This window comes from Pseudomonas sp. ICMP22404, assembly GCF_006227205.1.
Lineage (GTDB): Bacteria > Pseudomonadota > Gammaproteobacteria > Pseudomonadales > Pseudomonadaceae > Aquipseudomonas.
Window position 1 is genome coordinate 1 of sequence record NZ_VCNG01000017.1, and the last position, 56,293, is coordinate 56,293.

Here is a 56,293-nt window from a genome sequence, read left to right on the forward strand (position 1 = left end):
CCATCACCACCGCAGCTACCTCTACGAACCCGGCACCTTCCGCCCGCTGGCGCTGCTCGACGGCAAAGGCCTCAACGCCTGCCCGTTCTACTACCACCTCGACCACCTGGGGACACCGCAGGAACTGACCAACTACGGCGGCCAGATCGTCTGGTCGGCGCGCTACCACGGCTACGGTAAAGTCCGAGCGATAGAGCACGGCGGCGGCGAACAGCTGGAACAACCGCTGCGCTTCCAGGGCCAATACTTCGACCCGGAAAGCGGCCTGCACTACAACCGGCACCGCTACTACAATCCGGAAACGGGCCGCTACCTGACCCCTGATCCGAGCAAACTGACGGGTGGGCTCAATGGGTACCGGTACACCCTGAACCCGACGGGGTGGGTGGATCCGTTGGGGTTGGTGGATTGCCCGGGGAAGGGTGGGTGCAGGCCGGCGGTTGGGGAGCAGGATCCGGCTGCCAAGGTTGGGGTAGATGAGGGAGAGCCGCGACTGCCGATGACGGCGGAGCAGCGGCGGGCTCGGATTGATGAGTTAGCGGAGGCGAATGCTAAGCGACGTGTAGAGGAGTATGAGAGGAAATATGACATGCATACTGTTGCTAAGCATAATCCCGAGATACCAGATAGGGCGGTAAGGCAGCGGCCAATTGACGGGAGTCATCCAACGATAAACGGACAAATAGGCCCCGTGAGCTCTAGCTCTCAATTTAAGAGTTGGAGAATGCAGATGCACGCACTAAATGAAGCTCTTACAAGAACGGCTCGGGGTTTACCCGCGCATACGGGATTCGACAGAAGGCAAAACCCTATTGTTAGGATGGAAATGCCTGGCGCCGGTCGGGGGTACAAACCCAACAGAAGAGATAGAACCAATCCAATTCTGAATGAACACATGAATGGTGCAGAAGTGAAATTTGACAGAATTCAAACTGATAAACCGTTTACTGCCTTTCCTATTGATTAAGCTAGACGAAAAATGGAGTTGATTATGTTGCTAGCTCCCTTCACTGAGTTGCCTTATCAGCCAACTGTCGACGCGCTCTTGGCTGGTATAGATACGGAATATAAAGATGATTCATTTAGAAAGGAGTTGTTGAGGCTTGACCCGAATAGTGCGTCGGATCGACGAATTATAATTAAAAATTACATAATTAAAGAGCAGGCATATTTGTCGTATAGACATAAATTTTTACTCTTGATTAAGTTGAAGGAGGCGCTGGAGAACGAGTTTTATGATTTTGGTGCGCTTTTTGAGTATGACTACGAGACAGATGAATCTTCAGCTTCGCCTTGGTTGGCATCTGAAATCCATACCCCCCGTAGCTTTTTCGAGGATATATATGAACTAGTAAGCGAAGAATGGAAGCAAGATATTGAAAAAGCAGCGCTCGAAGATCCATCCACTTGGTAGGCGATCTCGAGTTGCCTACTTCATACCATCGCCCCAATAGACTCTACGGCCTCAGCCTCAACCAAATACAAACTCCCCCCAGGCACTTCCTTCGCATGATGCTTAGCCTGCGAAGCCAGTTCCGCCAACTGGCTCGCATCCAGCTCCCCGCAAACCTCTGAGCGCAGATGCACCACGCCAATCGATAGCGACAACAACGCAAATTCCTGTCGAATCCCCTGCCGGTTCAACGCCGTAAAGCACCCAGCCTCCAGATGCTCAGGACGATAGAACCGGCGGCAATGGGTCTGGAAGTCGCTCAGCAGCTGGTTCAGGCGCTTGCGCCAGTCTTCCGGGCCGAGGACCAGCAGGAAGTCGTCGCCGCCGATGTGGCCCACGAAGTCGCGGCTGGGGTCGATGCGTTCGTTCAGGCATTGGGCCAGGCACAGCAGGACTTCGTCGCCGCGACCGTAGCCATAGATGTCGTTGAAGGGTTTGAAGCTGTCGATGTCGACGTAGCAGATCACCGCTTCCTGTCGCTGTTGCAGCAGACGGGTAAGGCACTGCTGGATCGGTACGTTGCCCGGCAGCAGGGTCAGCGGGTTGGCATAGCGGGCCTGTTGGATCTTCAGTTCGGTGATGAGCTTGAGCACGTCGATCACCCGGCCCAGCCCCAGGTAGTGACCGTTGAGGGTGATGATGAAGTCTTCTTCGATGCGCTGGCGGGCGCGGCTGGTGATGAGGCGGCTGACTTGTTGCAGCGATTGGCTCAGTTCCACGGCCAGGAAATCATCGCTCATCAGGCGGCTGATGGGTTTGCGGGCGAACAGGTCGGTGGCGAAGGGTTTGAGCAAGGCGTCCGAGAGTGAATGGCGGTGGACGATGCCGCAGGGGCGGTTCTGATTGTCCAGCACGGCCAGGGAATTGAGGTTGGCCTGGCGCCGAAAAGCGTCCAGGACCCGTGCCGTAGGGGTGTCATGGGGCATGGCCGGTTGCTCGTTGAGCAGGGCGCTGAGGTCGTTGATTTCATCGCTCAGCGGCACCGTGCCGCTGTCCTGCCTGGGCATCAGCGCCTTGGCATCCCGTGATGGCTGTTCCTGAGGGCGGGCAAGCAGGTATCCCTGGACCAGATCGACGCCCATTTCCATCAGCACCGCCAGTTCTTCCGGCAGTTCGATGCCCTCGGCAATCACTTGGGAGCGGGACGTCCGGGCGATCTTCAGGATCGAGCCGACAAACTCGCGCTTGAGGGCGTCCTGGTGAATGCCGTCGATGAAGTGGCGGTCGATCTTCACGTAATCGGGCCGCAATTCGGACCACAGCCGCAGGCTCGAATAACCAGCGCCAAGATCGTCCAGGGCAATGGAGAAGCCCATGGCCCGGTAATGATGCAGCGCGTTCTGCAGAAGCTGGAAATCATCGATCGGGGTTTGTTCGGTCAGCTCGATGACCACCTGGCTGGGCGGGATGCCGAAGTCCTGCAGCAGTTGCAAGGTGCGTCCGGTCTGGTGCGCCGACTCCAGCAGCGACTCGGGCGAGACATTGAGAAACAGCTTGCCCGGCAATTTTTGCTCGTTGAAGCGTTGGCAGGCACTGCGTCGGCAGGCCAGTTCCAGTTCACTGAGGCGTCCGGCCTGGCGGGCCACGGAGAGCAAGGCGATGGGAGAGTGCAGCGGGCTGTTGGACGGCCCGCGGGTCAAGGCTTCGTAACCCAGGATGCGTCGTTCGGACAGGCATACGATCGGTTGGAACAGACTGTGCAAACCGCTTTGAGCCAGGATTGAACTCAAGGCACTCAGCTGTTCGGTCGTGGTCATGGCGATCTCTGGCGATAAAAAAAGGACCGGGCACCTTGGTGGGGTGCCCAGTCCTGTATTTCACGACAGACTGATGTCAGTTTGATGACAGTCCGACGAGAGTCACCATTAAATGGCCATCATCCTTGCTTGGCGACCGCTGTATTGAGTTTCAGGTAATCCAGCAGGATTCGCCCGGTCTCGCTCAGGTACGCATCGTCTTCCGGCTTGGTCTTTTCCGGTTCGGTGATCAGGTCTTCGTCTTCTTTCTTCAGTTCCTTGAGCGGCTCTTCGCCCTTGGCCTTGCGACGCAGGTTTTCCATCGCCAGTTGCTTGGCCTCGATGTCGGCATGCTGGGCGCGACGGTCGGCTTCGTTGAGGCTGACGGTTTTCTCCAGCATCAATTTCTGCGCCAGGGCCAGCTTGTCACGGATGAACACGAACTCGGCATCCTGAGAGGTGCGGGTGTCGTGGTCGGACTTGAGCTGGGCCAGGAACGGTTTGAACGGGTCCACCGCCGGTTTGATCGCTGGCCGGATGGTGTCCCATGGCATGGCTTCGGGCAGGGCGCTTTCGCCGATTTCCTTGGTGTCGATGATCGACGGGTAATCGATGTCAGGCAGCACGCCCTGGTGCTGGGTGCTCTGGCCGGACACCCGGTAGAACTTGGCCAGGGTCAGTTTCAGTTCGCCATGGTTCAGCGGCTGGATGGTCTGCACGGTGCCTTTGCCGAACGTCTGGCCACCGATGATCAACGCCCGGTGATAGTCCTGCATGGCGCCGGCAAAAATCTCCGAGGCCGACGCCGACAGGCGGTTGACCAGCAAGGCCATCGGCCCTTTGTAGAACGCGCCCGGGTTCTCGTCTTCGAGTACGTCCACCCGGCCATCGGCGTTGCGCACCAGCACGGTAGGGCCCTTGTCGATGAACAGGCTGGTCAGTTCGGTGGCTTCCTGCAAGGAGCCGCCGCCGTTGTTGCGCAAGTCGATGACGACGCCGTCGACCTTGTCCTTCTGCAGCTCGGTCAGCAGCTTCTTGACGTCGCGGGTGGTGCTCTTGTAGTCCGGATCCCCGGCGCGGAACGCCTTGAAGTCCAGGTAGAAGGCCGGGATCTCGATGACGCCGAGCTTGTAATCCTTGCCATCCTGTTTCAGGTTGAGGATCGATTTCTTCGCGGCCTGTTCTTCCAGTTTCACCGCTTCGCGGGTGATGGACACGATCTTGCTGGTCTGGTCGTTCGGCGCATTGCTGGCCGGAATGACTTCCAGACGCACCACCGAGCCTTTCGGGCCTCGGATCAGCTTGACCACTTCGTCCAGACGCCAGCCGACCACGTCGACCATTTCCTTGTTGCCTTGGGCGACACCGATGATCTTGTCCGCCGGGCTGACCTGCTTGGTCTTGTCGGCAGGGCCCGCCGGTACCAGGCGCACGATCTTCACCTGGTCGTTGTCGCTCTGCAGGACCGCGCCGATGCCTTCCAGGGACAGGCTCATGTTGATGTCGAAGTTCTCCGCGTTATCCGGCGACAGATAATTGGTGTGCGGGTCGTAGGACATGGCGAAGGTGTTGATGTACGCCTGGAAAACGTCTTCGGCGCGAGTCTGGTCCAGACGGGCCAACTGGTTCTTGTAGCGCTTGGTCAGGGTTTCCTGGATCTGCTTGGAATCCTTGCCGGCGATTTTCATGCGCAGCACCTCGTCCTTGACGCGTTTGCGCCACAGGTCATCGAGTTCGGCTGTGCTCTTGAGCCAAGGGGCGTCCTTGCGGTCGACCAGCAGGGTTTCCTTGGCATTGAAGTCGATCTTGTCGACGCCTTTGTTCAGCTCGGCAATGGCGTAATCCAGGCGCGCCTTCACGCGGTCCAGGTAACGCTTGTAGATGACGAACCCGGCGTTGAGGTCGCCGCTCTTGAGGAAGTCGTCGAACTGGGTCTTCCACTTGTCGAATTCAGCGATATCGCTGGCCATGAAATAGCTGCGCGACGGATCAAGCAGCTTCAGGTAGCTGTCATAGATGATGACCGAGCGCGCGTCATCGAGCGGTGGTTTGCTGTAGTGGTGGCGCTTTAGCAACTCAACGACGTTAAGGCTGGCAATCACCTCGTCGCGATCAGGTTGAAGCTTGTCCCAGCTGTTGGCTGCGAACGTATCGCTCGACAGGGGTAACAGACCGAGGCCAATGACAAGCGCGAGGGCGGTACTGGGGAACAGGTGCTTCATACTGATTCGACGCAGGGACAATTGATAACGCATATTAGGCCGTCTTTGAAGTCGCCGGTTCCATGTGGCCCGGGCGCATAATGCAAGAAAGCCCGGCGTTACAGCAGCGGGCCCAGTCGAGACTCACTATGGAGGCACCGTGAAAGCATTGCAAGGCGTTGAAGGCCAAGTGGTATGGGCTGATGAGCCAAGTCCGACATGCGACGTAGGGCAAGTTCGCATTCGTGTGGCGGCTGCCGGCCTGAATCGGGCCGATTTGTTGCAGAAAGCCGGACTTTATCCGCCGCCTCCCGGGGCCAGTCACGTGCTGGGCTTGGAGTGTTCCGGGATCATCAGCGAGGTTGGGCCGGGCTCGGCCTGGCAGGTGGGCGACCGCGTGTGTGCCTTGCTCGCCGGCGGTGGCATGGCCGAGGAGGTGGTGGTCGATGCCCGGCATGTGCTGCCGGTGCCCGAGGGCCTGTCCTTGGCTGAAGCCGCCGCGCTGCCTGAGGTCTACAGCACTGCGTGGCTGAATCTGTTCCAGTTGGCAGGCCTCAAGCCGGGGGAAAAAGTGCTGCTGCACGCCGGAGCCAGTGGCGTCGGTTCCGCTGCAATTCAACTGTGCAAGGCGTTTGGCAACCCATGCTGGGTCAGTGTCGGTTCTGCCGATCGGCTGGCTTATTGCGAGGCGCTGGGCGCCCAGGGCGGGGTTGTGCGGGCGGACGACATCGAGCGCTTGAACGACTTCGCGCCCTTCGACGTGATCCTCGATCCGGTGGGCGCCAGCTACGCCAGACTCAACGTGAAACTTTTGTCAGTTGACGGGCGTTGGGTGTTGATCGGGCTGATGGGCGGACGGGAAAGCCACCTGGACCTGGCGAAGATCCTCGCCAAGCGTATCCAGTTGCTGGGTTCGACCCTGCGCAGTCGCGACGATCAATTCAAGGCCGATCTGCTGCGGGAGCTGGGTGAACATGTCTGGCCGTTATTCACCGAGAAACGCCTGAGCCCACAGTTGGCCGCGACATTCCCGATCCAGGAAGCCGAGGCGGCGTTCGCCGAGCTGGCGACCAACCAGGTATCAGGAAAATTGGTGCTGGTGATTGATGAAAGCCTGAACTGAGTGGACCCGTGGAGCGACAGTGGGGCCTGTGGGAGCCGAGCTTGCTCGCGATTGCGTCGGATCAGTTTGCAGCGTAGTTGACTGACCCACCGCCATCGCGAGCAAGCTCGGCTCCCACAAGTATGGGTGCCCGAACATTGCTTTCATGAACCCGCGAAAACCTGTGGGAGCGAGCCTGCTCGCGATGGCGGCACCACAGACAACATCGTGCAAGCTGACCCACCGCTATCGTGAGCAAGCTCGGCTCCCACAAGGTTTCAATGTCCGGGCGTTGGTCCGAACCGCGATTCTTGAAAGTAGACGTTACCTCTGTCCGCCGGTTAATACCTTCATGGTTGTAGATCCACGCCCCCTCTGCGGCGAAATTCGCGACGTCAGCGTATTGCCGTGAACAAGCCATTGTTCTGTATGCCCCCGTACAGGTCAGTTTGATTTCACTCACTAGATGGATATACACCCTGTCAGGTCTGCCAGTAGACGGCGTGAAGACAGCCGCTCTAGATTTGCTTCGAGAGCCATAGAGGTCTCTCTGATAGTTTCCCTGACAGAAGAGGTGCCATGATGGCCAAACAAGAGATCCGCCTGTCCAAAGAAGATATTGACGGCGACAGCTCACCCGATATTCTCGTGGAGTTCTATAAAAACGAGGCGCTACAGTTCGCGACTTTTATCTCCGCTTCAAAAACGAACGGTGCCTACGATACCGTCAACGTCAAGACTGATACCGATGCTGATGGCGATATGGACGTGCAGGACGAAAATGCCCTGCTGGAACTGGCCAAGGCCTTTTCCGTGTTCGAGTAGCGTGGGGGGATGTCTGTTTACGCCGCACTACGGACATTAATGTTCGCACGCTCCCTTATCTGCTTGGAGTCGATCCGGGCACAAGTGCCATCGGACACTTCGGAACAAGGAGTCAATCCGCGCCAGCAGACAGTCATGGCACGCTTCCCTGTGGCGAGGGAGCTTGCTCTCACTGGAGTGCGAAGCGCTCAAAAAAAGCGGGCTGCTGCGCACTCAAGCGGGAGCAAGCACCCTCGTCACAAGGGCCTGTATTCCATTCATTGATCCGGTAATTGCTCGAACTGTCATTCCTGACAGTAGGCAACCCCTGACTTTCGCGCCTTTAATCGAAGCCGGTACCGCCTTGAGTGGAGTCCAGCCATGTTGGTCTCAACAACAACGAAAAAAATACTTCCCATTGCCTTTGGCATTGCACTGTTGCTGGGATGCAACGCGACTTCACAACATGCACAACAGCTGGATACCAATAATGCTGACGAAGTAGGCAGGCAGACAGCGATCAGTCTGACCGCTCGTTATTATAAAAAAGTGGCCGATTGCGGTCCCACCTCGCCGGCGTACCTGTGTTCGGGAGTTTTGTTCAGAGGAACACAGCCATCCGCCTCATATTATTTCTGGAACCCCAGCCATTTTTCAGTGGCAAGCGGCGGCGTATCTTTCTCGTACTTGAGGGAAGATTCGAAGTACATCTCCTTGACCTATGGCTATAACAACGGCTTCTTTTTTCACGCTTACAATGATTCCAAACAGGCGCTCAAGCCAGAAATCCTGTGTTCGTTTCCCGTGGACGGTTGGACGTTCGAAAGAGACGACAAAGGTTGCGGCCAATACCGGACGTTTCCAGGCACAAGTCGGGAATGCCAGTCCCAGGGGATCACCACCGCCACCCAATGGCTGACGCACTTCCAGTCCGTTGCGTCGGCGCAACGGCCACACCATCAGTGCGGCTTCAATGTGCGTGCTTCACTCGGTACAGCTTCGGCGAGTGCATTTCACGCCAGCCTCGAGGCGCGAACGTTGGGTAATGGCGATCCGGCCATAGGCCCGGTCCAGAACGAAGTGCGCGTGGCTACCTGGGCACAGAATGCAGGCCGTGACTTACCGATCGAAGCGCTTTTCTACACTGCAGGAGGATTGCTTGGTGCCCAGCAGTATCAGCGAGATTTTTACGCTGAAACCGACCGATGGCTGCCGATTATTCTCTTGACGTTACCCACGACAACGACGGGTGACGCGACATTCGTCTATCGCAGCGCTGACCAGGCATTTCTTCTTGGCGGGCCGCTGTCCATCGACCGCACGCCGTTGGCAGTGGATGGTTTCAGGATCTTCGCTTCCTGGCCCGCGACGGGAGCTGATGCTCCCGGTAACACAGTGACCCGCAGGGCAGCGGGTGGAACCCCGCCCTACCGGTACACGTCCAGCAATACCCAGGTGGCGACGGTCACGGCCAACGGCCAGGTGACAGGGTTCAGACGGGGTAATGCGGTGATCACCGTATCTGATTCGAGCACGCCGGCGCAGTCAGCAACGTATACGGCCCAAGTCAGCAATACTTGGTTGCTGGGGATCGTGGTGCCCGGCACCTTCACGAGTCTGGCGGCTTTTCATCAATGGCTGAGAACCGTCGGCGGATACCTGATCAACAGCAGTGGGCAGCTCCAGACGCTGGAGAGCCTGTATGCCCGGCCTTTCCCGCTGCCTCGCGGCAGGTATTGGCTCGGTGAGCATGGCGGCACTTGTCCGGCGGGTTACTACACCTACTACCACGCCGAAAATACCCATGGAATCGCCTGTGCATTACCTGGCGAAAGCAGCGTGAGCGGTGCGCTGTATGTCGTGCCTTATTGAGCAGATGCCAATGAAGGCCGCTGCTCTGGGCTCTCCCGGCGAACGTCGGCTTATTTCCAGCTGTGAATCGGCCACCCCGCCAATTCGGCATGGGCCTTCAACACCGGATCCGGGTTCACCACATGGGGATAGTCCACCCGTTGCAACAGCGGCAGATCATTGCGTGAATCAGAGTAGAAGCTCGCCCCCTCCAGGTTTTCTTCCTCGGCGTCCAGCCAGTCCAGCAACCGGGCGATCTTGCCTTCACGGTAGGTCAGGGTGCCCACGGTCTTGCCGCTGTAGGCCCCATGGGCCACTTCAAGCTCGATCGCCAGGATCTCATCGATGCCCAGGCGCTCGGCAATCGGCCCCACCAGATGCGTGCCCGAAGCCGAGATCACCAGGATCCGGTCGCCGGCCTTGCGGTGTTCGGCGATGGTCTTGGTGGCGTCGCTGAAGATGATCGGTTCGATGAAGTCCTCCACCCAGGGCGTCACCAGGTGTTCGACTTCTTCCGGTGTGCGGCCGATCATCGGTTCCAGGCTGAAGTCCATGTACTCTTCCATGCGCAGCTTGCCGTGGCTGTAGGCGTCCATCAGCTCGTTGTTGCGACGCATGAACGACTCGGGATCGACCCAGCCCAGACGCCCCATCTGCTCGCTCCAGAGGGTGGCGCAGTCGCCGTGGATCAGGGTTTCGTCCAGATCAAAAATTGCCAGGGCCATCAGTGCGTTTCCCTTCTCAATATCAGCTTCAAAATCAACACAGCCATCAGGCTACCTCACACAGGGCCGACGGATCGATGGAAAGCGCCAGGCGGGCGCCATCGGGATGCAGGTCGGCCGCCGAACGGTTGAGCACGTCTACCACCAGTTCCACGCCGCGGGCTTCGACCCGATAGCGGATCACGTTGCCTAGCAGGCTGTGGCTGCGGATCAGCGCATCCGGTTCGCCGTTGCGACTCAGCTCGATGGCTTCCGGGCGGATGGCGATACGACTGCTCACCGGCCGTTGCAGCAGTCGGGTGGCGCTGTCGGCGTCCAGCAGGTTGTAGTTGCCGATGAAGCCGGCTGCGAAAACGTCGACCGGCGCAGTGTAAAGGGTTTCGGCATCGCCGCTCTGTACGATCTTTCCCTGGTTCATCAGGAAAATCCGGTCAGACATGGTCAGGGCTTCTTCCTGATCGTGCGTGACGAAAATCGTGGTCAGGCCCAACTCGCGTTGGATCTGTCGGATCTGTTCGCGCAGGTGTTTGCGAATCCGCGCATCCAGGGCTGACAGCGGCTCGTCCAGCAGCAACAGGCGCGGCCGGGTCACCAGGGAGCGGGCGAGGGCAACGCGTTGGCACTGGCCGCCGGAGAGTTGATGGGGGTAGCGGGTGGCGAACTCGTGCAGTTCCACCAGGCGCAGGATCTCCTGCACGCGCTGGCGGCTATCTTCGGCCTGGATCTTTTGCATGCGCAGGCCGAAGGCGACGTTCTGTTCCACGGTCATGTTGGGGAACAGGGCGTAACTCTGGAACACCATGCCGATGCCGCGTTTTTGCGGGCTCAGGGGGACGATGTCCTGGCCGTCCAGCAGGATCTTGCCGGCATCCACTGTCGTCAGCCCGGCAATGCAGCGCAACAGCGTGGATTTGCCACAGCCGGAAGGGCCGAGGAGGGTGACGAATTCACCCTTGCCGATTTCGCAGTTGATGTCGCTGAACACCGGCGTGCCCGCGTAGCCTTTTTGCAGGTGTTGGACGCTGACGTAGCTCATTGGCTTTTGTCCTTGTTCAGAATGTTCGCCGCCCAGGTCAGGACCAGTACGAAGAAGAAGTAGGAAATCACCAGGGCACTGGTGAAGTGGCCGCTGCTGTTGCGCATGTTGTTCAGGTAGACCTGCAGGGTTTCATAGCGGGTGCCCACCAGGATGTTGGCGAACACGAACTCACCGAACAGGAAGGAGAAGGACAGCAGCAGCGCCACCATCAGGCCCTTGCGCAAATTGGGCAGCACCACCAGCAAGGCCGCCTGGAAGGTGCTTGCACCGAGCAGCTGCGCGGCGTCCATCAGGTCGCGCAGGTTGATGGCCTGCAGGTTGTTGGTGATCGCGCGGTACATGAACGGCAGGGCGACGGTGAAGTAGCAGCCGATCAGGATCCACGGCGTCCCGACCATTGCCAGTGGGCCGGAACCATAGAGTTGCAGCAGTCCTACCGACGACACCACCGGCGGCACCGCGAAGGGCAGCAGGATGAGGATGTTCATCAGTGCGTCGAGTTTCGGGAAGTGGTAATGCACCACGAACAGCAGTGGCAGGATCAGCACCACCGAGAGCACCAGCGCGCCGACGCAGACGATCAGCGACTGGCCGAAGGCGCTGAGGAAGCGTGGGTCGCTCCACAGTTGCACGTACCATTTGAAGGTAAAGCCTGCGGGTAGCACGGTGGCCGACCAACTGCTGGCGATGGAGTAGATCAGCGTGCCGGCCAGGGGCAGCAGCAGTATGGCGAATAGCAGGTACACCACGGCCCGATGATAGAGGCCGACAGGGCTCGATTCAGCGCGAGACATGGTAGCTCCTCTTGAGCAGTAGCTGATGGACAACGGTCACCAGGGTCATCAACGCCACCAGCACCACGGCCAGGGCGCTGGCCATGTTCGGGTCGAGGGAGATGTCGCCGGAAACCATGGCGGCGATACGAATCGGCAGCACGTTGAAATTGCCGGTGGTCAGCGCGTACACCGTGGCGTAGGCACCCAGGGCGTTGGCCAGCAGGATCACGAAGGTACCCAGCAGCGCCGGGGTCAGCACCGGTAGACCGATGTGCCGCCAGAACTGCCAGCCGTTGGCGCCCAGCAGCGCGGCGGACTCGCGCCAGTCTTCGCGCAGCGCGTCGAAGGCCGGATAGAGCAGCAGCACGCCCAAGGGAATCTGGAAGTAGGTGTAGAGGATGATCAACCCGGTTTTCGAGTACAGGTTGAAGTCTTCGATGATCCCCGCTTGCTTGAGCATGAGGGTGATGCTGCCGTTGAACCCCAGCAGAATGATGAACGCGAACGCCAGGGGCACGCCGGCGAAGTTGCTGGTCATGTTGGCGAAAGCGTTGACGAAGTTGCGCAGCTTCGAATCGACCCGGCGCAGTGAGTAGCTGCCGAGCACTGCGATGATGATCCCGAACACACTTGACCAGAAGCTGATTTCCAGGCTGTGCTGGATCGCTTGCAGGTAGAACTTCGAACTGAAGATCTTGCTGAAGTTGGCCAGGCCCCAACCGAACTCTTCCGACTCCAGGCTGTTGACCAGCACCCAGAGCAGCGGGGCGATCTGGAACACGATGAAGAAAATCGCGAAGGGCACCAGGCACAACGCTGCCAGCCATTTGCCGCGCGTCATGGCATTCACTTGAGCAACTCCTGGCAATAGGGTTTGTCGTGAGCAACACCGAGCAACTGGCAGAGGGTGCCGCACAGTTCGGTCTGCCGGGGATTCGCGGCGGGGTCGAGGCTGAAGCTGTCCCCAAACACGAACAGCGGCACCTCCCGTTCTTCGGCCAACAGGCCGTTGTGAGAGCGATCGTTGCTCATGCCGTGATCGGACGTCACCAGCACCTGATAACCGCCATCGAGCCAGGCTTGCAGGTAGACCGCGAGGTTGATGTCGGCCGAGCGGGCGCTGTTGCGGTATTGCGGGGTGTCGAGGCCATGCTTGTGGCCGGCATCGTCGATATTCATCGGATGCACCAGCAAAAAATTCGGCGCGTAGCGCTGACGCAAATGTTCGGCGTCGGCGAACAGATGGGAATCGGGATAGTGGTCATTCCAGTAGAAATGTCCGTACTGGATCGGCAGCTCGGGGTTGTCGGTATGACGATCCCGCCCAGCCACGAACGGTGAGGTGTTGTAGAGCTCGCTGACCCAATGGTACGCCGCGGCAGCCGTGCTCAAGCCGCCTTCGGTGGCGTAGTGGAAAACGCTTCGCTGGTTCGACAGGCGCGAGACGTTGTTGTGCACGATACCGCTGTCGATGGGCGCGACGCCGGTGAGGATGCATTCATAGAGCGGGCGGGACAGGGCCGGCAGTTCACATTCCAGTTTGTAGAGAGCCGCGCGTCCTGCGCTGACGTAAGCCTGCAAATGTCCCATGGCATGCCGGGCGACTTCGTAATTGAGGCCGTCTAGCACTACCAGGATGACGTTGTGCTTCATGGGAAAAAGGCTCCGCAGAGGCAGACCGAAAAGAAGATGCAAGTGTCAACGCGCTCAATGTGGGAGCCGAGCTTGCTCGCGATGAACGATGACACGGTCTTGAAGTTGCACCGCGGCGCCTGCATCGCGAGCAAGCTCGGCTCCCACAGAAAAGCTTGCTCCCACAAGATATCTCCAGCGGATATCCGAGCGGGAGCTACCGCCTCACTGCATATTGATGATCACTTCTTCCTGCCACTTCTGTGGCAGTGCCTTGGAGGTCTTCTCCCAGGCGTCCGCGTCCTTGATCGGGGTCACGCCTTTGTACTGCTCGTTCGGCAGCAGCTTGGCCTTGACCTCTTCCGGCAGTGTCAGGTGCTCGGCGCGGATCGGCCGGGCGTTGCCTTTGGCCAGGTTGATCTGGCCGGCGTCGCTGAAGATGTACTCGCGAGTGAGCTTGGCGGCATTCGGGTGCTTGGCGTATTTGTTGATGATGGTGGTGTAGCCGGAAATCACCGAGCCGTCGGACGGAATCAGCACGACGTAATCATCCGGGTTGGCCATCTTGGCCTTGTAGCTCAGGCCATTGAAGTCCCAGACCACACCGACTTCGACTTCACCTTTTTCCATGGTGGCGATGGTCGGGTTGGCCATGGACAGGCGTCCTTGCTTGGCGATCTCGGCGAACATCAACAGGGCCGGTTGCAGGTTCTTCTCGTTGCCACCGTTGGCCAGTGCCGCCGCCAGTACGCCATTGGCAGCCTGGGCCGCGGTGCTCACGTCGCCGATGGATACCTTGTATTTGCCGGTTTTGAGATCAGCCCATTTGGTGGGCGCTTCGGAACCATGCAGCAGCTTCTTGTTGACGATGAACGCGATGGTGCCGGTGTAGGCCAGGGCCCAGTTGCCGTCCTTGTCCTTGGCCCAGTCCGGAACCTGCTCCCAGGTGCTTGGCTTGTACGGTTGAACCACACCCTGCTTGACGGCAATCGGGCCGAACGCCGCGCCGACGTCGCCGATGTCGGCGCTGGCGTTGTCTTTCTCGGCTGCGAACTTGGCGATTTCCTGGGCCGAGCTCATGTCGGTGTCGACGTGTTTCAGCCCGTAGGTCTTGGCCAGGTCTTCCCAGGTGCCTTTCCAGTTCGCCCAGTCATCGGGCATGCCGACGCTGTTCACGGCACCTTCCGCTTTCGCAGCGGCTTCCAACGTTTTCAGATCGGTATCAGCGGCCATGGCGGCGGTGCACATGGCAATGGTCGAGCCTAACAGTGATGCCAGGAAAAGCTGTTTCATCCGAAGCTCCTATGGGCGTTTTCAACGCTGCGATTGCGGTTGTGTTGGCGGTTATGTTGGTCTAGGTCAGCAATACCTGAGCCAATGTAGGCGAGCCCTGTGACATTTTGATGTCGGTGGTGGATGCACCTACACCGATTCGGTTCGCGCGCAGTGGCTGATAGCTAAGCGTAGACCATGGTTAAACAGCTGATATGAAAGGGCTTGGCCGCAAATTTGCAGGTCTGCGGATCGACCGTTCGGCGGTTCTGTCATCTGCCAGTCATGTGCAGTGCCTAGGCTTGCAGGAACGAAAAGCGGCTCGATGCATGCGCCGATCCCGCCCCGAAACAGTGCTGGTCTAGTCCAGATAGGTAACGTTGATGCGCATTGAGACAACCAAAGCGGTGACAACCATCGGGCAGGTCCTGCAGGAGCAGCTTGACCATGGGTTGCTGGCCCCCGGCAGCAAGTTGCCGGCCGAGCGCAAGCTCAGTGAGTTGTTCGGGACCACGCGCATTACCGTGCGTGAAGCCCTGTTGCAGCTCGAAGCCCAAGGGCAGATCTATCGCGAGGAACGTCGGGGCTGGTTCGTCTCACCGCCACGCCTGGCCTATAACCTGATGCAGCGTAGCCATTTCCACGCCATGGTGACGGCCCAGGGGCGGGTGCCTTCGACCCAGGTGATCTCGGCCCGTCTGCAACCGGCCTCGGCGGCGGTGTGTGCCTGGCTGCAATTGCCGGCGTTGTCGAGTGTGATCCAGATCTGCCGTGTGCGGCGTATCGACGAGCGGCTGGTGTTGTATGTCGAGCATTACCTGAACCCACAGTATTTTCCCGACATCCTCGGATTCGATCTCAACCAGTCCATGACCGAGTTGTACGCCCGTCACTACGATCTGCACTACGGCCGGGTGAAATTCGAAATCGTACCCACGTCTCTACAGCCTGAAGCCGCGGCGGCGCTGAAGGTCTCGGTCGGCAGCCCCGGGTTGCGGATTGCGCGGGTCAATTATGACCAGCATCAACGGCTGATCGACTGTGACCTGGAGTTCTGGCGACACGATGCGATTCATGTCGGCGTGGACGTGCTGGAGGCGGCGTCAGAGTGACTCGTTGAGCTTGGTCATGATCCTGAACAGAACCGTGGCGAGGATCAGCAGCATGCCGATCCACATGGCGAAGACCCCGACATTCTTGTCGCGAAAATTGAAGCCGATGGTCAGCAGGATCATGCCGGCGAGGATGGGCACCAGCATGGCGTTGAAGATGGACGCGGGAATCATGGTGACGGCCTTGTCGGGGTGATAAGGTCAGTCTAGCTGGGGTTCTGCGAGGTCGGGATGACCTGCATCAAACGCTGTTGTGGCGAGGGGATAAATCCCCTCGCCACAAGGAATAGGCTAGTCAGGGCAACTCACGACTGGCATAGAACGCGCTCAGCACTTTCACCAGGTGCGCCAGGTCATGGCTGCCGCACAGTTCACGGATCGAATGCATGGCGAAGGTCGGCAGGCCGATGTCCACGGTGCGTACGCCCAACTGGCTGGCGGTGATCGGGCCGATGGTCGAGCCGCAACCCATGTCGCTGCGCACCACGAAGCTCTGCACCGGCACTTCTTCGGCCATGCACAGATGGCGGAAGAACCCGGCGGTTTCGCTGTTGGTGGCGTAACGCTGGTTGCTGTTGACCTTGATGACCGGCCCGGCGTTGAGCTTGGGACCGTGGTTGGCGTCATGCTTGTCGGCGTAGTTGGGGTGCACGCCGTGGGCGTTGTCCGCAGAAACCAACAGAGATTTCTGAATGGTCCGTACGAACTCTTCCCCTTCAGGCAGCAGGCGACGCAGGGTCTGTTCCAGCATCGGGCCGTCGGCGCCACAGGCCGAGCAGGAGCCCACTTCCTCGTGATCGTTGCACACCAGCACGCAGGTTTCTTCCGAGTCGGCGTTGAGCAAGGCTTGCAGGCCGGCGTAGCACGACAGCAGGTTGTCCAGACGCGCGCCGGCAATGAAGTCGCCATGCAAGCCGATGATCGCCGCGCTCTGGGTGTCGTAGAAGCTCAGCTCGTAATCGAGCACCACGTCGGCGTTCAGGCCGTGTTCGCGGGCCAACTGGTCAGTGAGCACGGCACGGAAGTCGACGCGCTCGTCGCCGGCGAACTGGGCGAGGATTGGCGGCAGTTCGTTCTGCGGGTTGATGGCCCAGCCCTGGTTGGCTTCGCGATTGAGGTGGATGGCCAGGTTTGGAATCGTGGCAATGGGCGCCTTGAAATCGATCAGTTGGCTTTCGACCTTGCCGTCCCGGCGAAAGGTGACGCGTCCGGCCAGGGACAGGTCGCGGTCGAACCACGGCGCCAGCAGCGCGCCGCCGTACACTTCCACCCCCAGTTGCCAGAACCCGTGACGTTGCAGCTCAGGCTGGGGTTTGACCCGCAGGCAAGGGCTGTCGGTGTGGGCACCGACCAGGCGGATGCCGTCGTGCAGCGGCGCGTTGCGGCCCAGCTTGAAGGCAATGATCGAAGAGTCGTTGCGCGTGACGTAATAACGACCGTTGGCCTCGGTGGCCCAGGTCTCGCGTTCGTCGAGGCGCTGATAACCCGCCGCCTCCAGGCGTTGGGCAAGGCTGGCGGTGGCATGGAACGGGGTAGGGGAGGCCTTGAGGAAATCGATCAGGCCCTGGTTCAACTCTGCGCGCATAAATAGCTCCAGACAGCAATGGGCGGAGTTTACCGTATTGGCTGTTGATAGGGAGAGGGTTGAAGTCTACGTTGGTTGTGCCGCCGTCATCGCGAGCAGGCTCGCTCCCACAGGGGATCTTCGTCGAACACAAACTCTGTGTTCAACGCCAATACCTGTGGGAGCGAGCCTGCTCGCGATGAGAGCACCGCAATCCTTCAGAACGGCGCCGGGCACTCGAAGCGCAGGCGCTCGCCGCTTTGCGGATGGGTGAAGCTGAGCATGCTGGCGTGCAGGCACAAGCGGGGCCAGGCGGCCAGGGCCTGTGGATGGGCATAGAGCCCGTCACCCAGCAGCGGATGGCCGATGGACAACATGTGCACACGCAACTGGTGCGAGCGCCCGGTGATGGGCGTCAGTTCGACCCGGCACCAATCGCCACAACGTTCCAGCACGCGCCAGAAAGTCAGGGCGTGCTTGCCGTGCTCATGGTCGACCACGTGACGAGGCTTGGTTGGCGGGTCGTAGCGCAGGGGCAGATCGATGCTACCGCTGTCCAGCTCCGGCTGACCCCAGCACAACGCGGTGTAGGCCTTTTCGGTTTCCCGGTCATGAAACTGCCGGGACAGTTCGCGATGGGTGTCCGGATCCCGGGCCAGCAGGATGATGCCGGACGTTTCCCAGTCCAATCGGTGCACGATTCGTGCTTCCGGGTAACCGTTTTCCTGCAGGCGGGTGATCAGGCAGTCCTTGTTGTCGTCGGCCCGGCCGGGCACCGACAGCAGCAGGGTCGGCTTGTCGACCACCAGGACGGCGGCGTCCTGATGAATGATGCGGATGTTGGAAAGGGGCATTGAAAACAGTCTCGGTACAAACGCCAACGGCGGCTCGGATCCATTCCCTGTGTGGGAGCGAGCCTGCTCGCGATTGCGGTGGTCCAGCTTGCATTGAAGCTGAAAGGTCCACCGTCATCGCGAGCAGGCTCGCTCCCACATAGGTTCAGGCCCGAGCCGCCGTGGCTCCAGCTGGATCGATCAGCGATCCGGCAGGGTGATATTGAGTTCCAGAATCGAGCAGCTACCCTGGCTTTCCAGTGCGACATGCACGTCATCGTTGCCGATGTTGACGTACTTGCGGATCACTTCGACCAGTTCCTTCTGCAAGGAGGGCAGGTAGTCCGGGGTGCTGCGTTGGCCGCGTTCGTGCGCCACGATGATCTGTAGACGCTCTTTCGCGACCGAGGCGGTACTGGGCTTTTTGTTGGCACGAAAGAAGTCAAAAAGGTTCATTACCTACCTCCAAACAGGCGCTCGAAGAATCCCTTCTTCTCGACGTTGAGGAACCGGTGTTCCAGGTCTTTGCCCAGCAGACGGTCAACGGTATCGCTGTAGGCCTGGCCGGCGTCGCTCTGGTCGTCGAGGATCACCGGAACGCCCTGGTTGGAGGCCTTGAGCACCGCCTGGGATTCCGGGATCACGCCGAGCAGGCGTACCGCGAGGATTTCCTTGACGTCTTCGACACCGAGCATTTCGCCCTTTTCCACGCGCTCCGGGTGGTAGCGGGTGATCAACAGGTGTTCCTTGATCGGCTCCTCGCCCTTCTCGGCGCGACGGGATTTGCTCGCCAGCAGGCCCAGCATGCGGTCGGAGTCACGTACCGAGGACACTTCCGGGTTGGTCACGACAATCGCTTCGTCAGCGAAGTACATCGCCAGGTGGGCACCTTTTTCGATACCGGCCGGGGAGTCGCAGACCACGAACTCGAACTGTTCCTTGAGCTCCATCAGGACTTTTTCCACGCCTTCCTGGGTCAGCGCGTCTTTGTCGCGGGTCTGGCTGGCGGCCAGGACGTAGAGGTTCTCAAGGCGCTTGTCCTTGATCAGGGCCTGTTGCAGGTTCGCTTCGCCATTGACGACGTTGACGAAGTCATAGACCACGCGCCGCTCGCAACCCATGATCAGGTCGAGGTTACGCAGGCCGACGTCGAAGTCGACGATGACAGTCTTGTGGCCGCGCAACGCGAGACCGGTACCGATAGCGGCGCTGGTGGTGGTCTTACCCACACCACCCTTGCCGGATGTAACCACGAGAATCTTGGCCAAGGTGTTTCACCCCTAAGGAAAAAGGACTTTGTCAGTCCCTGAAAAACATCTCTTGAAAACTGCTGCAATTGGACAGGCTTGGCTGGAATAGGGTGCTGGGCCGGGTTTACCTCCGGTAAACGCTGCCTGATCCTTTTTCCTACGTCGTTTTAGCCGTTTTCGCTACGTTTTAGAGATGCTTGGAAAATGCGGCAGTATCCGTTAAAGCCGAATGATGTTCAACACGTCGCCCGACAGGCTGACCTGGACGCCAGCCCCCCACAGCGGGTCGCGGCGTAAATCCTCGGAAACCTTGTACTGCCCGGCGATGGAGAGCAGTTCAGCGCTCAATTGCTGACAGAAGATCCTGGCTTTCGTATCGCCCTTGACGCCGGCTAGCGCGCGGCCGCGCATCGGACCGTATACATGGATGTTGCCATCGGCCAGAAGTTCCGCCCCCGGGCTGACCGAGGACACTACTACCAGATCGCCACCCTGGGCATAAATCTGCTGTCCGCCGCGCACGGGCGAGGTAATCACGCGGGTCGGCTTGATCTCGGGCTGCGGTGGTTTTTCCGGTTTCTTTATCGCTTCGGCCGGCGCCGGCTCCAGCAAGCGCTCCCGGGCGCCGGATGGTGGTAGCACCGGAATGTCCACGGCGATGGCGGCGGCGATGTCCTCGATGCGGCTGGCACGGATAGCCAGGGTGCGCAGGCCGTGCTGGCGGCAAACGCGCATCAGCCCCGGCAGATCCACCGAGCCTTCGGTGGCTGGCAGCTTGTCCAGGGCCAGCACCAGCGGGGCATTGCTGAAGAAATTCGGCGCTTGGGCGACTTTGGCCGCGAGCTGCCGGTCAAGGCCCTCCAAGTCGTTACGGGCCAGCTCCAGCACCGTAATGGCGAGCATGCTGCCCTTCAGCTGGAACACGGGATCTTGGTCTAGCGGTTCGGTTTGGCTCATGGTCGGCGTACAACGGCTTGTCACTAAAAGTGCCGAGACTTATAACGAGATCGTCCGCGAGCCGCAAGCCGGGTCGAACGATGTAGAATGCGCGGCCCATGTCTTTATGGAAGCTGTAATGGATCGCCCGCGTTTTCGAAGTGCCTTTTTTCACCCGCGTTTCTGGCTGCTATGGTGCGGCCTGGGGCTGTTGTGGCTGATCGTTCAGTTGCCTTACCCGTTGCTGTTGCGGGTCGGTCGTGTCCTGGGGGCGCTGATGTACCGGGTGGCCGGCGACCGACGGCGCATCGCCAGGCGCAACCTGGAGCTGTGTTTTCCACAAAAATCCGCGGCTGAACGCAAGCGTCTGCTCAAGGAAAACTTTGCTTCCACCGGTATCGCCTTCTTCGAAATGGCCATGAGCTGGTGGTGGTCGCGTTCGCGGCTGGCCAAGCTGGCTCATGTGGAAGGGCTGGAACATCTCAAGCAGGCCCAGCGCGAGGGCAAGGGCGTGATCCTGATGGCCCTGCATTTCACTACGCTGGAAATCGGCGCGGCCTTGCTCGGTCAGCAGCACACCATTGACGGCATGTACCGTGAGCACAAGAATCCGCTGTTCGACTACATCCAGCGCCGGGGCCGTGAACGGCACAACCTCGACTCCCTGGCGGTGGAGCGTGAAGATGTACGTGGCATGCTCAAGTTGCTGCGTGCCGGCCGGGCGATCTGGTATGCACCGGATCAGGATTACGGCGCCAAGCAAAGCGTGTTCGTGCCATTGTTCGGCATCCAGGCGGCGACGGTGACCGCTACCAGCAAGTTCGCCCGTCTCGGCAAGGCGTTGGTGGTGCCGTTCGTCCAGGAGCGCCTGGCCGATGGCAGCGGCTATCGCCTGGTGATCCAGGCGCCGTTGGAGGATTTTCCGGGTGAGACCGAGGAAGCCGATTGCATCCGCATCAATCAGTGGGTGGAGCAGTCGGTGAGCGACTGCCCCGAGCAATACCTCTGGGCCCACCGGCGCTTCAAGAGTCGCCCACCGGGCGAGCCGAAGCTGTACGACAAGCGCGGTTGAGCCAGTAGTTTCCATCCATGAGCACGGAGTGTTGCGATGATCCCAGCTGAACCGGTGACAGGTTTGATTCTTTCCGGCGGCGGGGCTCGGGCGGCGTATCAGGTGGGGGTGTTGGCGGCGATTGCCGAATTGTTGCCGGACGAGGCGCAGAACCCGTTTCAGGTGATCGTAGGAACCTCGGCCGGGGCGATCAATGCGGTCAGTCTGGCGAGCGGGGCGATGCACTTCAAGACGGCCATCGAGCGCTTGACCGCGTTCTGGCAGGCGGTGCGAAGCCATCAGGTCATGCGCAGCGACTGGTGGGGGGTCATTGCCCAGGCGAGACGTTTCCTTGGCCATAGCCTGCTGGGCCTGGGCGCCAGGTTGCCGGTGGCGCTGATCGACAGCTCCCCGCTGCGTGAGTTGCTTGAGGCACAGTTCCAGGCTTCGGGTATCGAGCAGGCCATCGCAGAGCACCAATTGCGCGCAGTGGCGGTGACTGCGTTCGGTTATGAGTCCGGCCAGGCCGTGACGTTCTACCAGGGGCGCGGGACCATTGACGCCTGGTTGCGGCACCGTCGGATCGGCGTGCCGACCGTGCTGTCGGTCGAGCATCTGATGGCCAGTTCGGCGATTCCCCTGCTGTTCGCGCCGGTCAAGATCGGCCCGCAGTATTTCGGCGACGGTGCGGTGCGCCAATCGGCGCCCATCAGCCCGGCGTTACACCTGGGTGCGAACCGGGTGCTGGTCATCGGCGTCAGCGGCAACCCCCGTGGACCCGCTGCGGTGGAGCCGGTGGCGCGCAGCTATACCGGTCTGCAACCGACCCTGGCGCAGATCGGCGGGCACTTGCTCAACAGTACCTTCATCGACAGTCTGGAAAGCGATATCGAGTTGCTTCAGCGTCTGAACGGGTTCAGTCATTTGCTGCCCGATGACGTGCCGGCCCACTCCCTGGGCGCGGCGCCGGTGGAGGTGCTGGTGATTTCGCCGAGCCAACCGATTGATGAAATTGCCGCCCGCCATCGCCAGGAACTGCCCCGTGCGCTGCGGTTATTCCTGCGCGGGCCGGGCGCGACGAAGACCAGCGGCGCCAGTGTGTTGAGCTATCTGCTGTTCGAGTCGGGGTATTGCAACGAACTGATCGAGCTGGGTCGCCAGGATGCGCTGGCCCAGCGCGATGAGCTGAGTCGGTTCCTGGGATTGGCCCGAGGGTGATGCAAGCCGACCCGGCGCCATCGCGAGCAGGCTCGCTCCCACAAGGGATCTATGGTGAACGCGAAATCTCAACCACCCATAACCCCGTGGGAGCCGAGCTTGCTCGCGATGACGGCGGTACATCCAGCACTTACTTGGCCTGATCCATCGCTATCGCGAGCAAGCTCAGCTTCCACAAGAATCTCTGTGTATCCAGGATCAAGGTGGGTAATCAGAAGTGATACTTCAGCAAGAAGCTCGTATTGCTCTGGTTGGTCTTGAACCCTTCGCTGTCTTCGATCCCGTATTTGTTCTTCCAGTAGTCATATTCCACACCCACGTACAGCTGCTTGGCACCCAGGTTCATGGCTTTGCCCAGGTCATATTTGATTTGCGGGTTGATGTGCAGGTTGGCGTGGGAGGTGCCTTTGGCGTTGCTGTCGTTGTCCACCACCCAGTCGATGAAACCGTCGATCAGGATGTCGGACGAGCCCACGGGAATCGTGTACGCCCAAACCGGGGTGATCTGCCAGACGTTGTCGCCGGCGCGTGGGCCTTCGGTCTGGCGGTTGTAGAAGTTCAGCTGGAAGTAATCGAAGCCGGGAATCGCCAGGTCGAAGCCCGGGCCGATCAAGTAGGACTCGTTGTCGCCTTCACCGAACTCATAGGTCATGGCCAGCAGCACGTCCTTGATTGGGCCCACTTCCAGTTTCTGGTCGAAAATCTTGCCGAACGACAAACGCGGGCTGAACTCGCCATAGTAGGTGTTCGGTCCCGACTGGCCGTCCTCCTTGCCGTTGTAGAAGATCCGGTCGAGGAAAAAGAAGTTGTCGCCATATTTCCAGGCATCGGCGTGTTCGAATGTCACCGTCTGCTGGATGCGCGGGTTGACCTGGAAGTCCTTGCCGTACAGGTAAGTCAGGCTGTTGTTCTGCCATTGGAACAGATCGTCGGCCATGGCTTGGCCGCCGGCCAGCAAGGATCCTGCGAGTATCAGGCTGGTGCGCGTGCGTTTCATTCGGTTTGCTCCCAAGGTAGGTGGTACCGCTTTTTTTTGTCAGCGCTCTGGTGTGGCGCTTTTTTCTCCAGATAAAACATCCGTTCGGTCAGGTTTTTGCTTGTGGCAAATACGGGTGGTCGAGCCTGGAGAGATTCCCGGAAGGCTCGTTCAACTGTCTGGGGCTCTGCGTGTCGAGATGCAGGGAGTGGCTGACAGGCGAGCGGTCGCCTGTCAGCGGGTAGTGTGCGTAACGGGTTCAATCAGACCGGTCAGGGTCACTCAGTTGGTCTGCGCGCCTTGGGTGATCCATGCGCCGATCAGGTCCCGTTCCTGCTGGGTCATCTGGGTGATGTTGCCCAGGGGCATGATCTGGGTGGCCACGGCCTGGGCCTGGATACGCGCGGCCTGTTGCTGGATCTGCTGTGGCGTATCGAACATCACCCCGGCCGGCGCCGCACTGAACAGCGGACTGGTGGGCTTGGCCGAATGGCAGACCGAGCAGCGTTCCTGAATCACGCTGTGCACCTTCTCGAACGAAGGACCCTGGGCATTGGCGGCCTGGGCAGGTGCTGCGGCAGGCTGTGCCGGCGCGGCTTGCGGCTTGGCGCCACCGCCCACTGCGGTTTCCGGCAGCGGTTGGTACTCGATGGCGGCGGGAGCCTTGGCCACGTCCGGGGCGGTGGACACGGGCTTGGGCCCGGTGACATACGCCAGGCAGATCATTGCCAGGGCGCCGACCGGCAGCGTCCAGGCAAACCGGTTGCTGTCGTGGCGGGTGTTGAAGTAATGACGCACCAACACCGCCGCCACTGCGATCCCGGCGAGGATCAGCCAGTTGTATTGGCTGCCGTAGGTGCTCGGGAAGTGGTTGCTGATCATGATGAACAGCACGGGCAGGGTGAAGTAGTTGTTGTGGCGCGAGCGCAGCAAGCCCTTGGCCGGCAACGCCGGATCGGGTGTGCGGTTCTCGGCGATGGCGGCGACCAGCGCACGCTGTGCCGGCATGATGATGCGGAACACGTTGCCGACCATGATTGTGCCGATGACCGCCCCGACATGCAGGTAGGCACCGCGACCGCTGAATACCTTGCTGAACCCGTAGGCTGCGGCAATCAGCAGGACGAACAGGATCGCGCCGAGCAGGGCAGGGCGCTTGCCCAGGGCCGAGTCGCAGAGAAAGGAATAGACGAACCAGCCGACGAACAACGAACCGATGCCCAGGGCGACGCCTTCGGGCCCGCTCAAACTGCTACCGGGAGCCAGCAGGTAGATAGTCGGGTTCCAGTAGAACACCACGCACAGCAGCGCGATACCCGACATCCAGGTGAAATAGGCTTCCCACTTGAACCAGTGCAGGTTGTCCGGCATGGATGGCGGGGCGAGCTTGTATTTTTCCAGGTGGTAGATACCGCCACCGTGGATGGCCCACAGGTCACCGGCCAGGCCGCTCCTGGGGTTGACGCGATTGAGGTTGTTTTCCAGCCAGACGAAATAGAACGACGCGCCGATCCAGGCCACGCCAGTGATCATATGAACCCAGCGGATGCTCAGGTTCAGCCATTCCAGCAAATGTGCTTCCACAGTCGTTACCTCTCGCCCGTCACGCTTGTTCTCGCGTGATCGGACGCTTCTCTTATTGGTGGGGGTCGAGGATCAAACACTCATCCTCTTCGAAGAAATGCTCATCGCAGTTATTGCCTGTGCCACTGCGATCAACCACCAGGAAGTCATCCCGCTTTTCGATCGTCAGCACCGGGTGGTGCCAGACGCCGCGATGGTAATTGATGCCCTGCCTGCCGTTGGTGACGAAGGCGCGGACCAAGCCTGATACAGGTGCATCGCCAAGTGGCGCGACCACGATCAGAAAGGGGTTGCCGAGCAGCGGAATGAACGCCTGGCTGCCCAGCGGATGGCGCTCCAGCATGCGCACGGTCAACGGCATGTCCAGCGCGTCGGCGCGGAAGATGCTGATGATCGCCTTGTCGTCCGGCGTGGCGGTTTCAACCGTCGCCAGGCGATGGAAGCGCATGGTCGAACCGTTATTGATCATGAAGTGATCGCTGCCGTCGGTTTCGATCACGTCACCGAAGGGGGCGAAGGCTTCTTTGGTCAAGGGTTCGATCTTGAGTGTGCGCATGCTGGTCTTCTTAATCTCTTGATTTGATCGTTCCCACGCTCTGCGTGGGAACGCCTCACCGGACGCTCTGCGTCCGCTTTGCGACGCAGAGCGTCACCGTATGCATTCCCACGCAGAGCGTGGGAACGATCATCGTTTCACTTCGCGACCTTGCCCAATACCCGCAGGCGGCTCACACCACCATCCGGGAACACATTCAGGCGGATGTGGGTAATCGGGCCCAGGGCCTTGATCTGCTCGGCGAAGGTGTGTTCGGCGTGCATTTCCAGTTTCTGGCTTGGCAGCAGCTCGCGCCAGAACAACGACTGGGTTTCGATCTGGCTGTCGGTGCCGCCCTTGACGAAGGCGCCCTGGATCGAGCAGCTGTCGGGGTAGTTGCCCTTGAAGTGCAGGGTGTCGACGATGACTTTCTCGACCTCGCCGGCATGGCCCAGGGCGACGATGACCCAGTCGTTGCCTGGCGTGCGGCGCCGGGCGGTTTCCCAGCCGTCGCCCATGTTGACGCCACGACCCGGGTTGAGAATGTTGCTCATGCGCCCGAAGTGCTCGTCGGAGCAAGCCAGGGCGCGACCGCCGTTGAGGGCGGCGGCCAGGTCGATCTGTTCGTTGTCGCCGACGGCCGACCAGTCGCGATACGGGATGCCGTAGACCCGCAACCGGGCCACACCGCCATCGGGGTAGATGTTGAAGCGCAGATGGCTGAAGGCCTGGTCGTTGCTGATTTCGTGGTAGTGGTGGCTGTTGCCTTGCAGTTCGACGGCGGACAGCACTTCGGTCCACCGGGTGTTGTCGTCCGGCTCGCCTTCGGCCAGGAAGCAGGCCTCCAGGGACGCCGACGGTGGGTAGTTGCCGGTGAAGAATGAAGTGTCGATGTCCACGCCCTTGATCGAACCCGGTACACCCAGGCGGATCACGGCGCTGTCGTAGCCTTCGAAGCGCTTGCGACGCGACTCCCAGCCGTCCATCCACTTGCCGTTGTCATCGAACACGCCTTCCTTCCACACGGCCGGCGTTGGCTGGAACAGGCGGTTGGCGTCGGCGAACCAGTCATCGGTGACGGAGATGATCTTTGTGCCGAGACGGGCGTCGGCCAGGTTGACGAACTTCTCGAAAGGTACGGCGTAAGCTTTCATTCTTCTTGTCTGCCTTTAAATAAGTTGGCTGGGGATGCTTGCTGGCCTGGACTCAGGCTGCTCGCTAAAGGGTCAGTAGTCGGAACAACGCGATCTTGTTGATCTCCGCCAGCGCGCACTTGAACTCGGTGTCCACCGGGTTATGGATGCGGGTTTCGAACGCCGCGAGGATCTGGTGCCGGTTGCTGCCTTTTACCGCCATGATGAAGGGAAACTCGAACTTGGCCTTGTAGGCGTCGTTCAGCTCGGTGAAGCGCTGAAACTCTTCGGCCGTGCATTGGTGAATACCGGCGCCGGTCTGTTCGTTCGTGCTGGCTTCGGTCAGTTGGCCCTGGACGGCGGCTTTGCCGGCCAGGTCCGGGTGAGCGTTGATCAGGGCCAGTTGGCTGGCGTGATCGGCACTCAACAGGATGTCGCTCATGCGCTGGTGCAGGGTTTCGATCTCGTCGATCGACGGGTCCTGGCCCAGATCGAAGGCTTTCTCGGCGACCCATGGCGAGTGTTCGTAGATGTCGGCGAAGGCGTCGACGAACGCCTCGCGGCTCAAGGTCGACGGCTTGAGGGTCTGAAACGCGGTCATTTCAAGGCTCCAGGATGCGGATGGGTCTGCTGCCAGTGACGGGCGATGTCGACGCGACGGCTGAACCAGACCTGCTCATGACCCTTGGCGTACTCGAGGAAACGCTTGAGGGAGGCGAGGCGGGCCGGACGGCCGATCAGGCGGCAGTGCAGGCCGATGGAAAGCATCTTCGGGGCCTCGGCGCCTTCGGCATAGAGCACATCGAAGGCATCCTTGAGGTATTGGAAGAAGTCGTCGCCGTTGTTGAACCCCTGCACCTGGGTGAAGCGCATGTCGTTGGTATCGAGGGTGTACGGGATCACCAGGTGCGGCTTGCCGTTGGGGGTATTCGGTTCCCAGTAAGGCAGGTCGTCGTCGTAGGTGTCGCTGTCATAGAGGAAACCACCTTCTTCCATCACCAGTCGACGGGTGTTGGGGCCGGTGCGGCCGGTGTACCAGCCCAGCGGGCGTTCGCCGGTGATTTCGGTGAGGATGCGGATCGCTTCGAGCATGTGCTCGCGTTCCTGGGCTTCATCCATGTATTGGTAGTCGATCCAGCGATAGCCGTGGCTGCAGATTTCATGACCGGCGGCAACCATGGCGCGGATCACGTCCGGATGACGCTGGGCGGCCATGGCGACGGCGAAGATGGTCAGCGGAATATCGAATTCCTTGAACAGCTTGAGGATCCGCCAGACACCGGCGCGGCTGCCATACTCGTACAACGACTCCATGCTCATGTTGCGCTCGCCCTGCAGCGGTTGCGCCGCGACCATTTCCGACAGGAACGCTTCGGACTCGTTGTCGCCATGCAGGATGTTGCGCTCACCGCCTTCTTCGTAGTTGAGCACGAAGGACAAGGCGATGCGGGCATTACCCGGCCAGTGGGGATGGGGAGGGTTACTGCCGTAACCGATCAGGTCGCGTGGGTAGTCAGCGCTCACTGCAGTGTTCCTTCTTGTTCGTACCATGTAGGTGGCGCCCGGGCGATGAAGCAACAGCTGGCGTCACGACGATGGGTTGATTGTATACAACTTTATGCGCGATTTGTAAGCCTGAATTTTTGCATTTTTCACCGCACCCCTGGCTGGTCCTACACTGCAAGAAATCTGCCGGGTTGGTCAATTAATCATTAGAAGAGCCGTGTATCCTCTGGTTTGGCCCGAACCCGAGCTTAAGGACGAGTGGGCAAAGGGTGCGGCAAATATGTGTTTTTTATTGTGTACAATTTCTATTTAAAATGTCTTAATTTGCACATCGCTGCGGCGTTTCATGCTCTGAAACGGTGCGGCTTGTCTTTCAACTGATTCAGGAGGCGTCGGGCCGGACTGCCCAGCAGCGAGGCGCGCACAATCAATGGGACGTTTGACTACTCACGTTTTGGATGCTGCACACGGCTGCCCGGGCAGCTCGATCAAGGTCGAGCTGTACCGTGTGGAAGGCCCGCAACTGCACCTCGTCGCCAGCGCGTCGACCAACGGCGATGGCCGGTGCGATGCACCGCTGTTGCAAGGGGAGAACTACCGTTCGGGGGTCTATCAGCTGCAATTCCATGCTGGCGATTACTACCGCGCCCGGGGTGTGCAATTGCCCGATCCGGCCTTCCTTGACGTGGTGGTGCTGCGCTTCGGCATTTCGGCCGAGCAGGAGCACTATCACGTGCCCCTGCTGATTTCGCCGTACGCCTATTCAACCTATCGCGGCAGCTGACCCCAAGCAGCCGCCTGCTCCTGGAAGCGCCTGCGCATGGCGCTTCTCTGGTTTTTCGCCCGCTCACACTGCGGGCTTTTTTTTGCCTGCCTGTTACAGCCGGGCATTGTCGTCCCGGATGATGAAGACGGTGTCGGCGTGGCCAGGCAGGATCTGGGAGCCGCCCTTGAGCCAGATGATCTTGTTGGCGGCATGGGCGTCCTTGACGGCTTGCGCGGCGGCGTCGCCGACCTGGGTTTCCAGGTTCATGCCGGTCGTGTTGGGGTTGGTGTGGGTGGGCAGGGACAGCTTCGGGATCCGGGTGCGGTGCAGGCTCATGAAAAACAGATAGTCATGCCCTGTGCGCCGAAAGACCAATGCCGGAAAACTGTTGAAGTTGTTGGGTTCCATGACCGTATAGCCATGACGGCTCAGGAGGTCGGCCATGAAGCGTTTGAAGTCCACTGTCGAATACGTCGAGAGGAAGTAATCCCATTGTCGTCGGAACCGCATGGGGTCGAAGTCCAGCCGGTTCAAGGTGCCCGTCGTGGACGGGAAGGGCAGCTCGATCGCGCGCGAGGTGCTTGTAATGCCTGAAGAGGTTGGCAGAACCGAGAGCATCAATAATGGATCGCTCCATTGCGGGTGCGGTGAAGGGGTGGCTTGTTTCCAGCTGTGGAAAATCTGCCTGAGTGCGGTCAGCCCCGCTGCGTCGGCGTAAGTCGAGCTGTTGGCCAGCTCGAACTGTTTTCTGGCGATGTTCTCCAGGGTGACGGTCGTGACCTCCGGGAAAACGTCCCTGACGTAGGCCGTCAGGGGTTTTTCGAAGGGCAGCCTGGCGTCTATCTCCCAGTGATTATCCGGTGGGACGCGTATGACAGCCCTGGGCTGTTCGTCAGGCGTATGCCTGAGGATGGCCTCCAGCACATCGAAATCATAGGCGGGATGAGTGGGCGGCTGAATGTAGAGGATCGGGTAATCTCGAGCTTCCATGCGGCTCATCACCTTGTAGTGAACATCGTTCACGGTGATGAAATGGGGCAGTGTCAGCGTGGGTTTGAACGCCCAATCCCGCTTGAAGACCGCCGGGCCTTGCACAGCGGCTTCACTTTGCGGAGGAGGCGACGTCGTGCGCTGGCGTTTGGGCGCGGGCCCTTCGGACAGTTCATCGTCCGACAGGCTGTGGAGGGTGATGGTCTGGGGGGAGTCACTGCTGCCCGGCTCGATGGGCTGGGGAACCCGTCGCCACAGGAGACTGCCTTCCACTTGTTCCAGGCGTGGTCCGGAGGCGATGAGCTCGGTGCTTGACCGGGCCCGGTAGTTCTGTTAGGCATCGCGACCCAGCAACACCGTTGCACCGTCTTCCAGCTCGACGTAGGTGCGTGTCCTGAACGTCCGGATGCCAGAGGTCGCGTCTGGCGCTGATAACAGGGGGACCAGTTCGGGTGAAAGGTGATAATTGTCCAGCGACACCGGGGCGGCCTGACCTTGGGCGGACGCCTGTTGTGTGATTTCGGATACCTGGAAGGTCGTGGGCTGAGATTCTGACGCTTCGGTGTGTCTTCCCGACGGCGAGACGGATACCTGGTCCGTTCCTTCCGTCCTCATGGGACCCCTGGGTGAACTTTCCGGCGTTGTATCGCGACTGGTGCGGGATGTATCGGAGGACGAAGTTGAAACATTGGGGCGGGTGTTTTTTCTTGGACTCATTGGAAGTTCGGCTCTTGGATATCAATAATGAATATGACTTGAAACAGATGGCTGATCGTCGCCTTGAAGATGTTCATGGAAAAGGCCCGCGCAGGTGCACTACATATATATTGCGTTTGAACTAAATATCTGGAAAAACCTGCATGAGGCTATGCCGGGTTGGATAGGGCCTTGTCCGACGAGAGTATCCAGTTCATATAAGGCAACTCCCTGGCAAATGGCGGCCCCAAGATGATTGCCTGGGCGAGCATCAACGACTTGCTCGGCGTTAAACCCTCTACTAACTTGGTGCATTGTTCCCGCAATAAACGCAGTGACTCGTCGTCCAAGGGGGGATGTTGGCTGAGGCCTTCCCGGGCCACCTCCTGATAGATCTTGAGATGGTGGTCACACACGTTGGTTTTTCTAAGATCCTGCGCCGTAATAACCCGAGACTTATTTGTATCCAGGGTCCACTTGCGTGTCTTGAGGTGATAGCTCAGGGCACCGGGAGTGCCGTCCTTGACGGCAACATTGAAGACCCTCAGTTGTTCGGACGACAACCTGGAAAGTTCCAGGGGCAACGCTGCATCGGGGTCGAGCGTGGGCGCAAAATACCGACCATCCAGGGCTTCTACATAAACGCTCTCGAACAAGCTGTCGACCGCATACACGACACCTTGTGTAGTGATAACGCGTATCTGGTCCACAAGGTCGTCAACTTCATAAGCGGGCAGATGAATGACCGTTCCACCGATTTGCAGCAGGTTGGATGCCAGTTTTATCTCGACCTGGCCGAGCTGTGTAGCGTCGAACTCCCACAAGGAGGCCTGGGGTAAGCGGGGGTTGGCGCTGGCCAGAGCGCCTGGCGTGGAGAGACGTAGCGTCATGTTCGTGCCCAAGTGGACAAGGTAGCTGGAGCCTTGGCCAATCAGGACTTCGACACCCGTTTGTACGGCGGCTGAAGTGAGCAGGGCGCAGGTCGCCCGGTTACCCATGTAATAGGGCTTTTTATCCAAGGGCTGAAGATAGGCGTATTTCTTTTTTGTCGGCGTGAGTGGCAGTGGTACTTCCGCTTTCCATTTCACCGGGTTCTTGTCGATGAACGTCCTGTCCAGTAATAGCCCATAGTCGGGGGTGGGTAGGGCCAGACGGTAGGATGAGCCATCATTCAAGATCAGGATCACCGTATGATTCGGACCGAGGGCGGAAAATGCACGGCGTCCCGTGGCGGTTTTTCGCGCGGTATAGCGCTCATCTGAACTGGCCAGGTTATTCATGATGACCCGGCGATTGCCAAAGTACAGCGTCAGGCCACACGCTCCATACTTCACCGTGTCCGATTCGTCTTCCTGAATGACATGGGCGTTGTAGTGGGCCTCGATCCGTGTCAATTCGGAGGGGGCGTAGTCCAGGTGGAGCGTGGTGGAGTATTCACTTTTTTGTTTGATGTTGAGGGTGGTGAGTTCGATCAGGCGAGAAACGTAATAGCTCGTATCTTTGTCATGGGCGATCGATTGCTCGCTTTTATCATTCAGGATGGCTGGGTTTCGCGGCGTCCCTTGTTGCACCATGACGGCTTCGATGGCGAGCCAGTTGTCATGTTCGATGCTGTCGGGCAGGTCGGGCACCCAATGGAAACCGTCTTTCGTGATGAACGTCAGTTTGCTGTTCTGTAAGGACCGGGGATACGCAGTGTCGCCGTAGACGTTGTTGACGGTGACTTTGCGCACGTCCCAATCGTTTGAATCGAAGCCCGAAACCAGCACCAGGTTGCCTGCTTCAATTGCCCAGCTTTCAATCAGGTCCGCTCGCCAGTCCAGTGCGATGACGCTATTACCCACGCCGTCTTCGGTGATCGACACATGACCCGGTTTATGGGCGATGGCGTAGACATCTTCGCCAGGGCCACCGGCGGCCTCGCGGTTATTCCCCCCGAGGATGGAGATCTGGTCATCTCCCGCGCCGGCCTCGATTGAATCGTTGCCGCGGGATTTGATGATGTTCGGGCCAGCCGTGCCCTTGATGACGCTGGTCCCGCCCTCAAGCAGTTCGACATGCTCAATGCTTTCAAGGACAGTAGGGCGGTAGGCGCCGCTCGCTGTGCCATGAGCGGCTTGGGTGATGACGCTGACGTGCCCAGCGGCCAGATCGACCTGATACCCCAGCCTTGGCGCCTGACTGTCGCTGGGACCGCCGGCTAAAATCAGCGTGTCATTGCCTGCGCCCCCCATCAGGCGGCTCGGTCGGGGTTCCAGGTTCCCGGCGACCATCTCGGGTGCCCCTTCGAAAATGAACACATCATCCTTCGTTCCACCGGTCAGTGCTTTGACGCCTCCCCCGTAATGGAAGACGTTTGGCTTGTTTTCAACGCCTAGAACGGTGTCGTTGCCGCCGCCGATGGACCAGTGGATGCCTTTGTGGTCTGCCGCCGTTCCAATGACTGCGCCGGGTGTTTCAGCCGTTACGCCGCTACGTGCATCGATCCAGTCATCGCTGTCCTTGATCCGGGGACGCACGGCGGTTGCCTGATGCCGCTCCCCGGTCCACCAACTCCGGGTGTTGTAGGTCACCCGTTCGAGTTCTACGGTGAACTTGCCGTTAACGATCGCTTCAGTGCTGTCTTTCAACGGCCCGCTGAGCAGGTACAAGGCATTGGCCTGGAGTCGCTTCGTCTGTTCAGCGGTTGCCTTGGCGAGGGTGTATCGGTCCTGGATATCGTCATCGGGACTGATCGTCCAGAAGGCGAACCAGCCCGTGCGGAGGCGCTCATGGACGGTGAGTTGTAGGTAATCGTCGATTTCATCGACTTGGCGAATAGCGCCCCAGATCTGTGAGCCGACCACCAGGATAAGCCCTGCGGCCAGGCCCGCAGGACCCGCTGACGTAAACCCTGCCAGCGCCGCGACGCCGAGGGTCACGGCCATGGCGGCACTGGTCACGCTCAAGGCTGCGTTGACGTAGTGGTCGGTGGCCTCGCGGCCGGTGGAGCCGGCGGCGGCCTTGAACGAGTCGACCGCGGCGATGATATCGAAAGGAAGCGTGAGCACACTGGCAATCAGGCCGCTTCCACGCGCCAGCCGGATGGCGAAGGTCGTCTTGGCGAAATCCCCCAGGGAGCGTCGGCTGGCCTTGATCATCTGGGTGGCTTGGCGGGTCACCAGCGCTTCGACACCGATGGACGCCACCTCGGCGGCCACGCTGGCGCCGTTGAAAAGGGTCTGGTAGGCGTCCTTGTCCCGGATGGCGTCTTGCAGGCCCCGCAGGCCGCTGTAGATACCGAAGGCCTGCAGCCCCAGGCCCGTGGGAATGAGGACCTGGCTCTTGGCCTGGTTGATCCAACTGGATGATCGTTGCACCAGTGCCTGGGTGTCGAGGTGCTGGGCCGCCCGCAAAAGCCTTTCAAGCGTGCTCCGATAACGACTCGGCTCAGCCTGGGTTCCAGGATTTTCCCGCAACAATGATTGCACGGAGCGTGACCGCTGGCTGGCTATTTCGAACAGCAACGTTGGCAGCCGATAGTCGTTTGCGTCGCCGGTGAGTTTTAGACGGGTTTCGATATCACTGGCATTGAACTGCAATGAGTTCAGGAAAAAGCGATTGGGAATGCGGAAAAAAGTATTCTCGCCGTTCAGGGGCTGTCCGTCGGTTGTTGCGCCGAGTGCATTCAGGGCTGAACGGGTGACGGCCACAGAGCCGATGTGGAACGGGCCGTAAAGTTTATCCACAACTTCAAGTTGCGCCTGTCGCTGCTTGAGTTCTGAACTGAGCTGCGATTGATCGGCAACTTCGAAATCGAGCGTTTCGGTTGTGCGCGCATTGGCGTGCAAACCTATATCCGTAATGACGATGCCGTGCTCGGCAGAAACGGAGGAGGGCTGAATAACCTTGGCCATTGTGAACGTCCTTGTTCAACGATGATTGAATGGCCCTCTATGTAAGATGTTTTCCTGAACGATGTATATCGATGGGTTGTTGCCTCGTTTTGCCACTCAGTGGGCGGACAATAAAGACGCCGCGCCCGCGCCTCCAAACAAACCTGCACTGATGCGATTGAACCAGCTCTGGCCTTTACCGGTACGCAGGTACCGCGCCGCGCCGTGGGCGCCGAGGCCGTAGGCCAGCTTGCAGAGCAGGTCGAGGACGGTCCAGGTGGCGATCATGATCAGCAGTTGGGGCAGGAAGGGTTGCCCGGCGCTCAGGAACTGCGGCAGGAACGCGGCGAAGAACAGGATGTCTTTCGGGTTACTGGCGCCCAACACGAATGCCCGGCCAAACAGCGCGCGAAAGCGCGGGACAGCGGCGGCCTGGGGCACTTCGGCGCCTTGGGAGGGCTGTCGCGATTGCTGCCAGCTCTGCCAGGCCAGGTAGAACAGGTACAGCGCACCGACGATCTTCAGGGCACTGAACAGTTTCTCCGAAGCCAGCAGCAATGCCCCAAGCCCCAATGCCGAGGCGCTCAACAAGCAGATCGAGGCGATCACTCCACCCAGGAATGCCGGATACGAGCGACGCAGGCCGTAGTTCAGGCTGTTGCCGATCATCAATAACGACAGGGGGCCGGGGATGAGAATCACCACCAGCGCGGCGCCACTGAACAACAGCCAGGTTTCCAGATTCATTGCTTTGCTCCTGATGTACAAAAGCCTCACCGAGTGGGTGAGGCGGGTGGATACGGTGTCGCTTACAAGAAGATGAACTTGGCGATGAAGATCGCGCAGAGCACCCACAGGCTGACAGAAATTTCCTTGCGTTTACCGGTGCCGGCCTTGAGCACCACGTAGGTGATGAAACCCAGTGCGATCCCGTCGGCGACCGAAAAGGTCAGGGGCATCATGATGGCCGTGACGATGGCCGGAATGCTGTCGGTCGGCTCGTCCCATTCGATATGGGCCATGCCGCCCATCATCAGCATGGCGACGTAGATCAAGGCACCGGCGGTGGCGTAGGCGGGGATCATCCCGGCCAGCGGCGCGAAGAACATGGCGGCAATAAATAGCACGCCGACGGTCACCGCGGTAAGCCCCGTGCGGCCTCCCGCCGCGACACCGGCAGCACTTTCCACGTAGCTGGTCACCGGCGGCACGCCGACCATGGCGCCGAATACACTGGAGGCGCTGTCGGCTTTCAGGGCACGGGAGAGGTTCTCGATCCGGCCATCGGGCTTCACCAGGCCAGCACGCTGGGCCACGCCCATCAAGGTGCCGGCGGTGTCGAACATATGCACGAACAGGAAGGCCAGCACCACGCTGATCATGCTGACGTTGAACACTCCGGCCACGTCCATCGCCATCCAGGTCGGCGCCAGGCTCGGTGGCGTAGACATCACACCGTTGTACTGCACCAGGCCCAGGCCCCAGCCGGCCAGAGTCACGGCGATGATGCTGATCAGGATCGCGCCGAACACCCGGTGATAACTGAGCACGGCAATCATCAGGAAGCACACGGCGGCGAGCAGCGGGCCGGGTTCACGCAACGAGCCGAGCTTGATCAGGGTGGCGGGGCTGTCGACGATGATTCCGGCGGTCTTCAGGCCGATCAGTCCGAGGAACAACCCGACCCCCGCGCCCATGGCGAACCGCAGGCTCACGGGAATGCTGTTGAGCAGCCACTCACGAACCCGTGACAGGGTCAGGATCATGAACAGTACGCCGGAAATGAACACTGCACCCAACGCGGTTTCCCAGTTGTAGCCCATGGTGCCGACCACGGTGTAGGTGAAGAAGGCGTTCAGGCCCATGCCCGGTGCCAGGCCCACCGGCCAGTTGGCGTACAGGCCCATCAACAGGCAACCGAGGGCGGCGGCGATGCAGGTGGCGACGAACGCCGCGCCATGGTCGATGCCGGCATCGGCCATGATGTTGGGGTTGACGAAAATGATGTAGGCCATGGTGATGAAGGTCGTCAGGCCGGCGATCAGCTCGGTCTTCACCGTGGTGCCATGCAAGCTGAGTTTGAAGATGCGCTCCAGCCAGCCACGGCTTGATGGCGGCGAGAGGTCCAGCGTCCGGGCTTCGGGTTTGCGGCTTTCCACAGCGAGTACTCCTCAACAGTTTTATTGTTATTTCCAGCGTCGCAGGCCATCCGGGGAGGCTCGCGCGCCTTGAGGCAGGTAAGGCTGGCGAGGTAGTTGACCTGCTGGTCAGAAACTCGCACGAAGCGAATTATGCTTTTGTATACAAATAAAGCAAATAATGTTTTCTGGTTTGTAGACGAAATGTCCGGCGATAGGGATATATCGCCAGAGAGGGTGCTATCGCGGGCAAGCCTTGCTCCCACAGATAGGGATCATCTTGTGGGAGCAAAGCTTGCTCGCGATGGCGATAGCTCGGGCCATGCATGACTTGATTGATATCAGTCGGCGGATACCTGACCCTTACCCAGCGCCATATTCACCGCCAACCACCCATTCACCGCCGCTTCCCCGGCCTCGGCAAACACCCGCTCCAGCAATTTCACCTGCTCGCGCCGCAACGCCTGTTCGAACCGCGCACCTTCCTCGGTCAACTCCAGCAGCCGCTTACGCTTGTCGGTCTCGGACGCGACGCTGTTGACCAGATGCATTTCCATCAATTGCCGCAACGGCATGTTCAGGGCCTGCTTGGTGACGCCCAGCAGGGCCAGCAGCTCTTTCATGCTGAGGGACGGATACCGGGCGATGAAAAAAACGATGCGCTGGTGCACGCGGCTCAACCCACGACGCTCGAGCATTTCATCGGCCTTGGCGGTGAACGCCTGGTAGCCGAAGAAAAACGCTTCCATGGCCATTTGCTGGGAAGTCGGATTTTTAAGGTCAAGCATATTGACGTATCCAGAGAGGTCGGAGTAATTTCGGTCAATCAGTTTGACTCATTTCCCCAATGCCTCGCTACAGGTGGTCCCCATGGCTTTTTCCGAACGTGTCTCGCGCCTCAAAAGCTCTTTGATTCGAGAAATCCTCGCGGCGGCCCAACGCCCTGAGGTGATGTCGTTCGCCGGCGGTCTGCCCGCCGAAGCCATGCTGCCGAAAGTGGAGTGGGACGCCATGCCCCTGGCCATGGGCCAATACGGCATGAGTGAAGGGGAACCGGCCCTGCGCGAAGCCTTGGCGGCGCAGGCACGGGCGCTGGGCCTGGCTTGTGAGGCGAGTCAGGTGCTGGTGGTCAGCGGCTCGCAGCAGACCCTCGACCTGGCGGCGAAGCTGCACATCGACGTCGGCACCGAGATCATGCTGGAAGCACCGACCTACCTCGCGGCGCTGCAGATTTTTCAGCTGTTCGGCGCTGACTGCATCACCGTCCCGCTGCAGGCCGATGGCCCGGACCTGAAACAGTTGCGGGCGCGGCTGGAACAGCATCGACCGGCATTCATCTACCTGATCCCCACGTTCCAGAACCCTTCGGCGGTGCGTTACAGCGAGGCCAAGCGCGACGCGGTGGCGGCCTTGCTGGATGAGTTCGGTGTGACCCTGATCGAAGACGAACCCTACCGCGAACTGAGCTTCGACGGCGGCAGCGCCACGCCGATTGTCAGTCGCTTGAAGAAGGCCAGTTGGATCTACACCGGCACCGTGTCGAAAACCCTGCTGCCAGGGCTGCGGGTGGGTTACCTGATTGCCAGCCCTGACCTGTTCCCGCACCTGTTGCGGCTCAAGCAATCGGCGGATCTGCACACCAATCGCATCGGTCAATGGCAGGCGTTGCAGTGGATCGGTAGCGAGAAGTACCGCAGTCACCTCGGTGAATTGAGGGATTTCTACCGGGATCGTCGCGACCGGTTCCAGGCTGCGTTGCACACGCACTTTTCCGACATCGCGGACTGGAACATGCCCGAGGGAGGGCTGTTTTTCTGGCTGACCCTCAAGCAACCGCTGGACACCCGCACGTTGCTCGCTGCCGCGCTGGCGGCGGATGTGGCGTTCATGCCGGGAGAGCCGTTCTTCCCCGAGCCGGACCAGCATCCGGGACACTTGCGCTTGAACTTCAGCCACATCGATCCGGCCCGGCTGGATGAAGGGTTGAGGCGGCTGGCAGGGGTGGTACGGGCGGCGTTGGCTGCCGAGGCGGCGTGAGGCGGTGGGTCTTGTGGTGAGCGGGCTGGCGCTATCGCGAGCAGGCTCGCTCCCACAGAAGTTTTGTGAACACTGAAGATCCCATGTGGGAGCGAGCCTGCTCGCGATGGGGCCTTCACATCTCCCCAAGAACCATCAGACCGCCGAAAACCGCTTGTCCAGGTAATCAATGATTACCTTGGACTCGTACATCCAGGTGGTCTCGCCATTCTCTTCGATACGCAGGCACGGCACTTTGATCCTGCCGCCTTGCTCCAGCAGTGTCTGGCGATCCTGCTCGTTGTTCTTCGCATCGCGCAGGGCCACTGGTACGTTGAGGCGGCGCAGGGTGCGGCGGGTTTTCACGCAGAACGGGCACGCGTGGAATTGATACAAAGTCAGGCTGCGGGCGGTCTGGTCGACCTGCGCCTGGGCATCGGCCGGGCGTTTTTTCTTGCCAGGACGGGTGATGAAGTCGATGAAGATGATCAGTTGGCCCAAACCAACTCGAAGCGCTTTGACGATCACGGTATAAGCCTCGCGGCAGGGAAGAAGAGGGCGCGCAGCTTACCTGATTTTTCACGGGCGAAAAAAAACCGGCGATCGATGCCGGTTTTTCTCGAATGACAGCTTACTTGATGAGGCTGAGGAACTCGCTGCGGGTCGCGGCGTTTTCGCGGAATTCACCGAGCATCACCGAGGTGATCATCGAAGAGTTCTGCTTTTCCACACCGCGCATCATCATGCACATGTGCTTGGCTTCGATCACCACCGCCACGCCCAGGGCGCCGGTGACCTGCTGGACCGCGTCGGCGATCTGGCGGCTGAGGTTTTCCTGGATCTGCAGGCGACGCGCATACATGTCGACGATCCGCGCGACCTTCGACAGCCCCAGCACCTTGCCGCTCGGGATGTAGGCCACGTGGGCCTTGCCGATGAACGGCAGCAGATGATGCTCGCACAACGAGTACAACTCGATGTCCTTGACCAGCACCATTTCGCTGTTATCGGAGCTGAACAAGGCACCGTTGGTGACTTCTTCGAGAGTCTGTTCATAACCACGGCAGAGGTACTGCATGGCCTTGGCAGCACGCTTGGGCGTGTCGAGCAGGCCCTCGCGGGAAACGTCCTCGCCCAGTTGGCCGAGAATCGCGGTGTAATTCTGTTCCAGTGTCACAGAGGCTGATTCCATAGGGGTTTCAGGAGGGTACTTGTTCTGTCTGTACCAGTTTTGTACCAATCAAGCTGTGTTCGAGTTTCCCGAGTTCGCTCCAGTCGGTGCTGGAGTTGATCCGTCGGGCACAGGTCGAAGCAACATTCGAGCGCCATAACCCAGCTGAATAGCGATGCAGGCTCATACCCGCCATGGGGCACATGGTAGCGTATGTGTGCCAGTAGTTGTATTGCCGGCCGGTGCTATTCATCCAATCTCATCGGCGTGTGGCTTTACCTGGCTGCGGGCTCACCGGTCTGTTCTGATCGGGTTTTTCTGACCGAGCGCCTCGTGTCATCAATTCGCTTTGGAATCATCCCAAGGTGCAACCACCAGATGGACCAGTGCGACAGCGTAGTGACTTCCTTTTGCGTGATACACGATTGACGATAGTAGTATGTGTGCATACGATAAGTCGACTTACTAAAAGGAGGCCGACATGCCCAAGCCTATGCACGCCACTGCTTCATATACTCACGAAACCCGTGCATCTGCAGCTGCAATCTGGGCGCTTTTCGAAGCTGTTCCCCGATGGAAAGATTGGAACGCAGGTGTCCATTCATGCACGCTCCACGGTTCTTTCATTGAGGGTACATGGATGACAATGGTGCTGCCTGACCAAGAGGTCATCCAGTCTCAGTTAGTAGAAGTCAATAAACCAAACGGATTCACTGATGAGACTGTACTTGGTAGCACCACTATTCGCGTCAGGCATGAAATCACTCCGCTCCTGAATGGCAATCACTCAATCGTTTATTCGATTGATGTCGTGGGAGAGGACGCAGGGGAGATCTGCACGCAAGTGTCTTGTGATTTCTCTGAGGTCCTGCGGGCGCTGGCAGCCCGCGCAGAAAGTGAGGCGGGCGTATGAGCCAGGCTTGGCTGGGTGTTGTATCTCGGTCGCACGTGTGGCGAGGCATGGAGGGCGGCTTTGCACAGGTCTGTCATGGCAAAAAGGAGCCGCTGCGCAAGATGAGCAAGGGTGATATTTTTGTTTATTACTCCCCGAATATAGAGGTGCAGGGGGCGCCGCTGAAAGCCTTCACTGCCATAGGGAAAATTGAGGACGATGAGGTTTTCGAATTCGACATGGGCGCAGGGTTTGTGCCGTTTCGTCGTCGGGTGCGATATGCCAAGGCAAAAGAAGTCGCTCTGGACCTCGTGCGTGGACAACTGGACCTCTGTGTTCCGCCAAACTGGGGCGTTGTGCTAAGGCGCGGGCTGATTCCATTGACCGATAAAGATATCTGCACAATTGCTTGCGCGATGGGTGTTGACCTGCTGGAACTGAGGCGTAATTGATGAAGTCGAAACCGCTGCCAACCCTCCATAGCGGACCGTCAGATAGTCCAGGTTTTTTGCTCTGGCGCATCTCCAACACCTGGCAGCGTGAGCAGCGCGCCGCATTACAGCCGCTGGGTCTTACCCATACCCAGTTTGTCATGCTTGCAGTCGCAACGTGGTTTGCCTCACAAGAGCCGCTCACCCAGGCACGCCTGTCACAATTGACTGGCAGCGACCCGATGACCACCTCTCAAGTGGTCAGAACGCTTCTTAAAAATGGGCTGTTTGTGAGAGACGTACATCCTACTGACACGCGAGCCAAGATTATTTCAGTTTCCGAAGCCGGTCGTGATATCGCACACAAGGCGATTGTCATAGTGGAGGAAGTTGATCGTAAATTTTTTGGAACTCTAGGCGAGCAGCAATCCAGCCTGGTCCTCCTTTTCCGACAACTGCTCGATAAGGCATCATCGACGCAATAGAGAGAGAAAAGGGGGCGTTGGCGGACACGGCGCTGCAAGCTCGGCAATCGAGGGCTACTCGTCGCGGCCTTCCATCATGGTGCGCTTGAGCATCACGTACACCGCCCCGGCGCCACCGTGTTTCGCCTGGCAGGAGGTGAAGCCCAGCACTTGCGGGTGCTGGCGCAGCCAGGTGTTGACGTGGCTCTTGATCATCGGCCGCTTGCCGTCCAGGCGCACGGCCTTGCCGTGGGTGACGCGCACGCAGCGGATTTCGAATTTCGTGGCTTCGGCGAGGAAGGCCCAGAGGGTTTCCCGGGCTTTTTCGACGCTCATGCCGTGCAGGTCGAGGCTGCCTTCGAAGGGGATCTGGCCGACCTTCAGCTTGCGCATATGGCTTTCCTGGACGCCGTCGCGCGCCCACATCAACTCGTCTTCGGGACCTACATCGATCACGAACTGATCGGACAATCCGTCCACGGTCGTGGCATCGGCGCGCACGGTGGCAGCTTGGCGCAGCTTGGCGATCTGTGCGCGATCGGCTTTCGGTTTGCCGGTGTCGGCGCGATCGTGTTTGATCGGTTTAACGCCCTGAGTCGCACTTTTGAACAGGGAAAAATCGTCGTCTTGCATGTCAGCCTCCGCGAAGGCCGACCAGTTTACCCAAGTCCGGCGGGATCGGGCGCGACAAAACGTCGGGTGGCGGGTCAGTCGTGCTTTTTCATCAGGTGCGGAGCCATGGCCAGCTCCAGGGATTGGCGGGCGCGACGGCGGCAGCGGCGCCAGAACCAGACGCCCAGCCACAGGACCAGAAGGCCCACGGCCAGAATGATCGCCGAACCAAGCGGGGTGGCATTCAAGTCGCCCAGCGCGGGCGGGCGGCCCAACAGGCTGGCGGCACCGGCCATGGCCAGCAGGACGCCGAGCGTTGCCAGGAGCGCCGCGATGGCCGCGCCAAAACGAAACCGCCAGTTGCTCGGGCCCTTGGGCCGCAAGCGACGTGCGTCAAAACCATCGGATAACTTCATTCCGATCTTCCTCAGTGGGTATCGGCCCTTCGACCGGAAGATGTTCGGGTTGTTCCTGAGGCTAGGGCAATTGCGGCTAATGAGAGTCTTTTGCGGATGAGCGGCGGACGCGGCCGCTCATCGAGGGCAATCAGATCAAGTCGTGGGTCAGGGCCAGGGTGGCGAAGTTGTCCGCCATGATCGCCATTTCGGTCTGGTGCACGTGCTCGGCGCTCAGGACGCCGCCCTTGTGCGGCAGGTCGCGGGTGGCGCAGGCGTCTTCCACCAGGGTGCAGCGAAAGCCCAGGTTCTTGGCGGCGCGCACGGTGGTGCTGACACTGGAATGGCTCATGAAACCGCAGACGATCAGGTCCAGGGGGCCAAATTCTTCCAGGCGCTTTTTCAATTCGGTGCCATGGAAGGCGCTGGGCAGCAATTTGCCGATGACGGTTTCGTCACCCTGGGGTTCGAGACCTGGAATGAATTCCCCACGTTCGCCCTGTGGATCGAACAGCCCGCCATGGGTGCCCAGGTGCCGCACGTGCACGATCGGCCGGCCGGCGGCACGGGCCGCGCCGAGCAATTGCCTGATGTTCGCAACCGCTGCATCCATGCCACTCAGGGCCAGGGGGCCGGCGAGGTACTCTTTCTGGGCATCGATGATGATCAGGGTCGCTTGACTCAGGTTGGCCGCCGCGTAACCACGGCCGCTGAGTTGAAACATCGTTTTTGGAACGGACATTCTGGGGCTCCTTCGGGTGGGGCTTTTGCGACATTCTCCTCTGGCTGAGCGGTTCTGTGAATCGCTTCCATCGCAAGCGCCGTCGTTGCTGGCCTACAGCCTTGTCAAGATGCCTGTCTTGTTCAATGGGTGGCGCAAAAAACGGAAGGTTCCTACGAGTGCTCCGGCGTTTTTCAGTCGTCCTTGAGGTGCGTTTGGGTGGGGGCGCGTTTGGCTGTTAGACTCGCCAGTCGTTTTTTCTGGAGTTTGCCGCCGTGATCACTTCCCGTCTTCGTACCCTGCGCGACCATATCCGTTGGGCCGTCAGCCGTTTCCATGGGGAGGATCTGTTTTTCGGCCACGGCACTGACAATGCGTGGGATGAAGCCCGCCAACTGGTGTTGGGCGCGTTGCACCTGCCTTGGGAAATGGCCGATAGCTACCTGGATTGCAGCCTGGAAGACGATGAGCTGGTCCATGTGCAGCGCCTGCTGCAACGGCGAATCGCGGAGCGTATCCCGGCGGCCTACCTGCTGGGCGAGGCCTGGTTCTGCGGGATGTCGTTCATTGTCGACGAGCGCGTGCTCATCCCGCGCTCGCCCATCGGTGAGTTGATCGAAAAGCGTTTCGAACCCTGGTTGGCCCAGGCACCGGCACGGATCCTAGACCTGTGCACCGGTTCCGGCTGCATCGGTATCGCCTGTGCCTATGAATTTCCGGAAGCCGAAGTGGTGCTGGCCGACCTGTCGTTCGACGCACTGGAAGTGGCCAACCAGAACATCGAGCGCCACGGCGTCGATGAGCGGGTATTCACTGTCCAGGGCGATGGTTTCGAGGGGCTGCCGGGACAGCGTTTCGATCTGATCGTGTCGAACCCGCCCTACGTCGATGCGGAAGATTTCGCCGACATGCCTCAGGAATACCAGCATGAGCCGGAGTTGGGCCTGGCCTGTGGCGATGATGGTTTGAACCTGGTACGCCGGATGCTGGCCGAGGCGGCCGACCATCTGACCGAGAAGGGGCTGTTGATTGTCGAGGTGGGCAACAGCCAGGTTCATGTCGAGGCGTTGTACCCCGAAGTCGATTTCGCCTGGCTGGATTTCGAACGCGGCGGGCATGGGGTGTTCATGCTCAGCGCCGAGCAGTGCCGCCAGCATCAGGGCTTGTTCGCTTCGCGGGTTTGACTGAAGCGAGATCGCCTGTCAGTTCCCCCTGTGGGAGCGAGCCTGCTCGCGAAGGCGTCAGATCAGTTGCAGGGTAGTGGCTGACACACCGCCTTCGCGAGCGGGCTCGCTCCCACAGGGGATTGCATCCATAGCTATAGCGTGGTCTCAGTGCCGCGTCGCAATCCAGATCAGCAAGCCCGCCTGGAACATGGCAAACGCCACCAGGCAGGTGATGGTGAAGCGCAGGCCGGTGTCTTCGCGCTTGAACTTGTTGACCTTTTCCTCCTGCTGCTTGAGTTTGACCTCCTGTTCCGCAAGGTTCTGCTCGGCCTGTTGCAGCATCTGCGCGGCTTCGAGGATTTCCACGAACTGCAGCTTTTCGGTATTCCAGTCTCCTTTCAGGTCGCCGACCTGGGCATCCTTGACGCTGCCCTTGAGGTGCTGGGCGTCGGCATACACCACCTCGAAGCCATGGGCTTGCAGGAAGCGGTCGCGACGCAGTCGGGTGTCTTCGTTCAGCGCGTCCTTGTTGTTCAGGTCGGCGCCGTCCACCCGGTAGCTTGACCAGCGTTTCTTGGCCCACGTAATGGCCTGGGCGGCGAGGAAGCGGCCGATGCCACGGTTCATGGGCTCCATCTGCAGGCTGTCCGGGGAAAAATGCAGGCGCTTTTCGACGTGATCGGCCCAGACGTCCAGGTGGTTCTGTTCCTTGCGCACGCGCTGGCCCGGCAACTGGATACTCATGCGCAACAAGCTGCGTTCCTTGCTATGGCGCTCGGCGTAGCTGAATTCGACAAACCGCAGCGGCCGCGCGCCCGTGGCACGGTCCGTCTTGAGCGGGGCCAGCCGGAGCATCTTGTGGTGCTCGGCTTGCACGTCCGCCCAAGGCAGCTCCGCCGCCGGTGTGGCGGGCGTTTCGGCGGTGGTGTCGGGTGAAGTTTCAGTCTCAGTCATAACGGCGAAATCCTGTCCTGGCCGGCTCGTCGGCAGCCAATGCGCTGTCCGACACCGGTCTATCGGCCACTTTTTCCAAGACTGGAGGGCTAAAAGCGTTTAACGGGTCGTTATCGAGTCAATAAAGGCCAGGATATGAGTGCCGAGGGCCGCCGCCAGGGGCAGGTCGGGGTTCTTGTAAGACGCCAGTTGCCGTTTCTCGTCGTTGGGCACGATACGCATCACGTGGTTCATGCCCTCGATCAGGGCCAGCTCGGCGTCGGGTTTGGCCGCCTTCAATTGCCGGGCATCATCGACGCTGACCTGGATGTCGTGACTGCCCTGGATGATCAGGGCTGGCACTTTCAGCGCGGCGAATGCCCGGGCCGGGTCCTGGCGGAACAGCGAGATCAGGTACGGCTGCACGCTGGGGCGGAAAATGAACTGCAACGGCGCTGGCACGTTCGCATCGACGCGACCGGCCTTGAGGCTGTCCAGCAGTTCATTGCTGCGCAACATCAGCGGCGGAGGCAGGCGGTTGCCCAGTTGCTGGCGCAGCACCTGGTCGATAGGCCGGGCGCTGCCGGCCACCGAGATGACTGCCGCCGCATTGGCCTGGGGGGCGGCGAGGCTGGCGATCAGCGCGCCCTCGCTGTGCCCCAGCAGAATCAACGGGCCCAGCCGTGGGTCGGCGGCCAGCTTGTGACTCCAGGCCACGGCGTCGGCCACATAGGCCTCGACACTCAGGTCGCGTTCGTCCGGTGTCGCGGCCAGGCTGGCGGCCACGCCGCGCTTGTCATACCGCACGCTGGCAATGTTGTGTTTGGCCAGCACCCAGGCCAGGCGCTTGAGGCTGTCATTGCGCCCGCCCTCGGGGTTATTGCCGTCGCGATCCGTAGGACCGGACCCGGAAATGATCAGGACAACCGGCACCGGCGTGTCGGATTTGGGCAGTAACAGTGAACCGAAGAGTTCCCCATGGCCGGTATCGAGGCTGATCGGTCTTAGCAGGACCGTCGCCTGGGCCAGGCTGGAAAACAGGCCGATCAACAGGGTAAGGCTCAGGACACGCAGGTTTAGCATCATCACGCCACTGGTTACGAAGGTGCCGGTTGGACTGGCGGTCACCGATAAGGTTCGAGGATGAACTACGCAGTTAGCCTGCGTATACTGGCGCCCATCACGAATCCCAGATTGAGTTTCTCAGCGATTTCACGGAGCACCCTGCATGTCCGGCAATACCTACGGCAAGCTGTTCACCGTCACCACCGCGGGCGAAAGCCATGGCCCGGCGTTGGTCGCCATTGTCGACGGCTGCCCGCCGGGCCTGGAGATTTCCCTGGAGGACCTGCAGCGTGACCTGGATCGCCGCAAGCCCGGTACCAGCCGCCACACCACCCAGCGCCAGGAAGCCGATGAAGTCGAGATCCTGTCCGGCGTGTTCGAAGGCCGCACCACCGGCTGCGCCATCGGCCTGCTGATCCGCAACACCGACCAGAAGTCCAAGGACTACTCGGCCATCAAGGACCTGTTCCGCCCGGCCCATGCCGACTACACCTATCACCACAAGTACGGTGAGCGCGACTACCGTGGCGGCGGTCGCAGTTCGGCCCGGGAAACCGCGATGCGCGTGGCGGCCGGGGCGATTGCCAAGAAATACCTGGCCAGCCAGGGCATCGTGATTCGTGGCTACATGAGCCAGTTGGGCCCTATCGAAATCCCGTTCAAGACCTGGGATTCGGTGGAGCAGAACGCCTTTTTCTGCCCTGACCCGGACAAAGTGCCAGAGCTTGAGGCCTACATGGATCAATTGCGCCGGGACCAGGATTCGGTCGGCGCGAAGATCACCGTGGTGGCCGAAGGGGTGATGCCCGGCCTCGGCGAGCCGATTTTCGACCGCCTCGACGCCGAACTGGCCCACGCACTGATGAGCATCAACGCGGTGAAAGGCGTGGAAATCGGTGCCGGTTTCGCCTGCGTCGCCCAGCGTGGCACCGAGCACCGCGACGAACTGACCCCGCAGGGTTTCCTCAGCAACAACGCCGGCGGCATCCTGGGCGGCATTTCCTCGGGCCAGCCGATCGTGGCGCACCTGGCCTTGAAACCGACGTCCAGCATCACTACGCCGGGCCGCTCCATCGATACTCAGGGCAACCCGGTGGAAGTCATCACCAAGGGCCGTCACGACCCGTGCGTCGGCATCCGTGCCACGCCGATCGCCGAGGCGATGATGGCGATCGTGTTGATGGATCACCTGTTGCGCCATCGCGGCCAGAACGCCGATGTAAGGGTCAGCACCCCGGTGCTGGGTCAGCTTTGATGGCTGACCTGCCGACCGCCGTGGCCTGACGACCATGGCGGCACTGCCGTACTGGCGGCTTTCCAGCTTCTATCTGTTCTATTTCGCCTTGCTCGGTTCGACGGCGCCGTTCCTGGCGCTGTATTTCGATCACCTGGGATTCAACGCGGCACGCATCGGCGAGCTCGTCGCGATTCCCATGTTGATGCGCTGCGTAGCGCCGAATATCTGGGGCTGGCTGGGGGATTACACAGGGCAGCGCCTGGCGATCGTGCGGTTCGGCGCGGTCTGTACGTTGCTGACTTTTTCCCTGATCTTCATCGACAAGAGCTATGCCTGGCTGGCGATGGTCATGGCATTGCATGCGTTCTTCTGGCATGCGGTGCTGCCGCAGTTCGAAGTCATCACCCTGGCCCACCTGAGCGGGCAGGCCTCGCGCTACAGCCAGATCCGCCTATGGGGCTCCATCGGTTTCATCATCGCCGTGGTCGTGCTGGGCCGGTTGTTCGAATGGCTGAGCCTGGACATCTACCCGCTGGCGCTGGTGCTGATCATGGGGGGCATCGTGCTCGCCAGCTTCTGGGTGCCCAATGCCCAGCCGGTGCAGGGGCCGCGGGTGACGGGCGACGGGTTCCTGTGCCAGTTGCGCAACCCCGGTGTGCTGGCCTTCTACGCTTGCGTCGGCCTGATGCAGATGAGCCACGGGCCGTATTACACCTTCCTGACGCTGCACCTTGAACGGCTGGGTTACAGCCGTGGGGTGATCGGCGTGCTGTGGGCCGTCGGCGTGGTGGCGGAAGTCCTGGTGTTCCTGGTGATGAGCCGGATCCTGGCGCGGTTTTCCGTGCGACGGGTGCTGCTGGCGAGTTTCCTGCTGGCGGCGTTGCGTTGGTTGCTGCTGGGATCATTGGCCGAATTTCTCTGGGTACTGCTGTTTGCCCAGGTGCTGCATGCGGCGACCTTCGGCAGCTTTCACGCCGCTGCCATCCATTTCGTGCAACGTAGCTTCGGCTCCCGCCAGCAAGGCCAGGGCCAGGCGCTGTATGCCGCGCTGGCCGGCACGGGCGGGGCATTGGGCGCGTTGTACTCCGGCTACAGCTGGAACGCCTTGGGCGCCACCTGGACTTTCAGCATCGCCAGCGTCGCAGCTTTCGCTGCAGCCGTTATCATTGCCACACGTATGCAAGAGGACAGGCCATGAGCCTTACCCGTGAACAGCTTGCCCGGGAAATCATCGATGCCGGGCGTTTTCTGTATGGCCGCGGTTGGTCCCCGGCCACCAGCAGCAATTATTCCACCCGTCTTGCCCCTGACCAGGCCTTGCTCACCGTGTCTGGCAAGCACAAGGGGCAGTTGGGCGTTGATGATGTGCTGGCCACTGACCTGGACGGCAACAGCCTGGAACCGGGCAAGAAACCTTCCGCCGAAACCCTGTTGCACACCCAGCTCTACCGCTGGCGCCCGGAGATCGGTGCGGTGCTGCACACCCATTCGGTGAACGCCACGGTGCTGTCGCGCCTGACGAACGAAGCGTTCATCGATTTCGAAGACTATGAACTGCAAAAAGCCTTCAGTGGCGTGTCGACCCACGAGTCCCGGGTGCGTGTGCCGATTTTCGACAACGACCAGGACATCGCCCGCCTGGCCGCCAAGGTCCAGCCGTGGCTCGCCGAGCATCCCGATTGCGTGGGTTACCTGATCCGTGGCCACGGCCTGTATACCTGGGGGGCACGCATGAGTGATGCGTTGCGCCAGATCGAGGCGTTCGAGTTCCTGTTCGAGTGCGAGCTGAAAACCCGCGCACTCCTGAACCGTTAATTTGCTGGAGTCATTGCCATGAGCAGCCTGTCCGTTTACCACGTCTCAAGTCCTGACATCCCGAACAAGGTGTTGACCCACTTTGAAGACATCGCCGCGACCCTGGCCGAACAAGGGGTTCGCTTCGACCGTTGGGAGGCCGCGATGAAAATCCAGCCTGGCGCGACCCAGGACGAAGTCATCGCCGCCTATCGGAGCCAGATCGATCAATTGATGACCGAGCGCGGCTACATCACGGTCGACGTCATCAGCCTCAACAGCGATCATCCGCAAAAGGCCGAGTTGCGCGCCAAGTTCCTCGATGAACACCGTCACGGCGAGGACGAAGTCCGCTTTTTCGTCGCCGGGCGTGGCCTGTTTACTCTGCACATTGATGATTACGTCTACGCCGTGTTGTGCGAAAAGAACGACCTGATCTCCGTACCTGCCGGTACACCGCACTGGTTCGACATGGGCGAGCACCCGCACTTCGTTGCCATTCGCCTGTTCAACAACCCGGAAGGCTGGGTCGCCAAGTTCACCGGCGACGACATCGCCAGCCGTTTCCCACGTCTGGAGGACTGAGCTCGTGTCGATCAAAGCCATACTCACCGACATCGAAGGCACCACCAGCGCGGTGAGTTTCGTCTTCGACGTGCTGTTTCCCTACGCGGCGAAGCATTTGCCGGCATTTGTCCGTCAGCACGCCGACCGCGGCGACGTAGCCGGGCAACTGGCTGCGGTGCGCCAGGACAGTGGCGAGCCGGAGGCAGATATCGAGCGGGTCATCGCGATTTTGCTGGGCTGGATTGCCGAAGACCGCAAGGCCACGCCACTCAAGGCGTTGCAGGGCATGGTCTGGGAGCAGGGGTATCAGGCCGGGCAATTGAAAGGACACGTGTACCCGGATGCGGTAGAGGCCCTCAAGCGCTGGCATCAGGCTGGCTATGGGCTCTATGTGTATTCATCGGGGTCGATCCAGGCGCAGAAGCTGATATTCGGCTGTTCGGAAGCCGGTGACCTGTCGCCACTGTTCAGCGGTTACTTCGACACCACCTCAGGGCCCAAGCGCGAGGTCCAATCCTATCAGCGGATCAGCCAAACCATGGGCATTGCGCCGGACGAGATCCTGTTCCTGTCGGACATCGTCCAGGAACTGGATGCGGCCCAGGGGGCTGGCATGGCGACGTGTGGATTGGCTCGAGAGGGGGGGGAGTTACCTGGACATCTCACCGTGAAGAGTTTTGCCGACATAAACCCCGAGGGTTTCTGAGGATCACCGCAAATCCTGTGGCGAGGGGATTCATCCCCGTTGGGCTGCGAAGCAGCCCCATGCAGTCAACTCAATCTGCCTGGTGCACCGAGTTGCCTGGTTTCAGGGCTGCTTTGCAGCCCAGCGGGGATGAATCCCTCGCCACAAAAGCTCAACCGTTAGAACTTCGGCATCAAGCGCTGTGGTACGTCGGCAGCGCGAAGCGATGCTGGCTTTGCAGCATAGCGATCTGCGGCAGCTCGCTGGCCTGTTCAGCCAAGTCACGACGGATAGCACTGATCACCCAGGACAATTGGTCCCCTGCATGCAGCTGGGCGTAGGAAATCGAGCGTTTGAACTGTTTGCCTTCGCTATTGCGCAATGTCAGCAGGATGCCGCCGTCCGGGCGAGCTTGTGTAGTCACTTCGTAGTTGGAAAACAGGGACGCGAACTTCTCTTGAATCATATTCATATGACTGCTCCTTGGTGGTGGCAAACCGTGGAGGAGAAGTTGCACTGACCATGCCAGCATTGGATCCGCTTTAAATCCTTTTAAAAACAACAAGTTATATTTTTTGTGTTTTTTCGCTTTCGTGCATCTTGCATGAATAGCCATCGTGCATCCTGCATTTTGCGTGGTCAGGCAATCATTTTTGGAACCAAATCGATTTCTGACGCTCACGTCTCGCCTGTTCCCGGCGGTGGATACAAAACATTGCAAAAACCGCGTGTACAGCGCGGCAACCGCTGGGTACTTTCGACCGAACATCGCTGCCAGCCTGAGCGCAGGAACCGAGACCCGCAGGTCGAACAGGGAGTTTCATGAGTCGTATACCCAGCGACGCCATTACCTGGGGCATGATGCTGCGCAAGCTGCCTGCCCTCGTCAGCGTCGTTCCCCGGATCGTCAAGGGTCGCAAGCTCGTCTATGTCCGGGACCCGGCCCAACCCTGCGGCCTGGGCTGGAGCTTCGAACAGGCCACGCAACGCAATCCCCAGGGCCCGGCATTGCTCTGCGGCGACATGGCCTTGAGTTATGCACAGGTCAACGAGCAGGCTAATCGCATCGCCCATTACTGGTTGGCGCAGGGCATCGGCAAGGGCGACTGCATCGCGATCTTTCTCGAAAACCGTCCACACCTGCTGATCACGCTGCTGGCGGTGGCGAAGGTCGGGGCGGTCAGCGCCATGCTCAACACCTCGCAAACGGGGGATGCGCTGGTCCATAGCCTGGCGTTGGTTGCGCCGGTCGCGGTCGTGGTGGGGGATGAGCGGGTCCCGGCTTTCGAGGAAGTGCGCGGCCGCACCGCGCTGTCGAGCGCTCGCACCTGGTGGCTGGCGGACGAGCAAGGCGCCGCTGTCCCTCGGGGGTTCGTCGACTTGCTGGGCAACAGCGATGACTACCCCGGTGATAACCCGGCCAGCAGTCGGCAGGTGTTTTTCAACGACCCGTGTTTTTACCTCTACACCTCGGGCACCACCGGGCTGCCCAAGGCCGTGATATTCCGTCACGGGCGCTGGACGCGCACGTCCACCCACCTTGGCCTGATTGCCCTGGACATGCGGCCCGACGACGTCCTCTATTGCCCCTTGCCCCTGTATCACGCCACGGGCCTGTGCATGTGTTGGGGAGCGGCGATTTGTGGCGCGTCGGGTTTTGCGATCCGGCGCACGTTCAGCGCCGGCCGGTTCTGGAGCGATGTACGCCGTTATCGGGTGACCACGCTGGGTTATGCGGGGGAGCTGTGCCGCTACCTGATCGACCAGCCCGCCAGCGTTGAAGACCGGTGCCATGGGGTGAAGAAGATGATCGGCAATGGCCTGCGGCCGGGCGCGTGGGCTGCGTTCAAGACCCGCTTCGGTGTCGAGCACATCTGTGAGTCGTACGCGGCCAGCGACGGCAATATCGGCTTCACCAACCTACTGAATTTCGACAATACCGTCGGTTTTTCCCTGACGGGCTGGGCGCTGGTGCAGTACGACCATGGCAGCGGGAGGCCGTTGCGCAACCTGCAAGGGCGAATGCAGAAAGTGCCGAAGGGCCAGCCGGGCCTGCTGCTGGCCCGGATCGATGACCAGGCGCCCTTGGATGGCTACACCGACCCAGTCCGGACCGAAGAGGCTATCTGCCGGGATGTCTTCGCCCCTGGCGACCGTTACTTCAACACCGGTGACCTGCTGCGTGACCTCGGCTTTGGCCACGGGCAATTCGTCGATCGTCTCGGCGACACCTACCGCTGGAAGGGCAAAAACGTTTCCACGACACAGGTCGAGAATGTCTTGCTGCAGCATCCGCAAGTGGCTGAGGCGGTGGCCTATGGGGTGGAGATCAACGGCAGCGATGGGCGCGCCGGCATGGCGGCGATCACCCCGTCCGAATCGTTGGCAACCCTTGATTTCGGCGAGCTGCTGCAGTTTCTGCAAGCCAGGCTGCCGGCCTGTGCGGTGCCGCTGTTCCTGCGCATCAAAGTGAAAATGGACATCACCGGCACCTTCAAATACCACAAGACCCGGCTCAGGCGCGAAGCCTTCGACCCCTGCGTCATGGGCGACGAGCCGGTCTACGCCTGGTTGCCCGGCAGCAGGACCTACGTGCGGGTCGACCGCCAGTTGGCGACGCAGATCCAGGGTGGGCAGTTCGACTATTGATTCTGGCTATGACGGGTACTGAGAAAAAGGGGATGACAGGCCCTGCGCCGCTCGGGAAACTAGCCGCATTCTCGAAGACTCAAGTGGAGTACCCCATGTCCGATACAAGCCGCCAGATGACCCCGGAAGAGGCCGCGGAATTTGCCGAACAGGTGTTCAACGTGGCGCGCCAGGGTGACGCCGCCATGATGGCGGCCTTGCTGAGCAAAGGCTTGCCGCCCAACCTGCGTAACCACAAGGGCGACACCTTGTTGATGCTGGCCGCTTATCACGGGCACGTGGAAACGGTGAAAGTACTGCTGGAACACAAGGCCGACCCGGAAATCCGCAACGACAACGGCCAGAGCCCGATTGCCGGCGCGGCGTTCAAGGGCGACCTGGCGGTGGTCTCGGCGCTGGTGGACGGTGGCGCACAGGTGGAAGGTGCCTCCTTCGACGGTCGCACGGCGCTGATGATGGCGGCGATGTTCAACCGGGTGGCGATCGTCGACTACCTGATCGGCAAAGGCGCGGACCCGAAGGCGAAGGACGCCAACGGCGCCTCGGCCCTGGACGCGGCCCGGACCATGGGCGCGGCGGATACCACGGCGCAGTTGGAGAAGTTGTTGGGTTGATATCTTTTACGAGTACGGCTCTTCAGTCTGCAATACCTTGTGGCGAGGGGATTTATCCCCGCTGGGGCGCGAAGCGGCCCCACAACCTGACAACTCGGTGTTCAGGTTATCTGGAGGGGCTGCTTCGCAGCCCAGCGGGGATAAATCCCCTCGCCACAAAAGCATTGATGCAGCGGGTCTGTTTCAGTCCCTGGCCGGGTGTGATCGGGTATCCTGCGTGCCCTTGAATTTCATTGCCACAGGATTCGCCCATGAAAGCCGCACTCGTCGAACTCATCAGCAAAATCAGCTCCGGCTGCCTGGGCGATGCCGACATTGACCGGATTGCCGACGAAGCGGCCCAGGCCTATGCCGATCCGGCGGCTTTCCTGACGGCCAACCCGGACATCAACTACGACGACACCTTTCCGATCCCCCTGGGCGAATGGGTGGTCGTCGGCAGTTTGCCGGACACCGTGCTGTTCCAGGCTGACACCTATGTGCAGTTGTTCGAGCAGATCGTCGCGTCTTTCGGCCCCGGCGTGGCGTTCAACCTCAAGCCCAAGCAACTGGCGAAAACCGAGGCCCTGACGGCGCTCAACCGCATCCAGATCCAGATGAGCAGCCTGAACAAGGAAAACGGCGGCTATGTGCTGATGAACTTCAGCCAGTTGCTCGACGATGAATTGCAGATGGTGCTGGTGTACGGCAACGACGTGCCGCGGGTGCTGGAGTTGTGCGCGCAAGCCGGCATTGCCGCCGCCCCCGCCCTGGAAGCCCTCAAGGTCGCGATCCACGTCTGAAGCAATAAAACGGAACCCTCGTCGGGGCCGACTATCCTAAGTGTGCATGCCATCACTTGGGAGCGACACCATGGGTTCCACCTTCAACGGCCTGGTTGGCCTGATCATCCTGGCGCTCGATATCTGGGCGATCATCAATGTGCTCAAGAGTGGCGCGGAAACCGGGATGAAAATCCTCTGGGTACTGCTGATCCTGCTGTTGCCGGTATTGGGCCTGATCATCTGGGCGATTGCCGGGCCGCGAGGCAACGTGCGGATTTGACGACGCTTGCGCTGTACCCGGCAGGCTTTGCCCGCCGGGCCTCTATCGATTACGCCGCCGCCAACGCGTGTTTCTGTGACGTGCCAAGAAAGCGCAGCAGGGCCAGCAGCGGGAAGGCGCTGCCGATGATCACGACCCACAACCAACCGCCATGCTCGTACACCGCACTGGCAATCGATGAGCCGAAGGCACCGCCGACGAAGATGCTGGTCATGTACAGGGCATTGAGACGGCCGCGGCTTTTGGCATCCAGGGCATAGATGGTGCGCTGGCCCAACACCATGTTCATCTGCACACAAAAGTCCAATACCACGCCCGTGACAGCCAGGCCGATGACGCTGTAGAGCGGATGGATGAACGCTGGCAGGAAACTCAAGCTGGCGAACAGCATCGCCAACAGCGAGGCGATGCGGGTGTGACCGGCGTCGGCCAGTCGACCGGCAATGGGGGCAGCGATGGCGCCAATGGCACCGACCAGGGCGAACAGGGCAATCTCGGTCTGGGACAGCCCATGGTTACGCGCCAGCTCCAGGGGCACGGCGGTCCAGAACAGGCTGAACGTGGCGAACATGCAGGCCTGGTAAAACGCCCGTTGGCGCAGCAGCGGTTGTTGTCGCAGCAAAGTGCCGAGAGAACCCAGCAGTTGCCCGTAGGTGGCACTGTGGTCAGGTTGGCGCTTGGGCACGGTGAACGCCAGGACAAGGCTGATCACTGCCATCAATGCCGCCGCAATCATGAACATCGCGCGCCAGCCGAAGTGATCGGCCACCACGCTGGACACCGGCCGTGCCAGCAGGATCCCCAGCAGCAGCCCTCCCATGATCCCGCCGACCACTCGACCCCGGGACGCTTCCGGCGTGAGATGCGCGGCGAGGGGAATCAGGACTTGCACCGACACTGAACTGAACCCCACCAGCAGCGAAACCAACAGGAACACATTCGGTTGATCGGTGAACGCCGCGCCCAACAGGCTGGCAATCGCCACGAGGGTGGTGAGGATCATCAACCGGCGGTTTTCCAGCAGGTCGCCCAGCGGCACCAGGAAGAACAGGCCCAGGGCGTAACCGATCTGGGTCAGCGAGA

The 56,293-nt window shown here is 60.3% G+C and carries 58 protein-coding genes (1 of these 58 cut by a window edge); 23 read left to right on the plus strand and 35 right to left on the minus strand.

The window, feature by feature from the left end; translation table 11 throughout:
- Both FGE05_RS24165 and FGE05_RS24170 read left to right on the plus strand, forming a co-directional pair.
- Positions 1-967: RHS repeat domain-containing protein (locus tag FGE05_RS24165; RefSeq protein WP_176563030.1), on the plus strand; the 967-nt coding region annotated here is incomplete at its 5' end.
- Positions 968-991: 24 nt separating this feature from the next.
- Positions 992-1,414: a hypothetical protein gene (locus tag FGE05_RS24170; RefSeq protein ID WP_055137749.1), complete on the plus strand. Its 423-nt coding sequence runs from the start codon at positions 992-994 to the stop codon at positions 1,412-1,414.
- 20 nt (positions 1,415-1,434) lie between these two features.
- On the opposite strand, the gene FGE05_RS24175 is transcribed toward FGE05_RS24170, so the two are convergent.
- Together FGE05_RS24175 and FGE05_RS24180 are read right to left on the minus strand one after the other, a co-directional pair.
- Entirely contained in the window at positions 1,435-3,210 is a 1,776-nt protein-coding gene (locus FGE05_RS24175) for a bifunctional diguanylate cyclase/phosphodiesterase (RefSeq protein WP_139648922.1), read from the minus strand.
- 119 nt (positions 3,211-3,329) lie between these two features.
- Positions 3,330-5,411, minus strand: a complete 2,082-nt coding sequence (locus FGE05_RS24180; RefSeq protein WP_175363179.1) for a carboxy terminal-processing peptidase — start codon at positions 5,409-5,411, stop codon at positions 3,330-3,332.
- A gap of 139 nt (positions 5,412-5,550) precedes the next feature.
- Between FGE05_RS24180 and FGE05_RS24185 the strand changes: the two genes are divergently transcribed.
- The 3 genes from FGE05_RS24185 (at position 5,551) to FGE05_RS24195 (ending at position 9,168) form a co-directional block, all read left to right on the plus strand.
- Positions 5,551-6,513, plus strand: a complete 963-nt coding sequence (locus tag FGE05_RS24185) for a zinc-binding dehydrogenase (RefSeq protein WP_024779619.1) — start codon at positions 5,551-5,553, stop codon at positions 6,511-6,513.
- Between the two features lie 558 nt (positions 6,514-7,071).
- The gene (locus FGE05_RS24190; protein ID WP_139648926.1) at positions 7,072-7,317 is read left to right on the plus strand and encodes a hypothetical protein; all 246 of its coding nucleotides are present in this window, start codon (positions 7,072-7,074) and stop codon (positions 7,315-7,317) included.
- Positions 7,318-7,677: 360 nt separating this feature from the next.
- Complete coding sequence (locus FGE05_RS24195; RefSeq protein WP_139648932.1) at positions 7,678-9,168, plus strand: Ig-like domain-containing protein; 1,491 nt, start codon at positions 7,678-7,680, stop codon at positions 9,166-9,168.
- Positions 9,169-9,218: 50 nt separating this feature from the next.
- Here the strand turns inward: FGE05_RS24195 and FGE05_RS24200 are convergent, their stop codons facing one another.
- The 6 genes from FGE05_RS24200 to FGE05_RS24225 form a co-directional block, all read right to left on the minus strand.
- Positions 9,219-9,872, minus strand: coding sequence for an HAD family phosphatase (locus FGE05_RS24200; RefSeq protein ID WP_139648933.1), 654 nt, complete (start codon positions 9,870-9,872; stop codon positions 9,219-9,221).
- A 46-nt stretch (positions 9,873-9,918) separates the two neighbouring features.
- Complete coding sequence (locus tag FGE05_RS24205; RefSeq protein ID WP_139648935.1) at positions 9,919-10,908, minus strand: ABC transporter ATP-binding protein; 990 nt, start codon at positions 10,906-10,908, stop codon at positions 9,919-9,921.
- Positions 10,905-11,705, minus strand: coding sequence for an ABC transporter permease (locus FGE05_RS24210; RefSeq protein WP_041021858.1), 801 nt, complete (start codon positions 11,703-11,705; stop codon positions 10,905-10,907). Before FGE05_RS24210 ends, FGE05_RS24205 begins: the two co-directional genes overlap by 4 nt.
- A complete protein-coding gene (locus FGE05_RS24215; RefSeq protein ID WP_162164414.1) occupies positions 11,692-12,528 on the minus strand; it encodes an ABC transporter permease subunit in 837 nt (278 codons plus the stop codon). Before FGE05_RS24215 ends, FGE05_RS24210 begins: the two co-directional genes overlap by 14 nt.
- A 5-nt stretch (positions 12,529-12,533) precedes the next feature.
- On the minus strand, positions 12,534-13,340 hold the full coding sequence (locus FGE05_RS24220; RefSeq protein WP_024779626.1) for an alkaline phosphatase family protein: 807 nt from the start codon (positions 13,338-13,340) through the stop codon (positions 12,534-12,536).
- Between the two features lie 204 nt (positions 13,341-13,544).
- The gene (locus FGE05_RS24225) at positions 13,545-14,612 is read right to left on the minus strand and encodes an ABC transporter substrate-binding protein (RefSeq protein ID WP_139648940.1); all 1,068 of its coding nucleotides are present in this window, start codon (positions 14,610-14,612) and stop codon (positions 13,545-13,547) included.
- Between the two features lie 362 nt (positions 14,613-14,974).
- Between FGE05_RS24225 and FGE05_RS24230 the strand changes: the two genes are divergently transcribed.
- On the plus strand, positions 14,975-15,703 hold the full coding sequence (locus FGE05_RS24230) for a UTRA domain-containing protein (RefSeq protein WP_139648942.1): 729 nt from the start codon (positions 14,975-14,977) through the stop codon (positions 15,701-15,703).
- Here FGE05_RS24230 and FGE05_RS24235 read toward each other — a convergent pair.
- The 6 genes from FGE05_RS24235 to minC form a co-directional block, all read right to left on the minus strand.
- Positions 15,695-15,877, minus strand: coding sequence for a hypothetical protein (locus FGE05_RS24235; RefSeq protein ID WP_139648944.1), 183 nt, complete (start codon positions 15,875-15,877; stop codon positions 15,695-15,697). The genes FGE05_RS24230 and FGE05_RS24235 overlap by 9 nt on opposite strands.
- A gap of 121 nt (positions 15,878-15,998) precedes the next feature.
- The gene (locus FGE05_RS24240) at positions 15,999-17,288 is read right to left on the minus strand and encodes a M18 family aminopeptidase (RefSeq protein ID WP_024779630.1); all 1,290 of its coding nucleotides are present in this window, start codon (positions 17,286-17,288) and stop codon (positions 15,999-16,001) included.
- A gap of 197 nt (positions 17,289-17,485) precedes the next feature.
- The gene (locus FGE05_RS24245) at positions 17,486-18,121 is read right to left on the minus strand and encodes an RluA family pseudouridine synthase (RefSeq protein WP_003204542.1); all 636 of its coding nucleotides are present in this window, start codon (positions 18,119-18,121) and stop codon (positions 17,486-17,488) included.
- A 180-nt stretch (positions 18,122-18,301) separates the two neighbouring features.
- Positions 18,302-18,556: a cell division topological specificity factor MinE gene (gene minE, locus FGE05_RS24250; RefSeq protein ID WP_007960071.1), complete on the minus strand. Its 255-nt coding sequence runs from the start codon at positions 18,554-18,556 to the stop codon at positions 18,302-18,304.
- Entirely contained in the window at positions 18,556-19,368 is an 813-nt protein-coding gene (gene minD, locus FGE05_RS24255) for a septum site-determining protein MinD (protein ID WP_024779631.1), read from the minus strand. The genes minE and minD overlap by 1 nt, the downstream gene beginning before the upstream one ends.
- A gap of 201 nt (positions 19,369-19,569) precedes the next feature.
- Complete coding sequence (gene minC, locus FGE05_RS24260) at positions 19,570-20,307, minus strand: septum site-determining protein MinC (protein ID WP_024779632.1); 738 nt, start codon at positions 20,305-20,307, stop codon at positions 19,570-19,572.
- Positions 20,308-20,425: 118 nt separating this feature from the next.
- Between minC and FGE05_RS24265 the strand changes: the two genes are divergently transcribed.
- Positions 20,426-21,358: a lipid A biosynthesis lauroyl acyltransferase gene (locus tag FGE05_RS24265; protein ID WP_139648946.1), complete on the plus strand. Its 933-nt coding sequence runs from the start codon at positions 20,426-20,428 to the stop codon at positions 21,356-21,358.
- A 36-nt stretch (positions 21,359-21,394) separates the two neighbouring features.
- Positions 21,395-22,555, plus strand: a complete 1,161-nt coding sequence (locus FGE05_RS24270; protein ID WP_139648948.1) for a patatin-like phospholipase family protein — start codon at positions 21,395-21,397, stop codon at positions 22,553-22,555.
- A 211-nt stretch (positions 22,556-22,766) separates the two neighbouring features.
- Here FGE05_RS24270 and FGE05_RS24275 read toward each other — a convergent pair whose 3' ends face one another.
- The 6 genes from FGE05_RS24275 to puuE form a co-directional block, all read right to left on the minus strand.
- On the minus strand, positions 22,767-23,552 hold the full coding sequence (locus FGE05_RS24275) for an outer membrane protein OmpK (RefSeq protein ID WP_139648950.1): 786 nt from the start codon (positions 23,550-23,552) through the stop codon (positions 22,767-22,769).
- Between the two features lie 261 nt (positions 23,553-23,813).
- Positions 23,814-25,115 carry a urate hydroxylase PuuD gene (locus tag FGE05_RS24280; protein WP_139648951.1) on the minus strand — a complete coding sequence of 434 codons (1,302 nt, stop codon included), beginning with the start codon at positions 25,113-25,115 and terminating at the stop codon, positions 23,814-23,816.
- Between the two features lie 52 nt (positions 25,116-25,167).
- The gene (locus tag FGE05_RS24285) at positions 25,168-25,671 is read right to left on the minus strand and encodes an ureidoglycolate lyase (RefSeq protein WP_024779637.1); all 504 of its coding nucleotides are present in this window, start codon (positions 25,669-25,671) and stop codon (positions 25,168-25,170) included.
- Positions 25,672-25,808: 137 nt separating this feature from the next.
- Complete coding sequence (gene alc, locus FGE05_RS24290; protein ID WP_139648953.1) at positions 25,809-26,804, minus strand: allantoicase; 996 nt, start codon at positions 26,802-26,804, stop codon at positions 25,809-25,811.
- A 64-nt stretch (positions 26,805-26,868) separates the two neighbouring features.
- Entirely contained in the window at positions 26,869-27,384 is a 516-nt protein-coding gene (gene uraD, locus FGE05_RS24295) for a 2-oxo-4-hydroxy-4-carboxy-5-ureidoimidazoline decarboxylase (RefSeq protein ID WP_139648955.1), read from the minus strand.
- A complete protein-coding gene (gene puuE / locus FGE05_RS24300; RefSeq protein WP_139648957.1) occupies positions 27,381-28,307 on the minus strand; it encodes an allantoinase PuuE in 927 nt (308 codons plus the stop codon). Before puuE ends, uraD begins: the two co-directional genes overlap by 4 nt.
- A gap of 412 nt (positions 28,308-28,719) precedes the next feature.
- Between puuE and uraH the strand changes: the two genes are divergently transcribed.
- Positions 28,720-29,073, plus strand: coding sequence for a hydroxyisourate hydrolase (gene uraH / locus FGE05_RS24305; RefSeq protein ID WP_139648959.1), 354 nt, complete (start codon positions 28,720-28,722; stop codon positions 29,071-29,073).
- Positions 29,074-29,166: 93 nt separating this feature from the next.
- Here uraH and FGE05_RS24310 read toward each other — a convergent pair whose 3' ends face one another.
- The 6 genes from FGE05_RS24310 to FGE05_RS24330 form a co-directional block, all read right to left on the minus strand.
- Positions 29,167-30,318: a hypothetical protein gene (locus FGE05_RS24310; protein WP_139648961.1), complete on the minus strand. Its 1,152-nt coding sequence runs from the start codon at positions 30,316-30,318 to the stop codon at positions 29,167-29,169.
- Between the two features lie 60 nt (positions 30,319-30,378).
- Positions 30,379-30,525, minus strand: a complete 147-nt coding sequence (locus FGE05_RS29940; protein WP_176563031.1) for a hypothetical protein — start codon at positions 30,523-30,525, stop codon at positions 30,379-30,381.
- Between the two features lie 386 nt (positions 30,526-30,911).
- On the minus strand, positions 30,912-34,637 hold the full coding sequence (locus FGE05_RS24315) for a calcium-binding protein (protein ID WP_176563032.1): 3,726 nt from the start codon (positions 34,635-34,637) through the stop codon (positions 30,912-30,914).
- Between the two features lie 96 nt (positions 34,638-34,733).
- Complete coding sequence (locus FGE05_RS24320) at positions 34,734-35,363, minus strand: LysE family translocator (RefSeq protein ID WP_139648963.1); 630 nt, start codon at positions 35,361-35,363, stop codon at positions 34,734-34,736.
- Positions 35,364-35,425: 62 nt separating this feature from the next.
- Positions 35,426-36,775 carry an NCS2 family permease gene (locus FGE05_RS24325; protein WP_139648965.1) on the minus strand — a complete coding sequence of 450 codons (1,350 nt, stop codon included), beginning with the start codon at positions 36,773-36,775 and terminating at the stop codon, positions 35,426-35,428.
- Positions 36,776-37,095: 320 nt separating this feature from the next.
- Positions 37,096-37,542 (minus strand): MarR family winged helix-turn-helix transcriptional regulator, encoded by a 447-nt coding sequence (locus tag FGE05_RS24330; protein WP_139648967.1) that lies wholly within the window; start codon positions 37,540-37,542, stop codon positions 37,096-37,098.
- An 82-nt stretch (positions 37,543-37,624) separates the two neighbouring features.
- Here FGE05_RS24330 and FGE05_RS24335 point away from each other — a divergent pair, with 82 nt between their 5' ends.
- Entirely contained in the window at positions 37,625-38,791 is a 1,167-nt protein-coding gene (locus FGE05_RS24335; RefSeq protein ID WP_139648969.1) for a PLP-dependent aminotransferase family protein, read from the plus strand.
- Positions 38,792-38,926: 135 nt separating this feature from the next.
- On the opposite strand, the gene FGE05_RS24340 is transcribed toward FGE05_RS24335, so the two are convergent.
- Both FGE05_RS24340 and folE read right to left on the minus strand, forming a co-directional pair.
- On the minus strand, positions 38,927-39,298 hold the full coding sequence (locus FGE05_RS24340; RefSeq protein ID WP_139648971.1) for a glutathione S-transferase N-terminal domain-containing protein: 372 nt from the start codon (positions 39,296-39,298) through the stop codon (positions 38,927-38,929).
- Positions 39,299-39,401: 103 nt separating this feature from the next.
- A complete protein-coding gene (gene folE, locus FGE05_RS24345) occupies positions 39,402-39,947 on the minus strand; it encodes a GTP cyclohydrolase I FolE (RefSeq protein ID WP_010456659.1) in 546 nt (181 codons plus the stop codon).
- A 475-nt stretch (positions 39,948-40,422) separates the two neighbouring features.
- Between folE and FGE05_RS24350 the strand changes: the two genes are divergently transcribed.
- The 3 genes from FGE05_RS24350 to FGE05_RS24360 are packed head-to-tail and all read left to right on the plus strand — an operon-like array spanning position 40,423 to position 41,749.
- A complete protein-coding gene (locus FGE05_RS24350; protein ID WP_139648972.1) occupies positions 40,423-40,854 on the plus strand; it encodes an SRPBCC family protein in 432 nt (143 codons plus the stop codon).
- A complete protein-coding gene (locus FGE05_RS24355) occupies positions 40,851-41,285 on the plus strand; it encodes an EVE domain-containing protein (protein ID WP_139648974.1) in 435 nt (144 codons plus the stop codon). Before FGE05_RS24350 ends, FGE05_RS24355 begins: the two co-directional genes overlap by 4 nt.
- Complete coding sequence (locus FGE05_RS24360; RefSeq protein WP_139648976.1) at positions 41,285-41,749, plus strand: MarR family winged helix-turn-helix transcriptional regulator; 465 nt, start codon at positions 41,285-41,287, stop codon at positions 41,747-41,749. Before FGE05_RS24355 ends, FGE05_RS24360 begins: the two co-directional genes overlap by 1 nt.
- A 54-nt stretch (positions 41,750-41,803) precedes the next feature.
- Here the strand turns inward: FGE05_RS24360 and FGE05_RS24365 are convergent, their stop codons facing one another.
- From FGE05_RS24365 to FGE05_RS24375, 3 genes are all read right to left on the minus strand, one after another.
- Positions 41,804-42,361, minus strand: coding sequence for a Smr/MutS family protein (locus FGE05_RS24365; RefSeq protein WP_139648978.1), 558 nt, complete (start codon positions 42,359-42,361; stop codon positions 41,804-41,806).
- 74 nt (positions 42,362-42,435) lie between these two features.
- The gene (locus FGE05_RS24370) at positions 42,436-42,756 is read right to left on the minus strand and encodes a hypothetical protein (protein ID WP_139648980.1); all 321 of its coding nucleotides are present in this window, start codon (positions 42,754-42,756) and stop codon (positions 42,436-42,438) included.
- Between the two features lie 130 nt (positions 42,757-42,886).
- The gene (locus FGE05_RS24375) at positions 42,887-43,477 is read right to left on the minus strand and encodes a cysteine hydrolase family protein (RefSeq protein ID WP_041021549.1); all 591 of its coding nucleotides are present in this window, start codon (positions 43,475-43,477) and stop codon (positions 42,887-42,889) included.
- Positions 43,478-43,731: 254 nt separating this feature from the next.
- Here FGE05_RS24375 and prmB point away from each other — a divergent pair, with 254 nt between their 5' ends.
- Positions 43,732-44,640, plus strand: a complete 909-nt coding sequence (gene prmB, locus FGE05_RS24380; RefSeq protein WP_139648982.1) for a 50S ribosomal protein L3 N(5)-glutamine methyltransferase — start codon at positions 43,732-43,734, stop codon at positions 44,638-44,640.
- A gap of 147 nt (positions 44,641-44,787) precedes the next feature.
- Here prmB and FGE05_RS24385 read toward each other — a convergent pair whose 3' ends face one another.
- Together FGE05_RS24385 and FGE05_RS24390 are read right to left on the minus strand one after the other, a co-directional pair.
- Positions 44,788-45,576 carry a hypothetical protein gene (locus FGE05_RS24385; RefSeq protein ID WP_139648983.1) on the minus strand — a complete coding sequence of 263 codons (789 nt, stop codon included), beginning with the start codon at positions 45,574-45,576 and terminating at the stop codon, positions 44,788-44,790.
- A 99-nt stretch (positions 45,577-45,675) separates the two neighbouring features.
- Positions 45,676-46,641 (minus strand): alpha/beta hydrolase, encoded by a 966-nt coding sequence (locus FGE05_RS24390; protein ID WP_139649121.1) that lies wholly within the window; start codon positions 46,639-46,641, stop codon positions 45,676-45,678.
- 142 nt (positions 46,642-46,783) lie between these two features.
- Between FGE05_RS24390 and aroC the strand changes: the two genes are divergently transcribed.
- The 5 genes from aroC to mtnC are packed head-to-tail and all read left to right on the plus strand — an operon-like array spanning position 46,784 to position 50,924.
- Positions 46,784-47,875 carry a chorismate synthase gene (gene aroC / locus FGE05_RS24395; RefSeq protein ID WP_139648985.1) on the plus strand — a complete coding sequence of 364 codons (1,092 nt, stop codon included), beginning with the start codon at positions 46,784-46,786 and terminating at the stop codon, positions 47,873-47,875.
- A 34-nt stretch (positions 47,876-47,909) separates the two neighbouring features.
- Complete coding sequence (locus tag FGE05_RS24400) at positions 47,910-49,055, plus strand: MFS transporter (protein ID WP_139648988.1); 1,146 nt, start codon at positions 47,910-47,912, stop codon at positions 49,053-49,055.
- Positions 49,052-49,672 (plus strand): methylthioribulose 1-phosphate dehydratase, encoded by a 621-nt coding sequence (locus FGE05_RS24405; protein ID WP_139648990.1) that lies wholly within the window; start codon positions 49,052-49,054, stop codon positions 49,670-49,672. The genes FGE05_RS24400 and FGE05_RS24405 overlap by 4 nt, the downstream gene beginning before the upstream one ends.
- Positions 49,673-49,690: 18 nt before the next feature.
- Entirely contained in the window at positions 49,691-50,236 is a 546-nt protein-coding gene (locus tag FGE05_RS24410) for an acireductone dioxygenase (RefSeq protein WP_139648992.1), read from the plus strand.
- Between the two features lie 4 nt (positions 50,237-50,240).
- Positions 50,241-50,924, plus strand: a complete 684-nt coding sequence (gene mtnC / locus FGE05_RS24415; RefSeq protein ID WP_139648994.1) for an acireductone synthase — start codon at positions 50,241-50,243, stop codon at positions 50,922-50,924.
- A 172-nt stretch (positions 50,925-51,096) separates the two neighbouring features.
- On the opposite strand, the gene FGE05_RS24420 is transcribed toward mtnC, so the two are convergent.
- Positions 51,097-51,375, minus strand: coding sequence for a DUF3509 domain-containing protein (locus tag FGE05_RS24420; protein ID WP_139649123.1), 279 nt, complete (start codon positions 51,373-51,375; stop codon positions 51,097-51,099).
- A gap of 350 nt (positions 51,376-51,725) precedes the next feature.
- Here FGE05_RS24420 and FGE05_RS24425 point away from each other — a divergent pair, with 350 nt between their 5' ends.
- The 4 genes from FGE05_RS24425 to FGE05_RS24440 all read left to right on the plus strand — a co-directional run bounded on the left by FGE05_RS24425 (position 51,726) and on the right by FGE05_RS24440 (position 55,210).
- Positions 51,726-53,552, plus strand: coding sequence for a long-chain-acyl-CoA synthetase (locus FGE05_RS24425; RefSeq protein WP_139648996.1), 1,827 nt, complete (start codon positions 51,726-51,728; stop codon positions 53,550-53,552).
- A 95-nt stretch (positions 53,553-53,647) separates the two neighbouring features.
- Positions 53,648-54,166 (plus strand): ankyrin repeat domain-containing protein, encoded by a 519-nt coding sequence (locus tag FGE05_RS24430; RefSeq protein ID WP_139648998.1) that lies wholly within the window; start codon positions 53,648-53,650, stop codon positions 54,164-54,166.
- A gap of 251 nt (positions 54,167-54,417) precedes the next feature.
- Positions 54,418-54,948: a hypothetical protein gene (locus tag FGE05_RS24435; RefSeq protein WP_139649000.1), complete on the plus strand. Its 531-nt coding sequence runs from the start codon at positions 54,418-54,420 to the stop codon at positions 54,946-54,948.
- A gap of 70 nt (positions 54,949-55,018) precedes the next feature.
- Complete coding sequence (locus FGE05_RS24440; RefSeq protein ID WP_003204476.1) at positions 55,019-55,210, plus strand: PLDc N-terminal domain-containing protein; 192 nt, start codon at positions 55,019-55,021, stop codon at positions 55,208-55,210.
- Between the two features lie 49 nt (positions 55,211-55,259).
- Here the strand turns inward: FGE05_RS24440 and FGE05_RS24445 are convergent, their stop codons facing one another.
- On the minus strand, positions 55,260-56,293 hold the 3' portion of the coding sequence (locus FGE05_RS24445; RefSeq protein ID WP_139649002.1) for an MFS transporter. It continues 154 nt past the right edge of the window; the window shows 1,034 of its 1,188 coding nt (coding positions 155-1,188); its start codon lies off the right edge, out of view; the stop codon is at positions 55,260-55,262.

Coding starts and splice junctions, on each gene's coding strand:
- FGE05_RS24175 (WP_139648922.1), bottom strand. CDS start 3,210: ATGACCACGACCGAACAGCTGAGTGCCTTGAGTTCAATCCTGGCTCAA.
- FGE05_RS24405 (WP_139648990.1), top strand. CDS start 49,052: ATGAGCCTTACCCGTGAACAGCTTGCCCGGGAAATCATCGATGCCGGG.
- FGE05_RS24180 (WP_175363179.1), bottom strand. CDS start 5,411: ATGAAGCACCTGTTCCCCAGTACCGCCCTCGCGCTTGTCATTGGCCTC.
- FGE05_RS24265 (WP_139648946.1), top strand. CDS start 20,426: ATGGATCGCCCGCGTTTTCGAAGTGCCTTTTTTCACCCGCGTTTCTGG.
- minC (WP_024779632.1), bottom strand. CDS start 20,307: ATGAGCCAAACCGAACCGCTAGACCAAGATCCCGTGTTCCAGCTGAAG.
- FGE05_RS24400 (WP_139648988.1), top strand. CDS start 47,910: ATGGCGGCACTGCCGTACTGGCGGCTTTCCAGCTTCTATCTGTTCTAT.
- FGE05_RS24410 (WP_139648992.1), top strand. CDS start 49,691: ATGAGCAGCCTGTCCGTTTACCACGTCTCAAGTCCTGACATCCCGAAC.
- FGE05_RS24225 (WP_139648940.1), bottom strand. CDS start 14,612: ATGAAACAGCTTTTCCTGGCATCACTGTTAGGCTCGACCATTGCCATG.
- FGE05_RS24170 (WP_055137749.1), top strand. CDS start 992: ATGTTGCTAGCTCCCTTCACTGAGTTGCCTTATCAGCCAACTGTCGAC.
- FGE05_RS24375 (WP_041021549.1), bottom strand. CDS start 43,477: ATGTCCGTTCCAAAAACGATGTTTCAACTCAGCGGCCGTGGTTACGCG.
- FGE05_RS24230 (WP_139648942.1), top strand. CDS start 14,975: ATGCGCATTGAGACAACCAAAGCGGTGACAACCATCGGGCAGGTCCTG.
- FGE05_RS24215 (WP_162164414.1), bottom strand. CDS start 12,528: ATGACGCGCGGCAAATGGCTGGCAGCGTTGTGCCTGGTGCCCTTCGCG.
- FGE05_RS24370 (WP_139648980.1), bottom strand. CDS start 42,756: ATGAAGTTATCCGATGGTTTTGACGCACGTCGCTTGCGGCCCAAGGGC.
- FGE05_RS24245 (WP_003204542.1), bottom strand. CDS start 18,121: ATGCCCCTTTCCAACATCCGCATCATTCATCAGGACGCCGCCGTCCTG.
- FGE05_RS24425 (WP_139648996.1), top strand. CDS start 51,726: ATGAGTCGTATACCCAGCGACGCCATTACCTGGGGCATGATGCTGCGC.
- FGE05_RS24385 (WP_139648983.1), bottom strand. CDS start 45,576: ATGACTGAGACTGAAACTTCACCCGACACCACCGCCGAAACGCCCGCC.
- alc (WP_139648953.1), bottom strand. CDS start 26,804: ATGAAAGCTTACGCCGTACCTTTCGAGAAGTTCGTCAACCTGGCCGAC.
- FGE05_RS24440 (WP_003204476.1), top strand. CDS start 55,019: ATGGGTTCCACCTTCAACGGCCTGGTTGGCCTGATCATCCTGGCGCTC.
- uraH (WP_139648959.1), top strand. CDS start 28,720: ATGGGACGTTTGACTACTCACGTTTTGGATGCTGCACACGGCTGCCCG.
- aroC (WP_139648985.1), top strand. CDS start 46,784: ATGTCCGGCAATACCTACGGCAAGCTGTTCACCGTCACCACCGCGGGC.
- minE (WP_007960071.1), bottom strand. CDS start 18,556: ATGAACCTTTTTGACTTCTTTCGTGCCAACAAAAAGCCCAGTACCGCC.
- FGE05_RS24235 (WP_139648944.1), bottom strand. CDS start 15,877: ATGATTCCCGCGTCCATCTTCAACGCCATGCTGGTGCCCATCCTCGCC.
- FGE05_RS24320 (WP_139648963.1), bottom strand. CDS start 35,363: ATGAATCTGGAAACCTGGCTGTTGTTCAGTGGCGCCGCGCTGGTGGTG.
- FGE05_RS24200 (WP_139648933.1), bottom strand. CDS start 9,872: ATGGCCCTGGCAATTTTTGATCTGGACGAAACCCTGATCCACGGCGAC.
- FGE05_RS24430 (WP_139648998.1), top strand. CDS start 53,648: ATGTCCGATACAAGCCGCCAGATGACCCCGGAAGAGGCCGCGGAATTT.
- FGE05_RS24210 (WP_041021858.1), bottom strand. CDS start 11,705: ATGTCTCGCGCTGAATCGAGCCCTGTCGGCCTCTATCATCGGGCCGTG.
- FGE05_RS24420 (WP_139649123.1), bottom strand. CDS start 51,375: ATGAATATGATTCAAGAGAAGTTCGCGTCCCTGTTTTCCAACTACGAA.
- FGE05_RS24335 (WP_139648969.1), top strand. CDS start 37,625: ATGGCTTTTTCCGAACGTGTCTCGCGCCTCAAAAGCTCTTTGATTCGA.
- FGE05_RS24285 (WP_024779637.1), bottom strand. CDS start 25,671: ATGCGCACACTCAAGATCGAACCCTTGACCAAAGAAGCCTTCGCCCCC.
- FGE05_RS24390 (WP_139649121.1), bottom strand. CDS start 46,641: ATGATGCTAAACCTGCGTGTCCTGAGCCTTACCCTGTTGATCGGCCTG.
- FGE05_RS24350 (WP_139648972.1), top strand. CDS start 40,423: ATGCCCAAGCCTATGCACGCCACTGCTTCATATACTCACGAAACCCGT.
- FGE05_RS24220 (WP_024779626.1), bottom strand. CDS start 13,340: ATGAAGCACAACGTCATCCTGGTAGTGCTAGACGGCCTCAATTACGAA.
- FGE05_RS24315 (WP_176563032.1), bottom strand. CDS start 34,637: ATGGCCAAGGTTATTCAGCCCTCCTCCGTTTCTGCCGAGCACGGCATC.
- FGE05_RS24435 (WP_139649000.1), top strand. CDS start 54,418: ATGAAAGCCGCACTCGTCGAACTCATCAGCAAAATCAGCTCCGGCTGC.
- FGE05_RS24190 (WP_139648926.1), top strand. CDS start 7,072: ATGATGGCCAAACAAGAGATCCGCCTGTCCAAAGAAGATATTGACGGC.
- FGE05_RS24365 (WP_139648978.1), bottom strand. CDS start 42,361: ATGCAAGACGACGATTTTTCCCTGTTCAAAAGTGCGACTCAGGGCGTT.
- uraD (WP_139648955.1), bottom strand. CDS start 27,384: ATGACCGCGTTTCAGACCCTCAAGCCGTCGACCTTGAGCCGCGAGGCG.
- FGE05_RS24355 (WP_139648974.1), top strand. CDS start 40,851: ATGAGCCAGGCTTGGCTGGGTGTTGTATCTCGGTCGCACGTGTGGCGA.
- FGE05_RS24205 (WP_139648935.1), bottom strand. CDS start 10,908: ATGAGCTACGTCAGCGTCCAACACCTGCAAAAAGGCTACGCGGGCACG.
- FGE05_RS24360 (WP_139648976.1), top strand. CDS start 41,285: ATGAAGTCGAAACCGCTGCCAACCCTCCATAGCGGACCGTCAGATAGT.
- FGE05_RS24330 (WP_139648967.1), bottom strand. CDS start 37,542: ATGCTTGACCTTAAAAATCCGACTTCCCAGCAAATGGCCATGGAAGCG.
- FGE05_RS24275 (WP_139648950.1), bottom strand. CDS start 23,552: ATGAAACGCACGCGCACCAGCCTGATACTCGCAGGATCCTTGCTGGCC.
- FGE05_RS24195 (WP_139648932.1), top strand. CDS start 7,678: ATGTTGGTCTCAACAACAACGAAAAAAATACTTCCCATTGCCTTTGGC.
- FGE05_RS24270 (WP_139648948.1), top strand. CDS start 21,395: ATGATCCCAGCTGAACCGGTGACAGGTTTGATTCTTTCCGGCGGCGGG.
- FGE05_RS24240 (WP_024779630.1), bottom strand. CDS start 17,288: ATGCGCGCAGAGTTGAACCAGGGCCTGATCGATTTCCTCAAGGCCTCC.